54 protein-coding genes (1 of these 54 cut by a window edge) are annotated in these 56,247 nt (G+C 63.9%); 30 read left to right on the plus strand and 24 right to left on the minus strand.

The window, feature by feature from the left end; all coding sequences use genetic code 11:
- Positions 1-84 precede the first annotated feature (84 nt).
- The 10 genes from gcvA (NKJ04_RS01095) to NKJ04_RS01140 all read left to right on the plus strand — a co-directional run bounded on the left by gcvA (NKJ04_RS01095) (position 85) and on the right by NKJ04_RS01140 (position 11,672).
- Positions 85-990, plus strand: a complete 906-nt coding sequence (gene gcvA, locus NKJ04_RS01095; protein ID WP_023810703.1) for a transcriptional regulator GcvA — start codon at positions 85-87, stop codon at positions 988-990.
- Between the two features lie 224 nt (positions 991-1,214).
- Positions 1,215-2,525 carry an ABC transporter substrate-binding protein gene (locus NKJ04_RS01100; protein ID WP_352553100.1) on the plus strand — a complete coding sequence of 437 codons (1,311 nt, stop codon included), beginning with the start codon at positions 1,215-1,217 and terminating at the stop codon, positions 2,523-2,525.
- A 123-nt stretch (positions 2,526-2,648) separates the two neighbouring features.
- Entirely contained in the window at positions 2,649-3,521 is an 873-nt protein-coding gene (locus NKJ04_RS01105) for a carbohydrate ABC transporter permease (protein ID WP_013528414.1), read from the plus strand.
- An 11-nt stretch (positions 3,522-3,532) separates the two neighbouring features.
- A complete protein-coding gene (locus NKJ04_RS01110) occupies positions 3,533-4,357 on the plus strand; it encodes a carbohydrate ABC transporter permease (protein WP_352553102.1) in 825 nt (274 codons plus the stop codon).
- A 69-nt stretch (positions 4,358-4,426) separates the two neighbouring features.
- Positions 4,427-5,425, plus strand: coding sequence for an ABC transporter ATP-binding protein (locus NKJ04_RS01115; protein WP_352553104.1), 999 nt, complete (start codon positions 4,427-4,429; stop codon positions 5,423-5,425).
- Between the two features lie 2 nt (positions 5,426-5,427).
- Positions 5,428-6,198 carry an L-iditol 2-dehydrogenase gene (locus NKJ04_RS01120; RefSeq protein WP_352673211.1) on the plus strand — a complete coding sequence of 257 codons (771 nt, stop codon included), beginning with the start codon at positions 5,428-5,430 and terminating at the stop codon, positions 6,196-6,198.
- 143 nt (positions 6,199-6,341) lie between these two features.
- Positions 6,342-7,820 (plus strand): mannitol dehydrogenase family protein, encoded by a 1,479-nt coding sequence (locus tag NKJ04_RS01125; protein ID WP_352672943.1) that lies wholly within the window; start codon positions 6,342-6,344, stop codon positions 7,818-7,820.
- Between the two features lie 15 nt (positions 7,821-7,835).
- The gene (locus tag NKJ04_RS01130) at positions 7,836-8,519 is read left to right on the plus strand and encodes an HAD family hydrolase (protein WP_352672946.1); all 684 of its coding nucleotides are present in this window, start codon (positions 7,836-7,838) and stop codon (positions 8,517-8,519) included.
- Positions 8,516-10,102, plus strand: coding sequence for an FGGY-family carbohydrate kinase (locus NKJ04_RS01135; RefSeq protein ID WP_352672949.1), 1,587 nt, complete (start codon positions 8,516-8,518; stop codon positions 10,100-10,102). Before NKJ04_RS01130 ends, NKJ04_RS01135 begins: the two co-directional genes overlap by 4 nt.
- Positions 10,103-10,268: 166 nt before the next feature.
- Positions 10,269-11,672 (plus strand): MATE family efflux transporter, encoded by a 1,404-nt coding sequence (locus NKJ04_RS01140; protein WP_352672952.1) that lies wholly within the window; start codon positions 10,269-10,271, stop codon positions 11,670-11,672.
- Between the two features lie 86 nt (positions 11,673-11,758).
- Here NKJ04_RS01140 and NKJ04_RS01145 read toward each other — a convergent pair whose 3' ends face one another.
- The 10 genes from NKJ04_RS01145 to NKJ04_RS01190 form a co-directional block, all read right to left on the minus strand.
- On the minus strand, positions 11,759-12,340 hold the full coding sequence (locus NKJ04_RS01145) for a cupin domain-containing protein (RefSeq protein ID WP_023810712.1): 582 nt from the start codon (positions 12,338-12,340) through the stop codon (positions 11,759-11,761).
- Between the two features lies 1 nt (position 12,341).
- Positions 12,342-13,598: a cysteine desulfurase-like protein gene (locus tag NKJ04_RS01150; protein ID WP_352672954.1), complete on the minus strand. Its 1,257-nt coding sequence runs from the start codon at positions 13,596-13,598 to the stop codon at positions 12,342-12,344.
- 71 nt (positions 13,599-13,669) lie between these two features.
- Positions 13,670-14,428: a cyclase family protein gene (locus tag NKJ04_RS01155; protein WP_023810714.1), complete on the minus strand. Its 759-nt coding sequence runs from the start codon at positions 14,426-14,428 to the stop codon at positions 13,670-13,672.
- A gap of 2 nt (positions 14,429-14,430) precedes the next feature.
- A complete protein-coding gene (locus tag NKJ04_RS01160; RefSeq protein WP_023810715.1) occupies positions 14,431-15,609 on the minus strand; it encodes an ABC transporter substrate-binding protein in 1,179 nt (392 codons plus the stop codon).
- Positions 15,606-16,655, minus strand: a complete 1,050-nt coding sequence (locus NKJ04_RS01165; protein ID WP_023810716.1) for a branched-chain amino acid ABC transporter permease — start codon at positions 16,653-16,655, stop codon at positions 15,606-15,608. Before NKJ04_RS01165 ends, NKJ04_RS01160 begins: the two co-directional genes overlap by 4 nt.
- Positions 16,652-17,554, minus strand: a complete 903-nt coding sequence (locus NKJ04_RS01170) for a branched-chain amino acid ABC transporter permease (RefSeq protein ID WP_128304218.1) — start codon at positions 17,552-17,554, stop codon at positions 16,652-16,654. The genes NKJ04_RS01165 and NKJ04_RS01170 overlap by 4 nt, the downstream gene beginning before the upstream one ends.
- Positions 17,551-18,282 (minus strand): ABC transporter ATP-binding protein, encoded by a 732-nt coding sequence (locus NKJ04_RS01175; protein WP_352672957.1) that lies wholly within the window; start codon positions 18,280-18,282, stop codon positions 17,551-17,553. The genes NKJ04_RS01170 and NKJ04_RS01175 overlap by 4 nt, the downstream gene beginning before the upstream one ends.
- Positions 18,269-19,027 carry an ABC transporter ATP-binding protein gene (locus NKJ04_RS01180; protein ID WP_245486190.1) on the minus strand — a complete coding sequence of 253 codons (759 nt, stop codon included), beginning with the start codon at positions 19,025-19,027 and terminating at the stop codon, positions 18,269-18,271. Before NKJ04_RS01180 ends, NKJ04_RS01175 begins: the two co-directional genes overlap by 14 nt.
- A gap of 334 nt (positions 19,028-19,361) precedes the next feature.
- The gene (locus tag NKJ04_RS01185) at positions 19,362-19,820 is read right to left on the minus strand and encodes a nuclear transport factor 2 family protein (RefSeq protein WP_023810719.1); all 459 of its coding nucleotides are present in this window, start codon (positions 19,818-19,820) and stop codon (positions 19,362-19,364) included.
- Between the two features lie 84 nt (positions 19,821-19,904).
- Positions 19,905-20,264, minus strand: coding sequence for a hypothetical protein (locus tag NKJ04_RS01190; RefSeq protein WP_023810720.1), 360 nt, complete (start codon positions 20,262-20,264; stop codon positions 19,905-19,907).
- 79 nt (positions 20,265-20,343) lie between these two features.
- Here NKJ04_RS01190 and NKJ04_RS01195 point away from each other — a divergent pair, with 79 nt between their 5' ends.
- From NKJ04_RS01195 to NKJ04_RS01205, 3 genes are all read left to right on the plus strand, one after another.
- Positions 20,344-20,922 (plus strand): TetR/AcrR family transcriptional regulator, encoded by a 579-nt coding sequence (locus NKJ04_RS01195; protein WP_023810721.1) that lies wholly within the window; start codon positions 20,344-20,346, stop codon positions 20,920-20,922.
- Positions 20,923-20,966: 44 nt separating this feature from the next.
- Positions 20,967-22,232: a beta-ketoacyl-ACP synthase II gene (fabF, locus tag NKJ04_RS01200; protein ID WP_352672960.1), complete on the plus strand. Its 1,266-nt coding sequence runs from the start codon at positions 20,967-20,969 to the stop codon at positions 22,230-22,232.
- 93 nt (positions 22,233-22,325) lie between these two features.
- Positions 22,326-23,141 carry an oxidoreductase gene (locus NKJ04_RS01205; RefSeq protein WP_352672963.1) on the plus strand — a complete coding sequence of 272 codons (816 nt, stop codon included), beginning with the start codon at positions 22,326-22,328 and terminating at the stop codon, positions 23,139-23,141.
- A 38-nt stretch (positions 23,142-23,179) separates the two neighbouring features.
- Here the strand turns inward: NKJ04_RS01205 and NKJ04_RS01210 are convergent, their stop codons facing one another.
- From NKJ04_RS01210 to speB, 4 genes are all read right to left on the minus strand, one after another.
- Positions 23,180-23,827: an amino acid ABC transporter permease gene (locus tag NKJ04_RS01210; protein ID WP_128304213.1), complete on the minus strand. Its 648-nt coding sequence runs from the start codon at positions 23,825-23,827 to the stop codon at positions 23,180-23,182.
- Positions 23,824-24,480 carry an amino acid ABC transporter permease gene (locus NKJ04_RS01215; RefSeq protein WP_023810724.1) on the minus strand — a complete coding sequence of 219 codons (657 nt, stop codon included), beginning with the start codon at positions 24,478-24,480 and terminating at the stop codon, positions 23,824-23,826. Before NKJ04_RS01215 ends, NKJ04_RS01210 begins: the two co-directional genes overlap by 4 nt.
- Positions 24,481-24,486: 6 nt before the next feature.
- Positions 24,487-25,293 (minus strand): transporter substrate-binding domain-containing protein, encoded by an 807-nt coding sequence (locus NKJ04_RS01220; RefSeq protein WP_023810725.1) that lies wholly within the window; start codon positions 25,291-25,293, stop codon positions 24,487-24,489.
- Between the two features lie 82 nt (positions 25,294-25,375).
- The gene (gene speB / locus NKJ04_RS01225; protein WP_352672967.1) at positions 25,376-26,437 is read right to left on the minus strand and encodes an agmatinase; all 1,062 of its coding nucleotides are present in this window, start codon (positions 26,435-26,437) and stop codon (positions 25,376-25,378) included.
- Positions 26,438-26,643: 206 nt separating this feature from the next.
- Between speB and gcvA (NKJ04_RS01230) the strand changes: the two genes are divergently transcribed.
- The 8 genes from gcvA (NKJ04_RS01230) to NKJ04_RS01265 all read left to right on the plus strand — a co-directional run bounded on the left by gcvA (NKJ04_RS01230) (position 26,644) and on the right by NKJ04_RS01265 (position 35,649).
- Positions 26,644-27,618 carry a transcriptional regulator GcvA gene (gene gcvA / locus NKJ04_RS01230; protein ID WP_352672970.1) on the plus strand — a complete coding sequence of 325 codons (975 nt, stop codon included), beginning with the start codon at positions 26,644-26,646 and terminating at the stop codon, positions 27,616-27,618.
- A 135-nt stretch (positions 27,619-27,753) separates the two neighbouring features.
- Positions 27,754-29,058: a nicotinate phosphoribosyltransferase gene (gene pncB, locus NKJ04_RS01235; protein WP_352440573.1), complete on the plus strand. Its 1,305-nt coding sequence runs from the start codon at positions 27,754-27,756 to the stop codon at positions 29,056-29,058.
- Between the two features lie 197 nt (positions 29,059-29,255).
- The gene (locus tag NKJ04_RS01240; RefSeq protein WP_352672973.1) at positions 29,256-30,704 is read left to right on the plus strand and encodes a hypothetical protein; all 1,449 of its coding nucleotides are present in this window, start codon (positions 29,256-29,258) and stop codon (positions 30,702-30,704) included.
- Positions 30,705-30,832: 128 nt separating this feature from the next.
- Positions 30,833-32,137 carry an ABC transporter substrate-binding protein gene (locus NKJ04_RS01245; RefSeq protein WP_128304207.1) on the plus strand — a complete coding sequence of 435 codons (1,305 nt, stop codon included), beginning with the start codon at positions 30,833-30,835 and terminating at the stop codon, positions 32,135-32,137.
- 215 nt (positions 32,138-32,352) lie between these two features.
- Positions 32,353-33,234: a branched-chain amino acid ABC transporter permease gene (locus tag NKJ04_RS01250; protein ID WP_352440575.1), complete on the plus strand. Its 882-nt coding sequence runs from the start codon at positions 32,353-32,355 to the stop codon at positions 33,232-33,234.
- On the plus strand, positions 33,231-34,193 hold the full coding sequence (locus NKJ04_RS01255; RefSeq protein WP_352440576.1) for a branched-chain amino acid ABC transporter permease: 963 nt from the start codon (positions 33,231-33,233) through the stop codon (positions 34,191-34,193). Before NKJ04_RS01250 ends, NKJ04_RS01255 begins: the two co-directional genes overlap by 4 nt.
- Positions 34,190-34,918 carry an ABC transporter ATP-binding protein gene (locus NKJ04_RS01260; protein ID WP_352440577.1) on the plus strand — a complete coding sequence of 243 codons (729 nt, stop codon included), beginning with the start codon at positions 34,190-34,192 and terminating at the stop codon, positions 34,916-34,918. The genes NKJ04_RS01255 and NKJ04_RS01260 overlap by 4 nt, the downstream gene beginning before the upstream one ends.
- Complete coding sequence (locus NKJ04_RS01265) at positions 34,915-35,649, plus strand: ABC transporter ATP-binding protein (RefSeq protein WP_023810733.1); 735 nt, start codon at positions 34,915-34,917, stop codon at positions 35,647-35,649. The genes NKJ04_RS01260 and NKJ04_RS01265 overlap by 4 nt, the downstream gene beginning before the upstream one ends.
- On the opposite strand, the gene NKJ04_RS01270 is transcribed toward NKJ04_RS01265, so the two are convergent.
- Positions 35,650-37,095, minus strand: a complete 1,446-nt coding sequence (locus NKJ04_RS01270) for a sodium:proton antiporter (RefSeq protein ID WP_502897881.1) — start codon at positions 37,093-37,095, stop codon at positions 35,650-35,652.
- A gap of 205 nt (positions 37,096-37,300) precedes the next feature.
- A complete protein-coding gene (pncA, locus tag NKJ04_RS01275) occupies positions 37,301-37,915 on the minus strand; it encodes a bifunctional nicotinamidase/pyrazinamidase (protein ID WP_352672982.1) in 615 nt (204 codons plus the stop codon).
- A 244-nt stretch (positions 37,916-38,159) separates the two neighbouring features.
- Between pncA and NKJ04_RS01280 the strand changes: the two genes are divergently transcribed.
- The 6 genes from NKJ04_RS01280 to NKJ04_RS01305 are packed head-to-tail and all read left to right on the plus strand — an operon-like array spanning position 38,160 to position 45,308.
- On the plus strand, positions 38,160-39,020 hold the full coding sequence (locus tag NKJ04_RS01280; RefSeq protein WP_352672984.1) for an FAD binding domain-containing protein: 861 nt from the start codon (positions 38,160-38,162) through the stop codon (positions 39,018-39,020).
- Positions 39,017-41,851 carry a molybdopterin-dependent oxidoreductase gene (locus tag NKJ04_RS01285; protein WP_352672986.1) on the plus strand — a complete coding sequence of 945 codons (2,835 nt, stop codon included), beginning with the start codon at positions 39,017-39,019 and terminating at the stop codon, positions 41,849-41,851. Before NKJ04_RS01280 ends, NKJ04_RS01285 begins: the two co-directional genes overlap by 4 nt.
- Positions 41,848-43,389, plus strand: a complete 1,542-nt coding sequence (locus NKJ04_RS01290; RefSeq protein WP_352440582.1) for a 6-hydroxynicotinate reductase — start codon at positions 41,848-41,850, stop codon at positions 43,387-43,389. The genes NKJ04_RS01285 and NKJ04_RS01290 overlap by 4 nt, the downstream gene beginning before the upstream one ends.
- Positions 43,389-44,273 (plus strand): UPF0280 family protein, encoded by an 885-nt coding sequence (locus NKJ04_RS01295; RefSeq protein ID WP_352672989.1) that lies wholly within the window; start codon positions 43,389-43,391, stop codon positions 44,271-44,273. Before NKJ04_RS01290 ends, NKJ04_RS01295 begins: the two co-directional genes overlap by 1 nt.
- Complete coding sequence (locus tag NKJ04_RS01300; RefSeq protein WP_352672992.1) at positions 44,266-44,850, plus strand: amino acid synthesis family protein; 585 nt, start codon at positions 44,266-44,268, stop codon at positions 44,848-44,850. The genes NKJ04_RS01295 and NKJ04_RS01300 overlap by 8 nt, the downstream gene beginning before the upstream one ends.
- A complete protein-coding gene (locus tag NKJ04_RS01305; protein WP_023810741.1) occupies positions 44,847-45,308 on the plus strand; it encodes a MarR family winged helix-turn-helix transcriptional regulator in 462 nt (153 codons plus the stop codon). Before NKJ04_RS01300 ends, NKJ04_RS01305 begins: the two co-directional genes overlap by 4 nt.
- A gap of 40 nt (positions 45,309-45,348) precedes the next feature.
- Here NKJ04_RS01305 and NKJ04_RS01310 read toward each other — a convergent pair whose 3' ends face one another.
- The 3 genes from NKJ04_RS01310 to NKJ04_RS01320 are packed head-to-tail and all read right to left on the minus strand — an operon-like array spanning position 45,349 to position 49,210.
- The gene (locus tag NKJ04_RS01310; RefSeq protein WP_352672994.1) at positions 45,349-46,317 is read right to left on the minus strand and encodes a substrate-binding domain-containing protein; all 969 of its coding nucleotides are present in this window, start codon (positions 46,315-46,317) and stop codon (positions 45,349-45,351) included.
- Positions 46,314-47,630 (minus strand): ABC transporter permease, encoded by a 1,317-nt coding sequence (locus NKJ04_RS01315; protein ID WP_352672997.1) that lies wholly within the window; start codon positions 47,628-47,630, stop codon positions 46,314-46,316. The genes NKJ04_RS01310 and NKJ04_RS01315 overlap by 4 nt, the downstream gene beginning before the upstream one ends.
- Positions 47,627-49,210 (minus strand): sugar ABC transporter ATP-binding protein, encoded by a 1,584-nt coding sequence (locus NKJ04_RS01320; RefSeq protein ID WP_352673000.1) that lies wholly within the window; start codon positions 49,208-49,210, stop codon positions 47,627-47,629. The genes NKJ04_RS01315 and NKJ04_RS01320 overlap by 4 nt, the downstream gene beginning before the upstream one ends.
- A 221-nt stretch (positions 49,211-49,431) precedes the next feature.
- On the opposite strand from NKJ04_RS01320, the gene NKJ04_RS01325 reads away from it, so the two are divergent.
- Positions 49,432-50,451, plus strand: coding sequence for a LacI family DNA-binding transcriptional regulator (locus tag NKJ04_RS01325; protein WP_352673003.1), 1,020 nt, complete (start codon positions 49,432-49,434; stop codon positions 50,449-50,451).
- 33 nt (positions 50,452-50,484) lie between these two features.
- Here the strand turns inward: NKJ04_RS01325 and NKJ04_RS01330 are convergent, their stop codons facing one another.
- The 3 genes from NKJ04_RS01330 to NKJ04_RS01340 all read right to left on the minus strand — a co-directional run bounded on the left by NKJ04_RS01330 (position 50,485) and on the right by NKJ04_RS01340 (position 53,903).
- Complete coding sequence (locus NKJ04_RS01330) at positions 50,485-51,486, minus strand: LLM class flavin-dependent oxidoreductase (RefSeq protein ID WP_023810748.1); 1,002 nt, start codon at positions 51,484-51,486, stop codon at positions 50,485-50,487.
- Between the two features lie 68 nt (positions 51,487-51,554).
- Positions 51,555-52,724: an AI-2E family transporter gene (locus NKJ04_RS01335; RefSeq protein ID WP_023810749.1), complete on the minus strand. Its 1,170-nt coding sequence runs from the start codon at positions 52,722-52,724 to the stop codon at positions 51,555-51,557.
- Between the two features lie 117 nt (positions 52,725-52,841).
- The gene (locus NKJ04_RS01340; RefSeq protein ID WP_023810750.1) at positions 52,842-53,903 is read right to left on the minus strand and encodes an LLM class flavin-dependent oxidoreductase; all 1,062 of its coding nucleotides are present in this window, start codon (positions 53,901-53,903) and stop codon (positions 52,842-52,844) included.
- A gap of 301 nt (positions 53,904-54,204) precedes the next feature.
- Between NKJ04_RS01340 and NKJ04_RS01345 the strand changes: the two genes are divergently transcribed.
- A complete protein-coding gene (locus NKJ04_RS01345) occupies positions 54,205-54,633 on the plus strand; it encodes a DUF6481 family protein (protein WP_023761392.1) in 429 nt (142 codons plus the stop codon).
- 139 nt (positions 54,634-54,772) lie between these two features.
- Here the strand turns inward: NKJ04_RS01345 and sugE are convergent, their stop codons facing one another.
- Positions 54,773-55,087, minus strand: a complete 315-nt coding sequence (gene sugE / locus NKJ04_RS01350) for a quaternary ammonium compound efflux SMR transporter SugE (RefSeq protein WP_013528463.1) — start codon at positions 55,085-55,087, stop codon at positions 54,773-54,775.
- Between the two features lie 207 nt (positions 55,088-55,294).
- Positions 55,295-55,420, minus strand: coding sequence for a hypothetical protein (locus NKJ04_RS01355; protein ID WP_013528464.1), 126 nt, complete (start codon positions 55,418-55,420; stop codon positions 55,295-55,297).
- Positions 55,421-55,631: 211 nt separating this feature from the next.
- On the opposite strand from NKJ04_RS01355, the gene NKJ04_RS01360 reads away from it, so the two are divergent.
- A protein-coding gene (locus NKJ04_RS01360) for a transglutaminase-like domain-containing protein (RefSeq protein ID WP_023810752.1) crosses the window boundary here: on the plus strand, positions 55,632-56,247 show its 5' portion. The gene runs 194 nt beyond the window's last position; only the first 616 of its 810 coding nucleotides appear in the window; it begins with the start codon at positions 55,632-55,634; its stop codon lies beyond the right edge, outside the window.

Raw genomic sequence — 56,247 nt, forward strand, 5'->3', positions numbered from 1 at the left:
CCGAATGACGGGTTGACTGGGAATGTCGGTCTTGCCGGCGGTCTTTGCCAATCGAACATCGATCATGATCCATAAGGAGGCCTTATGCCGGACCTCGGCTCGCGACAGGTTTCGCCACTCCCGCCGCTGCAGGCGATCCGGGTGTTCGACGCGGTGGCGCGGCATCTTTCCTTCACCAAGGCCGCCGGCGAACTCGCCATGACGCAAGCGGCGGTCAGCTATCAGATCAAGGTGCTGGAGGAGCGTGTCGGCGCGCCGCTGTTCCTACGCCGGCCGCGGCAGATCGTGTTAACCGAGGCCGGGCAGCGCCTGGCACCTGCGGTCAGCGAGGCCTTCGCCATCCTTGGCCAGGCCTATGCCGCGGTGCGTGGCGGGGCCGACGGCTTGCTGTGCGTCACGACGGTGCTGACATTCGCCTCGAACTGGCTCGCGCACCGGCTGGGGTCGTTCCAGATCGCCCATCCGTCGCTGGCGGTGCGGCTCGAAACGTCGAGCCGCCTGACCGACTTTGCCCGCGAGGATACCGATATTGCCATCCGCTCGGGCGGCGGCAAATGGCCGGGCCTGGAAGCGCACAAGCTGCTCGATGCCGACTTCACGCCGATGCTGAGCCCGAAACTCGCGGCGACCATCGGCGGCGTCAGGGAACCGGCCGACCTCTTGCGGCTGCCTATCCTCGATCCCGGCGACATCTGGTGGACGGAATGGTTCTCGGCTGCTGGCGTGCACTCGCACGATCTTGCCAAGCGGCCCGGCAGCAGCATGGGCGCGCAGGCCTATGAGGCCAATGCGGCGATCGCCGGTCATGGCGTCGCGATCCTGACCAGGGCGCTGTTCAAGGCGGAACTCGCGGACGGGCGCCTGATCCAACCTTTCGATCTGGTTGGCGACGACGGCCATGCCTATTGGCTGGTCTATCCCGAGGCGCGCCGCAACGTGCCGAAGATCCGTGCCTTCCGCGACTGGCTGCTGGCCGAGATCGCCTGCTGACCGGCAAGCTTCCGGGCTGCACCTGGTTCTCGCAGATGTATCCGCCGTTGCCTCACTGTATGCGGCCGGGACGATCCGCGCCCTGGCAATTTCGCTCGTCCCGGCCTGCGGTGTCGCCCAAGTGCTGCGCTGCAGCATCGAATCCGGCTTGACATAATTCACGTCAAGTGAGTAATTGCCCAAAGCCAAGGCAAATGCTCATCTTGGTTCAAGGGAGGAATTTGATGAAACTTCGCACGCTCACCCTGGGCTTGTTGACGGCCAGCACGCTTGCGTTCGCCGCACATGCCGAATCCATCACCATCGCCACCGTCAACAATGGCGATATGGTCCGCATGCAAAAGCTGACCGAGGACTTCACCAAGGCGAACCCCGACATCCAGCTCAACTGGGTTACGCTCGAAGAAAACGTGCTGCGCGAGCGCGTCACCACCGACATCGCCACCAAGGGCGGCCAGTACGACGTGATGACCATCGGCACCTATGAGGTTCCGATCTGGGCCAAGCAGAGCTGGCTGCTGCCGCTCGACAAGCTCGGCGACGACTACGACGCCAAGGATATCATCCCGGCCATCGCCGGCGGCCTTTCGGTCGACGGCAAGCTCTATGCCGCGCCCTTCTACGGCGAAAGCTCCTTCGTCATGTACCGCAAGGACCTGATCGAGAAGGCCGGACTGAAGATGCCCGACGCGCCCACCTGGGACTTCATCAGGCAGGCTGCCGACAAGATGACCGATCGCGCCAATGGCGTGAACGGCGTGTGCCTGCGCGGCAAGGCCGGCTGGGGCGAGAACATGGCTTTCCTGACCGCCATGTCGAACTCCTTCGGGGCGCGCTGGTTCGACGAGAACTGGAAGCCGCAGTTCGATCAGCCGGAATGGAAGAACACGCTGCAGTTCTATGTCGACCTGATGAAGGCCGACGGCCCCGAGGGTGCTTCCTCCAACGGCTTCAACGAAAACCTGGCGCTGTTCCAGCAGGGCAAATGCGGCATGTGGATCGACGCCACCGTCGCTGCGTCCTTCGTCTCCGATCCCAAGGCATCGCAGGTCGCTGACAAGGTTGGATATGCGCTGGCACCCGACAATGGCCTGGGCAAGCGCGGCAATTGGCTGTGGGCATGGTCGCTGGCGATCCCCGCCGGCACGCAGAAGGCCGATGCCGCCCAGAAATTCGTCACCTGGGCGACCAGCAAGCATTATGCGGAACTCGTCGCTTCGAAGGAAGGCTGGGCCAACGTTCCTCCGGGCACGCGCTCCTCGCTCTACGCCAATGCCGAATACCAGAAGGCGGCTCCGTTCGCCAAGATGACGCTGGACTCCATCAACGCCGCCGATCCGACGCATCCGACCGTCAAGCCGGTGCCCTATGTCGGCGTGCAGTTCGTCGCCATCCCTGAGTTCCAGGGTCTTGGCACCACTGTCGGCCAGCTCTTCTCGGCGGCTCTTGCCGGCCAGTCGAGTGTCGACGATGCCCTGAAGCAGGCCCAGGACGCTGCCACCGCGGCAATGACCGAAGGCGGATACATCAAGTAAGGCTCCTCCCGGTGCCGAATGCCGGTCGCCTCCTGACCGGCAACGGCCGCCCGAATTCCCAGTTCGGGCGGCCGCCTTTAACGCCTTTTGAAAATTCCGTCTGACCAGTGAAGGGTGACCGTCATGGCTACTCAGCAGACCCGTTCGCTTGCCCGTTTCATGATGGCGCCATCCGTGGTGCTGCTGTTCGTCTGGATGATTGTGCCGCTGGTCATCACCATCTGGTTCTCCTTCCAGCAGTACAACCCGCTCAATCCGATCCGCGACGGCTTCGTCGGCTTCTCGAACTACGCGCTGTTCTATTCCAACCCGGCCTTCCTGCAATCGATCCTCAACACGCTCACCTTGGTGGTCAGCGTGCTCCTGATCACGGTGATCGGCGGCATCCTTCTGGCGCTGCTGATCGACCAGCCGATGTGGGGCCAGGGCATCGTGCGCATTCTCGTCATCTCACCGTTCTTCGTCATGCCGCCGGTGGCCGCACTGGTCTGGAAGAACATGATCATGCACCCGCAATACGGGGTGTTCGCCGATATAGCCCGCTTCTTCGGGGCCCAGCCGATCGACTGGTTCGGGCAGCATCCGATGCTGGCGATCATCATCATCGTCGCCTGGCAATGGCTGCCTTTCGCGACGCTCATTCTCTTGACCGCGTTGCAGTCGCTCGACGGTGAGCAGAAGGAAGCCGCCGAGATGGACGGCGCCGGCTTCATCAGCCGCTTCATCTATCTGACGCTGCCGCACATGTCGCGCGCCATCACGGTCGTCATCCTGATCCAGACGATCTTCCTCCTCTCCGTCTATGCCGAGATCCTCGTCACCACCAATGGCGGCCCGGGATACGCCTCCACCAACCTGCCCTTCCTCGTCTACCAGAAGGCGTTGCTGGAGTTCAAAATCGGCCAGGCATCCGCCGGCGGCGTGATCGCCGTCATTCTCGCTAACATCGTTGCCTTCTTCGCCATGCGCGCGGTCGGCAAGAACCTGGACAAGTAAGGGAGGCTACGATGGCACGCTCAGTCACCACCCAGCACAAGACGATTGCGACAATTGCCGCCTGGATCGTCGCCCTGCTGATCTTCTTCCCGATCCTCTACACGATCATCACCTCGTTCAAGTCGGAGCAGGAAGCCATCCAGGGCTTCAGCATCATCCCGTCGGGAACGTTCGAGAGCTATGCCGAGGTTCAGGCGCAAAGCGGCTACTTCAAGTTCTTCTTCAACTCGGTTCTGCTCTCGGTCGGCTCGACCATCCTGGCCCTGCTGGTCGCCATACCGGCGGCATGGTCGATGGCCTTCTCGCCGACCAAGCGGACCAAGGACATCTTGATGTGGATGCTGTCCACCAAGATGATGCCCGCGGTCGCGGTGCTGTTCCCGATCTACTTGATCTTCCGCGATACCGGACTGCTCGACAGCCGCATCGGCCTGATGATCATGCTGATGCTGATCAACCTGCCGATCGTGGTGTGGATGCTCTACACTTACTTCCGCGAAATACCGGGCGAGATCCTGGAAGCGGCGCGCATGGACGGCGCCTCGCTGTGGAACGAGATCGTCTATGTGCTGACGCCGATGGCGGTGCCGGGCATCGCCTCGACGATGCTGCTCAACATCATCCTGGCCTGGAACGAGGCGTTCTGGACAATCCGGCTGACGACGACGGAAGCCGCACCGCTGACCGCCTTCATCAGCTCGTTCTCCAGCCCGCAAGGCCTGTTCTGGGCCAAGCTTTCGGCCGCCTCGACACTGGCCATCGCGCCGATCCTGATCATGGGCTGGTTCAGCCAGAAGCAGCTGGTGCGCGGCCTGACATTTGGTGCGGTCAAATAATTGGTGGTGCGGTGAAGTAACGGAATTGCCCGAAGCAATCGGCAGAAATAACCCCTCGGGGAGGAAATCATGGGAAACATCACGCTCAAGAACGTCTCCAAATCCTTCGGAGCGACGTCCATCATCCCCGGTCTCGACCTGGTGATCGAGAATGGCGAGTTCGTCGTCTTCGTCGGCCCGTCGGGTTGCGGCAAGTCAACGCTGCTGCGGCTGATCGCCGGGCTTGAGGATACCAGCGGCGGCTCCATCAACATCGACGGCCGCGACGTCACCGGCGAGGCACCGGCCAAGCGCAAGCTGGCCATGGTGTTCCAGTCCTATGCGCTCTATCCGCACATGACGGTGGCCAAGAACATCGGCTTCCCGCTGAAGATGGCCGGCGAGGACAAGGCGACGATCGACAGGAAGGTGGGAGACGCGGCGCGCGTGCTCAACTTGACCAACTATCTCGAACGCCGGCCCGGCCAGCTTTCCGGCGGCCAGCGCCAGCGCGTCGCCATCGGCCGCGCCATCGTGCGTCAGCCGACCGCCTTCCTGTTCGACGAACCGCTGTCCAACCTCGATGCGGCACTGCGCGGCACGATGCGGCTGGAGATCAGCGAGCTGCACCATCAGCTCAAGACGACCATGATCTACGTTACCCACGATCAGGTCGAAGCCATGACCATGGCCGACAAGATCGTCGTGCTGAACGCCGGCAACATCGAGCAGGTCGGCTCGCCGATGGAGCTCTACAAGACGCCGAAGAACCTGTTCGTCGCCGGCTTCATCGGCTCGCCGAAGATGAATCTGATAGAAGGCGCGCCGGCTGCCAAAAACGGCGCCAAGACCATCGGCATCCGTCCCGAGCATCTGGAGATCTCGACCACGGCGGGCGAATGGAAAGCCACTGTCGGCGTCGCCGAACATCTCGGCTCCGACACCTTCCTGCACGTCCAGTCCGATGGCGTCGGTCCGCTGACGGTGCGCGCCGACGGCGAACTCGCCGTCCGTCACGGCGACACCATCTATCTGACAGCGGACAAGGCCAAGCTGCACCGCTTCGGCGCCGACGGAAAGGCGATGTGAGCATGAGACTGGCCGGCAAATCCGCGCTGATCACGGGTTCGGCCCGCGGCATCGGCAGAGCCTTCGCCGAAGCCTATGCCGGCGAAGGCGCAACCGTCGCCATCGCCGACATCAATCTCGAAGCGGCGCAGAAGACAGCCGCCGAGATCGGCGGCAAGGCCTATGCGGTCAAGCTCGACGTCACCGACCTCGCCTCGATCAAAGCGGCGGTGAAAGCCGTCGAGACGAAGACCGGTGGCCTGGATATCCTGATCAACAACGCCGCCCTGTTCGACCTGGCGCCGATCGTCGAGATCACCAAGGCAAGCTACGACAAATTGTTTTCCGTCAATGTCGCCGGCACGCTGTTCATGCTGCAGGCTGCCGCCCGCTCGATGATCGCCGCTGGCCGGGGCGGCAGGATCATCAACATGGCCAGCCAGGCCGGACGCCGCGGCGAGGCGCTGGTCGGCGTCTACTGCGCCACCAAGGCCGCCGTCATCTCGCTGACACAGTCAGCGGGGCTCGACCTGATCAAGCACCGCATCAACGTCAACGCGATTGCCCCTGGCGTCGTCGACGGCGAGCACTGGGATCACGTCGATTCGCTGTTCGCCAGACATGAGAACCGGCCGAGGGGCGAGAAGAAGAAACTGGTCGGCGAGGCGGTGCCCTATGGCCGCATGGGCACGGCGCAGGACCTTACCGGCATGGCGGTGTTTCTCGCCAGCAGCGACGCCGAATACATCGTCGCCCAGACCTACAATGTCGATGGCGGCCAGTGGATGAGTTGAGGGCGGGGGACGGCCCCTGCTCCCCGTCCCTCCGCGGGGAGCAGAGGCCGACATCGGAGGCCGCGCAGCAAGTGCCCCCTTATCCTCTCCCCGACCGGGAGAGGGCGTAACGAAGGCCGTAGCCCGGCCAAAGGGTAAAACAGATGACCGTGAAACTCTCGTCTTCTAACCTCTCCAAGCTGCCGGCCAACGTCGCAGGTCCGAAGTATGACCGCGCGACGCTGAAGGCCGGGATCGTGCATTTCGGCGTCGGCAATTTTCACCGCTCGCACCAAGCCGTCTATCTCGACGATCTGTTCAATGCGGGCATCGGCCATGACTGGGCTCTGATCGGCGCCGGCGTGTTCGACGGTGAAAAGATCGGTCGCGGCAAACTGGAAGAGCAGGATTGGCTGACCACCGTGGTCGAGCAGGACAGCGGCCATATGAGCGCACGCGTCACCGGCGCCATGATCGACTTCCTGATGCCCGGCGATGCGGCCGGCATCGTCGAACGGCTTGCCGACCCGGCGATCAAGATCGTTTCGCTGACCATCACCGAAGGCGGTTATTTCATCGATCCGGCCTCCGGCGTGTTCAACCCGACCCACCCCGACATCGTCGCCGATGCGCAGCCCGGCGCGACGCCGAAGACGGTGTTCGGCATCATCCTTGCCGGGCTGGTGCGGCGGCGCGACGAGGGCACCGTGCCGTTCACGGTGATGTCGTGCGACAACATTCCTCACAATGGCCATGTCACCTCCGACGGCGTCATCGGCCTGGCCCGCCTGATAGACGAGGACCTGGCGAACTGGCTCAGCGAGCATGTCGCCTTTCCGAACGGCATGGTCGATCGCATCACGCCGGCGACCACCGATCGCGAACGCGGCATCCTGGCCAAGGATTTTGGCCTTGAGGACAACTGGCCGGTGTTCTGCGAGCCGTTCCGGCAGTGGGTGCTGGAGGACCATTTCACCGGCGGCCGGCCGCCACTGGAAAAGGTCGGCGTGCAGTTCGTCAAAGACGTTGCGCCCTACGAATTGATGAAGATCCGCATCCTCAATGGCGGCCACGCCACCATCGCTTATCCGGCCGGGCTGATGGACATCCATTTCGTCCATGAGGCGATGCAGGAGCCGCTGGTGAGCGGGTTTCTGGCCAAGCTCGAACGGGACGAAATCATCCCGACCGTGCCGCCGGTGCCGGACACGGTCCTGGAAGACTATTACCAGCTCATCGAGAGCCGCTTCTCCAATCCCAAGATCGGCGACACGGTGCGCCGGCTCTGCCTCGACGGCTCCAACCGCCAGCCGAAATTCATCATCCCGACCATCGCCGACCGGCTGAAGGCCGGGAAAAGCGTCGTCGGCCTGGCGCTGGAATCAGCGCTCTGGTGCCGCTATTGCTTCGGTACGACCGACAGCGGTGCCGTCATCGAGCCCAACGATCCGAGCTGGGACCGGCTGCAAGCGACGGCAAAGGCGGCAAAGGATGCTCCCGCCGCCTGGCTCGCCATGGAGGACATCTATGGCGATGTCGGCCGCGCGACGGCGTTTGTCGAGGCCTTTGCCCATGCGCTCAACGTGCTGTGGGCGAATGGCGCGCGCGCGACGCTGACGCGCTACCTCGCCGGCAAGCTCTGAGAGCCATTCTCCATCATGACGCCTGAGCTGGTCATCTTCGACTGCGATGGCGTGCTGGTCGACAGCGAGGCGCTCTCCGTCTCGGCGCTGCTTGGCATGGTCAAACTTGCCGGCGGCAGCGTCAGTGAGGACGCCGCCTACGAGCATTTCCTCGGCAAGAGCATGAAAAGCGTGCGCGAGATCCTCGGCCGCGACTTCGGGCTCGATATCACCGACCTGCACCTGACCGAGATGCGCGTCGAATTGATGCGCAAATTCCGCGAGGAGCTGAAGCCGATCGCCGGCGTCAGGAAGATGCTGCCCAAGCTTGGGCTGCCGTACTGTGTCGCGTCCTCAGGCACGCTCGACCGCATCCGCTACGCGCTCGACGTCACCGGATTGCTTGGGCTGATGGAGCCGCATCTGTTCAGTGCCACCATGGTGGCCAAGGGAAAGCCGGCGCCAGATCTGTTCCTGCATGCCGCCGCCAGCATGCGGGCCCATCCGCGCAAATGCCTCGTCATCGAGGACAGCCCGGCCGGCATCGCTGCTGCGCGGGCGGCAGGGATGCGCGTGCTCGCCTTCACCGGCGGATCGCATGCCGGCAATCCCGCCTTTAAAGCGCGGCTTGCGTCGAGTGAACCGGACTTTATATTCGCTGACATGCTGCAATTGCCCGATCTGATTGCAGGCTTGGGAGCGAGAGACAGAGCATCTTGACGAAACAGTTCGTTTGCGCGGTCGATGTCGGCACCGGGAGCGCTCGCGCGGGCATTCTCGACACCAGTGGCACCTTGCTCGGCCGCGCCGAGCGGCCGATCGCCATGAACCAGCCGAAGCCCGATCACGCCGAGCATGATTCGCGCGATATCTGGTCGGCCGTCTGCACCGCCGTGCGCGCTGCCCGCGAAAAAGCCGGTGTCGAGCCTGAGGACATTGTCGGCATCTCCTTCGATGCCACCTGTTCGCTGGTGGTGCGCGACCGGCAAGGCAGCCAGCTCAGCGTCTCGGTCACGGGCGACAAGCGCTGGGACACCGTCGTCTGGCTCGACCACCGCGCCATCGCCGAGGCCGACGAATGCACGGCAAGCGGCCACGCCGTGCTGAATTACATCGGCGGCGTCATGTCGCCGGAAATGGCGACGCCGAAGCTGATGTGGCTGAAGCGCAATTTGCCGCAGACGTGGAATGAAGCCGGCTATTTATTCGACCTGACCGATTTCCTGACCTGGCAAGCGACGGGTTCGCTGGCCCGCTCGCAATGCACGCTGACCGCCAAATGGACCTATCTGGCACATGAGGACACAGGCTGGCGGCGCGATTTCTTCGAACTCGTCGGCCTCGGCGATCTTTTCGAGCACGGCAACCTGCCGGAGAGGGCCAGCCCGGTCGGCACCGATATCGGCCGATTGACGGCGCAAGCGGCGGCCGAGCTTGGGCTGAGCGAGAAATGCCGGGTGGGCTCCGGGGTCATCGATGCCTATGCCGGCGCGCTTGGCGTGCTCGGCGGCTTTGCCGACGACGAACAGGATATCAGCCGGCATTTGGCGCTGATCGCCGGCACGTCGAGCTGCGTCATGGCGATGTCACCGGATCCGCAGCCTTTCGCCGGCGTCTGGGGGCCGTATTACGGCGCGGCGCTGCCCAGGCTGTGGCTGTCGGAAGGCGGCCAGTCGGCGACCGGCGCCCTGCTCGACCACATCATCCGCTGGCACGGCGCCGGCGGCGAGCCGGATGCCGCCATGCATGCGAAGATCGCCAGGCGTGTCGCCGAGCTGCGCGCCACCGAGGGCGACAGCCTCGCCGCAAGGCTGCATGTGCTGCCCGATTTTCATGGCAACCGCTCACCGCTCGCCGATCCGCATGCCGTCGGCGTCGTCAGCGGGCTGACGCTGGACTCGTCCTTCGACAGCCTGTGCAAGCTCTACTGGCGCACCGCCGTCGGCATCGCGCTCGGCGTGCGCCACGTGCTGGAGGCGCTGAACGAGAACGGCTACCTGATCGACACGCTGCACGTCACCGGCGGCCACACCAAGAACCCGCTGCTGATGGAACTCTACGCCGACGCCACCGGCTGCACGGTGATCGAGCCGCTGGCCGACGAGGCGGTGCTGCTCGGCACCGGCATGATCGCCGCCACCGCTGCCGGGCTGTTTCCCGACCTCAACGCCGCCTGTCTTGCCATGCAGCAAGGCGGAGGGACGCGCCCGTCGAACCCGAAATCATCAGGGCGTTTCGAGCGCGACTACAAGGTTTTCCTCGAGATGCACCGCCAGCGCCGGATGCTGGACGCGATCCGCTAGAGCATCGGGCCGGTCGCTGGCTCAATCCGTTCCCGTCCCTCCTCTCTTGCCTTCATGTCGCGTTTCGTCCAGAAGCTGACGCAAACGCGGCGAAACCGAAGGTTTTGCCGTTTGACATGCGGCTTCCGGCTCTGGCCGACGTGCCGTAGCTGGAAAGAGCGGAACAATGTCTGCGATCGAAGCCGGCGCTCGCGCGCCGGAAAATCTTTGGCGTCAGGAAATCAGGGCGACGCTGGCGCTCGCCTGGCCGATGGTGCTGACCAATCTCGGCCAGACCGCGATGACGGCCACCGACGTCATGATGATGGGTCGTCTGGGCCCGGATACGCTGGCCAGCGGCGCGCTTGGCGCCAACCTTTATTTCATGCCGCTGATCTTCGGCCTCGGCCTGATGCTGGCGACCTCGCCGATGATCGCTACCGAGCTCGGCCGCCGCCGCTATTCGGTGCGCGACCTGCGCCGCACCGTGCGCCAGGGCCTGTGGCTGGCGATCCTGATCTCGATCCCGATCTGGCTCGTGCTTTGGCACGGCGAGGGCATTCTATTGGCCATGGGCCAGGACCCGGTTCTGGCCCATCAGGCCGGCATCTATCTGCGCTGGCTCGAATGGGCGGTGCTGCCCTTCTACTTCTATATCGTGCTGCGCTCGTTCATCTCGGCGCTGGAACGGCCGGGCTGGGCGCTGGTCATCGTCTTCGTCGCCGTCGCCTGCAACGTCTTCTTCAACTGGGTGTTCATGTTCGGCAATCTCGGCGTGCCGGCAATGGGCATTGCCGGGTCGGGCCTTGCCACCTCGCTGTCCTCAGCGCTGATGTTCATCGGCATGGCTGCCGTGGTGATGCTGGAGAAGAAGTTCCGCCGCTACCGTCTGTTCGGCCGTTTCTGGCGCGCCGACTGGCCGCGCTTCAAGGGCCTGTTGCGGCTCGGCCTGCCGATTGCCGGCATCCTCGCCTTCGAGGTGACGATCTTCAATGCGGCGGCCCTGCTGATGGGCCTGATCGACGCGGATTCCCTGGCCGCGCACGCGATCGCCATCCAGATCGCCTCGATCTCCTTCATGGTGCCGCTCGGCCTCAACCAGGCGGTGACGGTGCGCGTCGGCCTTGCGCACGGCGCCGGCGATCCGGAAGGCGTCTCGCGCGCCGGCTGGACCGCCTTTGTCATCGGCGTCTCGTTCATGGCGATGATGGGGCTGGTGATGATCCTGTGGCCGCATCCGCTGATCAGCGCCTTCATCGATCTGGGCAATCCGGCCAATGCCAGGGTGATCGAACTTGCCGTGTCGTTCCTGGTCTTCGCGGCGCTGTTCCAGGTCTTCGACGGCGCCCAGGCGGTGGCCGCCGGCATGCTGCGCGGCCTGCATGACACCAAGGTGCCGATGATCTATGCCGCGATCGGCTATTGGGGCGTCGGCCTGCCGCTCGGCGTGCTGCTCGCCTTCCATTTCGGCCTGCATGGCGTCGGCATCTGGATCGGCCTGTCGACGGGGCTGGCGGTGGTGGCCGCGCTGCTGCTGGCGCGCTGGCTGCGGCGCGACCGGTTGGCGCCGCCGCTCGCGTTCGGGCATTGAAACAGAACGGCCGATGGCCCGGCGGCTGTTGTCCTGTGGGCGTTGGCTCATTGAACAACGCCTTCACAACTCCGCGATAGAGGCGGTCAGAATGTCGGCGGCGTGTTGACCCAGAGGATACGGACCGTGGTCGAACCGATATTGCGGTAGCCGTGGCCGAGTTCGGAGTTGAAATAAAACGCGTCGCCTGCCTCGAGCGCCACCACGTTCGTCTCGACCAGCAACTCGACGGAACCTTCGAGCACGTAGCCGAATTCCTGTCCCTTGTGGCTGATCAACTCGAGGCTGCCGCCGCCGGCCTCGATCACGTGGACATTGATCTGCAGCAGATATTCCGGACCGGATGGCACCAATTGCTCGAGCACGACATGGTTGCCCGAGCGCCGATGTCCCGTCTCCATGTGCGGACGCTCGTTTTGCCGCAACACGAACACTTCCGAGGCATTGTGCTGCAGCGTGCCGAACATAGCGTTCATGTTGATGCCCAGCGCCTGCACCAGCCGGTGCAGAGCCGCCATCGAGGGCGTCGCGCGGTCGTTTTCGATCTTCGAGAGATAACCCTCTGTCAGCCCGATGCGGGCGCCGAGCTCTTCCAGGCTGAGGCCAAGCACCTGTCTGGCATGGCGCAGCTTGACGCCGATCCTCGGGGTTCCGTTTCTGTCGCGCATGTCAGGTCCGCGTCTTCATCCAGTCCGCCAGCTTCGCCAACAGAAAATCGACTTCCGCCTCGGTGTTATAATGGGCCAGCCCGATGCGGACGACGCCGTTGCGGTCCGCAAGCCCCAGCCGCTTGATTGGCTCCAAACCGTAATTGTGGCCATGCCAGAGATAGATGCCTTCCTTTGCCATCGCCTTGGCGATATCGGCGGGATCGGTTCCGTCAACGGTGATCGACACGGTAGGCACCCGGCGCGCCAGCGCCGCCACATCGGTTATACCCTGGACCAAGACGCCATCAATTCTGGACAATCCGGCAATCAGCCGTGCTGTCAGGACACGCTCATAACGGTCGGCGACTTCAATGCCGGCGACGATGCGCTCGCGCCGCGTCGCCTGCGGGTGGACGTTGCCGAAGGACTGTCCGAGCCAGGCATAGTGCTCGACGGCGCCAAGCACCCCGGCAAGCGCCTCGCGGCTTGTCGTCCCCGTCTCGAATTTTCCAGGTGGCGTGTTCGAAGCCGCGCGCACCTTGTAGGCGGTCAGCGCCTGCAGCAGATCGAACCGGCCCCACAACACCCCGTGATGCGGTCCGAAAAATTTGTAGGCCGAGCAAACCAGGAAATCACAGCCAATCTCCTGGACGTCGATCACTCCATGCGGCGCGAACTGCACCGCGTCGATATAGCTCAGCGCCCCGACCGCGCGTGCGCGCTGCGCGATCCGCTTCACGTCGTTGATCGTGCCGGTAACGTTGCTGGCATAGCCGAGGGCGACCAGCTTGACCTCCTCGTCGATAGTGGCCTCCAGCGTCGACAGGTCGAGTTCGAACGTTTTTGGATCGAGGTCGATCCAGCGTACCTCAAGCCCGCGATCCTCCGCCAGCATCAGCCAGGGTGCGACGTTGGCGTCATGATCCATGCGCGTCAACACGATGGCGTCGCCGGCTTTCAGATCGCGGCCGATGGCGCGCGAGACGGCGAAAGTCAGCGTCGTCATGTTCTGGCCGAACACCACCTCACGCCGGTCCGCGGCATTGAAGAAATCGGCCATCGCCTGATGCGCGTCGTCGACCATCGCCTGGGCCGCGAGTGAGGTTTCGAAATAGCCACCAAGATTGGCGTTGGTCTCGATCATGGCACGCGTCATGCGCTCGATCGAACGGCTCGCCATCTGGGTTCCCGCGGGATTGTCGAAGAAAATCCGCTTCTTCGGCTCGGCACCTCTCGCCATCGCCGGAAAAGCATCGCGGACTGTGTCTATATCCATGTCTGAATTCCGTGTGTCTGGTGATCGTTGTGTGGCGGCCCCTAGACGCCGCCAGCTGCGGTTTCACGCGTTCAGCCGGCCGCTTCATGGATGGCGACAGCGCGAGCCGGGAAGCCGGATCCGGCCTTTGGCTTTGGCCAGCTTGCCATTATCAACGCGCCGGCGTCAGGCACCTTGTCGAGATTGGCCAGGAGCTCGATCTGCCAGCAGTCGCGGGACAGCACATAGTATTCCAGGCTTGCGTCACCCGCGGAAGTGGCGCGGCCGGGATCGGTGTCCATGCCCTCGTGCCCGATGGCAGCGACACCGCGGCGTTCCAAAAGTTCCTCCAGCACCGGCTTCGACCAGCCCGGCGCATGCGAGATACCGTCGGCCGACTTGTTCTGAAACGCCACGGGGTCTGGCCAGCGCGGCCACCACCCGGTGCGAAGCGCGACAAAACACTTTTCCGGGATACGGCCGTTCCGTGTCTCCCAGGCGGAAATGTCGTCGAGCGTCGGCGTCGCGTCGGGATCGGCGGCGACCCTGTCGCTGATGTCGAGGATGACCAACGGCAGAAGCATCTCCGCCACCGACAGTTGGTCGATCGAGCGGCCGCCGTCGATGAAGTGCACCGGCGGATCGACATGGGTGCCCCACTGTCCGACGAAGGCGTAGTGGTGGACCTGGAAGGCGTCGCCCTTCGAAAAATCGAGCAACGCACGGCGCTCCTCGTCCGGGAAGGCCGGGAAGTGCGGCTGGCCCGGATGAAACGCATGCGTCAGGTCGGTGAAGGTCGCGGCGGAGAGCCGCGACCTGTAGATGTCCCAAAGGGAACCCGGAGTGGACAAGATCACGGCTCCGCGACGAAGGTCGGTGCCGCTTCACTTGCAAGGACAAGCTTGCCGTCCTTGACACCGATGACCGAGACCGATTTGTCCGGCACCGAAATGCCCGGGCGGTAGGTGATCGTTCCGGTCACGCCGTCGAGCCCGGACGTAGCGGCCAGCGCGTCACGGATCTTGGCCGGATCCGGCGCACCGGCACGCTTGATCGCGTCGGTCATCAGCTTGACCGAATCGTAGCCGAGCGCAGCGAACGCGTTCTCCGGGGCATTGCCGGCCGACTTGGTGTAGGCGTCGATGAAGGCCTGCACCTTCGGGGTGGCGCCCTCACCGATATAGGCATGGGTGGTGAAGTAGGTGTCCTTGGCCGCGTCGCCGCCGACCTGGATCAGCAAGGGCGTGTCGTAACCGTCGCCGCCGACCACCGGCAGGTTGATGCCGGCCTGGCGCATCTGCTTCAAGATCAGGCCGATTTCCTCGGCATTCGACGAGGCATAGACGAAGTCGGGCTGCGGTGACAGCGCCTTCAGTTTGGCGATCTGCGCGGTAAAGGTCTTGTCGCCGATCTTGTAGGTGTCGCGCTCCAAGATCTTGCCCCCGCCATGCTCGTAGGCGGTGACGAAGTAGTCCGACAGCAGCGTTGTGTATTCGGTGCCGATGTCGGTCAGCAGGTAGGCGGTCTTGCCGTTCAGCTTGTTCAGCGCAAATTCCGCGCCAACCGCAGCCTGAACGTTGTCGCCGAAGGCGGCGAGGAAGATCTCGTTGCCGAGCTGGCTCGGCAATTTCGGCGAGGTCGCGCCGGGCGTGATGAACGGGATCTGCGCCTTCTGGACCTGCGGTCCGATGGCCAGCACCGAATCGGAATCGGCGAAGCCGATGATGCCGACGACCTTGTCGCTGTCGATCAACTGGCTGGCGACGGTCGAGATCGTCGTCGAATCGCTCTTGGAGTCGTAGATCACCAGTTCTATCTGTTGGCCGAGCACGCCGCCGGCGGCGTTGATTTCGCTTGCCGCCAGCTTGGCGCCATTCAGCATCGGACCGTCGAGCGAGGCCTGAATGCCGGTCAGGTTTGCCGGATAGCCGATCTTGATCGTGTCGGCAGCAAGTGCCGTGCTGGCCGAGGCAAGCGCGAAGAATGCGCCCAGTCCTAGGCCGATGGTGTCGCGTCGAGTGAGTTTGATCATCGTTTTCGTTCCTCTGTCTGGTTCACCGTTGCCGATCTTTGGGTTAATCCGAACGTAAGTTCCCGGTCCCCCATGATCCCCTTCGGCCGGAAGATCATGACTAGAATGAAGATGAAGCCAAGCACGATCTGGCTGGCGCCAAACAGGGCCGGCACCGCGAAATCGCCGATCGTGAAGCCGCGTTCGACCGAGCGCAGGACCTCCGACAACAGCGAAACGCAGATGACGCCAACCACCGCGCCGGTCAGGGAGCCCATGCCGCCTAGCACCAGCATTGTGATCAGGCTCATGGTCAGCGCGAAGTAAAAGGTGTTCGGCGAAAACGAGCCGAGATAATGTGCGTAGAGCGACCCGCCGACGCCTGAGAAGAACGCGCCGATGACGAAGGCGATCAGTCTGGTCCGCAACACGCCGATGCCGACAGCGCTGGCCGCGATTGTGTCGTCGCGCACCGCCTTCATGGCGCGCCCGAAAGGCGAATAGACCAGGCGCGCCAGAACGAACACCGTGATGGCGAGCCAACCCATCACCCAGGGCAACGTCGTCTCCAGCGGCACACCGGTGAAAGTGCGGGCGCCTCGGGTGAAATCCGACGCATTGATCAGCACCACGTTGACGATAATCAAGAATCCCATCGTCGCCACCGAAACGAAATAGCCCGACAGGCGCATCAAGGGATAACCGACGACCACGGCAAGCAGCGCCGTCAGAAGACCTGCCACCAGCGTCGCCGGCAGGAAGGGGAGGCTGAAAGCATGCAGAAACGCCGGCAGATGCGGCAGCAGTGCCATCTTCTGCTGTACGGGAATCGACAGTATTCCCGATATATACGCGCCGGCGCCGATGAAGCCGACATGACCGAGCGAAAACACGCCCGTAAAACCGTTGCTCAGCGACAGCGCCAGCACCAGGATTGCATTCAGCGCGATCAGCAGGATAATCCGGACGAAATAGTCGCTCAGCACGTGCGGCGCACCGAAAGCGACAGCTGCTCCCGCCACCAGGGCGACGAGGACGAGGAGTGTGATCCGCGCTTCCCGGCTCACAGCTTTATCTCCCGGTTTGGCTGGAGCAGCCCGCCCGGGCGCACCAGGAGAAAGGCGATCAGCACGGCAAAGACGATTGCGTCGCGATAGGACGAGACGCTGCTCGGCAGGAATGCGACGATGAAGATCTCCAGCGCGCCCAATATGTAGCCGCCCACCAGGGCGCCCGCGATCGACCCGAAGCCGCCGATGATCGCCGCCACGAAAGCCTTCAGGAGCGGCGTGAAGCCCATCTGCGGCTGCACCACGCCGGCCTGTGCCGCCCACAAAATGCCGGCAAGGCCGGCATAGGCGGATGCGACGATGAAGGCGACGATGATCAGCCGGTTGACGTTGAGTCCGACAAGGTGTGCCGCCGACATGTCCTCGGCTGCGGCGCGCATGCCGAGCCCGGTCGTGGTGCGCGTGATGAACCAGCCGAGGAGCAGCAGCGACACGAAGGTCAGCGCGATGGTCAGGAGATTGATGCTGGTGAAGGTGATGGCGCCGTTCGACATTTCCCAGGAGGTGTTGAGAATATCGGGGAGTGGAAAATTGCGCGGCGAGGAGGTGAACACCAGGATTCCGACGTTCTCGATGATGTAGGTGACGGCGAGGCTGGTGAGCAGTCGCGCAACGTCGGGCGCGTCGCGGATCGGACGATAGGCGATGCGTTCGATGAGGAAGCCCGCGACGGCCGCCGCGGCGATGCCGCAGATCACGGCGACAGGGAACGGAACGCCGATCCCCGCCAGCAGAGCTACCCCGAATGCGCCTACCATCATTACGTCGCCATGCGCGAAATTGGTGAGCTTGAGGACGCCGAAGACGATCGACAGGCCGACCGCCACCAGCGCGTAGAGGCTGCCGAGGCTCACCGCGTTGACGATCTGCTGCAGGATATAGTCCAGCTGGGTCATGTTGCCGCCCCGAGATATGCCTGCGCCACGCGTTCGCTGTCGCGCAGTTCCGCGGACCGGCCCGACAGCGCCACCTGACCCGTGCGCAGCACATAGGCACGGTCGGCGAGGTCCAGCGCGAGCGTGATGTTCTGTTCCACCAGCAGCATCGTCATGCCCTGGCGCTTCAGTTCGGCAAGCGCGCTGAAGATGTGGCGCACCAGCAGCGGCGCAACGCCGAGCGAAGGCTCGTCGAGCAGCAGCAGGCGCGGCGCCGCCATCAGCGCGCGCGCCAGAGCAAGCTGCTGCTGTTCGCCGCCCGACAGCGTGCCGGCCAGTTGCTTCAGCCGCTGCTTGAGAATCGGGAACAGCATGAACATGCGCTCGCTATCTCTGACGACGGCCTCCTTGTCGGTGCGGGTGCAGGCGCCGAGCCGCAGATTGTCGGCCACCGTCAGGCCGCCGAACAGGCGCCTGCCCTCCGGGCTCTGCGCGATGCCCAGAGTTACGATGCGCGACGGAGCGATACCTCCGATCGGCTTGCCATCGAAGATGATCTTGCCGCCGCGCGGCCGCGACAGGCCGGAAATGGTGCGCAAGGTCGTGCTCTTGCCGGCGCCGTTGGCCCCCACCAACGCCACCACCTCGCCGGCATGGACGTCGAGCGAAATGCCCTTCAGCGCACGCACCGCGCCGAAATTGACCTCGAGGTTCTCGACGCTGAGCAGAACGGGGCTAGGCGTGGCCAAGATACGCCTCCCGCACTTTCGGGTGTTCGCGTACCTGCTCCGGTGTTCCGACGCAGATCACCTCGCCGGTCGCCAGCACCTGGATGCGTTCGCACAGCGCCATGATCAGGTCCATGTCGTGCTCGACAACGACCACCGTTACGCCGTAGCGGTCACGAATCGTCCGAATCAGCGCCGCCAACACCTTGGTCTCGTTGGAATCAAGCCCGGCTGCGGGCTCATCGAGCAGCAGCAGCTGCGGGCTGGTCGCCAACGCACGCGCAATCTCCAGCCGCCGCTGATCGCCGTAGGGAAGATCCGCGGCGACCCTGCCGGCCTGATCTGTCAGGCCCATGAGGTCGAGGAGTTCGTCGGCCTGCTGCCGCGTCGCGGCCACCCGCTCGCGATAGCGCCGACCGCGCAGCACGGTATCGGCGGGCCCGACAGGATGGCGCAGCTGCGCCGCCGTCAGCACGTTCTGTGCGACACTGAGGCTGCCGAATAGGCGAGAACCCTGGAAGGTGCGGGCGATGCCCATCGCGACGATCTGCGATGTGCGCAGGCCGACGATCGAACGGCCCTCCATCTCGATGCTACCGGAATTCGGCTGGGAGAAGCCGGTGATCAGGTTGAAAAGCGTGCTCTTGCCCGAGCCATTCGGCCCGATTACCCCAACGATTTCACCTTCGTGCAGCTCGATGGAATGATCCCGCAGGGCAACCAGCCCTCGAAAGGCTTTTGTCAGCCCAACCGTCTTCAACAGCACTCGACTCGACTGTCTATCCACGCGCCGGTTTGCCCCTGTCCGCCCTCGCCGCCCCGTTCGGCCCGGTCAAGCATCAAATGGACAATTCGAACGGCAAGATGTCAAGGCCTATTCCTAGCAGGAAAGCTATATGCCTGCCTCGGCTCGACCGTTGCCGCGACAGCACCGGCATCGATGCAGCGCTGCGCTCCCGCACTGGGTTTCCTGGCTTGCAGTCCAGCGCCGGCGCTCGCTTCCCGACCCTCCGCGCATACTGCGCAGGCGGAAGGCACGCGACGAAAAAGATCAGCGCGACCGGCCCTTAAACCTTGGCCGTCCTCGGACCGCGCTTCAGCTAGCTTGTTATCTGTTCGGCGACAGCTTCTTCGAGGCCGGCTGCGGCCTGGGCGGCGAGACCGCGCGCCGCCGCCTGTGAATCGTAAAACTCCTCGAGCGCATGAACCCTGCCCCACCGTAGCGTGAACACGTGGAGACCATGGTTGACGTAGGACGTATCGCCGTTGAGCAGGGTTGCGGCGCCATCCCACTGGGCAAACACGGTGGTATGCCACGGCCAGCCCTTCACCCAGACGTGGTTGACCGTGAGATGGAGAGTGGGCAGAACACGGCCGAGGCGCTCGAACCACCGGCGCAGGGCTTGCTTGTCGTGGCGCTCCCCACCAAGCGCGTGGGCGCCACCAACCCGGTGATGGACATGCGGCGCGATGGCCTTCACCGCCGCGTCCCAGCGATGGTTGTTAACGTCGTCGAAGCTCTGCCGGATCGATTTCTCGACAAAATAGCTGTAAAGCATGTGACCTCTCCAGGCTCATTGGGATGGCGTGATCGGACGCGAGAGCCCCGGCCAGCATCGCGCGGCCGCGGCCTGCGCGCCAGGTCAGGGCGTTGTCGCATCGGCTCGCAGGGATGTGCCGGTCCCGGTCGAGACCGTCACTTCCTTACCGGACCTTGAGAACGCGTAGAGCGAGCCCGGGTGGCCCGGTATGGAAAACGCCACGGCGTCACTGTTGGCGAGGCCCATGACGAACCGCAGCGGATCACCCCCGGTCTTCGGTGCGAAAGTGGCGGTGACCTCAAGCAGGTCGCCGCGCGGAACGTAGTAGGCCACCATGTCCAGGTGTCCCTGGTGCAGGCTGCCGCCTTCGATCGGGCGTCCGATGGTGGCTTCCTCGGCGAGAGCCGGGGTTGCAAGAAACAGCGCCGCCAGGAGCGAGGCGCTCAGGGTTTTGCGGATCATCTCATTTGTCCTTTTTAGATTGCGTTCACCCTCTATATAGGGTATAGATTACGAATGCAATCTAAAAAAGGAGATGACGATGCGTGTGAGTCGCACTCAGGCCGCGGAAAACCGCGAGACCGTGATCAATGTGGCAAGCCGGCTTTTTCGGGAGCGCGGCTTTGACGGCATCGGCCTCAAGGATCTGATGAAGGGTGCCGGGCTGACCCAGGGCGCCTTTTACAAGCAATTCGAGTCGAAGGACGATTTGGCGGCGCTGGCGTCCAGGCGGGCGATGGAAAGCGCCACCCACAAATGGTCAGCCGCGACCGCGGCACATCCTGGGAACCCGCTCTACGGGGTGATCTCATTCTACCTCAGCATGGACCATCGCGAGGAAAAGATGGACGGCTGCCCGGTCGTTGCGCTCGGTTCGGATGCAGCCAGGCAGGGTGCCGAGGTGAAGGCGTCATTCGAAGACGGCATCAAGGCGTACCTTGAGATGCTCGGCGGTTGGGTTGGCGAGGGCGACAGCGAAAAGACCGGAAAAAAGGCAATGGCCGTTCTCTCGACGATGGTCGGCGCGGTCGTGCTCTCGCGGGTCGTCAACGATCCCGACCTTGCGCGGGCTTTTCTGGATGCGGCGGCCGATCAGGTTCGCGAAGCAGTCGCCACTTGAACGGCGCGAGCAGCGCCGCCGGCACACCAAGGGCAGGAGAGCAGATGCAACGGATTGTCGTCACGGGCATGGGAGCGGTCACGCCCCTGGCCGCCAATGTCGAAGCGTCCTGGTCACGCCTGCTTGCCGGCCGGTCCGGCGTTCGCAGGCTTCCGGACGATGTGGTGGGAGAGCTGCCGGTTAAGATTGGCGGCGTGGTTCCCTCCCTGGGCGAAGATCCGGAGGCCGGTTTCGATGCCGATGCCGTCCTGTCCGCGAAGGATCAGCGCAAGGTGGACCGGTTCATTCTGTTTGCACTGGCGGCGGCGGAAGAGGCGCTTGCGCAGGCGCAATGGAAGCCTGCGCTGGAAACGGAGCGCCTGCGCACGGCCACGATCATCGCTTCAGGAATCGGCGGGTTCCCCGCCATCACCGAGGCGGTGCGCACGGTGGACCTGCGTGGCGCCCGCCGCCTGTCTCCCTTTACGGTGCCGTCCTTCCTGGTGAACCTCGCGGCGGGCCACATCTCGATCCGTCGTGGTTTCAAAGGTCCACTCGGCGCACCGGTGACGGCATGTGCGGCGGGCATCCAGGCGATCGGCGACGCCGCCCGCCTGATCCGCGCCAACGAAGCCGACATCGCCGTATGCGGCGGAACGGAAGCGTGCATCAACACCGTCAGTCTCGGCGGGTTCGCCGCGGCTCGCTCTCTTTCAACCGGCTTCAATTGGGCGCCGGCTCAAGCCTCGCGCCCTTTCGACACATCGCGGGACGGCTTCGTCATGGGCGAAGGGGCCGGCGTGCTGGTCATCGAGGCGTTGAGCCACGCGTTGGCGCGCGGCGCAAAGCCGTTGGCTGAGCTCGTCGGCTACGGCACGACCGCGGATGCCCACCACGTCACCTCCGGGCCGGAGGACGGCGACGGCGCGCGCCGGGCCATGCAGATCGCGATTGCCCAGGCAGGGATTTCGCCACGCCAGGTACGTCATCTCAATGCGCATGCGACCTCCACGTCAGTCGGCGACCTGGGTGAGATCGAAGCGATCAAGAGCGTGTTCGGGCGCGATTTCGCGATAGCTGTCAGTGCGACGAAATCGGCGACCGGACACCTGCTCGGAGCGGCCGGCGGGTTGGGTGCGATCTTCGCAATCCTGGCGCTCAGGGATCAGATTGCTCCGCCAACCCTCAACCTGGGCGAGGCCGATCCGGCCGGCGACGGCATCGACTTCGTCGCAAACGCGCCCCGGCCGATGGAGATGGAGTACGCGATCTCCAATGGCTTCGGCTTTGGCGGCGTGAATGCCAGCGCCCTGTTCAGACGCTGGAACTAACCGGTGGCCGGACGCAGTCATGACCAACGCCCTTTGCCCCGGCCTCTCATGCTTTTCCCAATCCGATCCAACGCAAAGAAGGACACGATTTCCATGAACAAGACCAATCCCGGCGTCGCCCTGGTGACAGGGGCATCCTCCGGCATCGGGCGCGCTACCGCCGACGCATTGCTAGGCGCCGGCTTTCGCGTCTTCGGAACCAGCCGTCGCGCGGCCTCCCAGCAATCCGCCGGCGTGACCATGCTGACCTGCGACGTGACCGACGACGCGTCCGTCGCGACAATGGTCGATGACGTTCTGGCCAAGGCCGGACGCGTAGACCTGCTTGTCAACAATGCCGGCATGGGCCTGTTTGGCGGCGCGGAGGAGTCCTCGACCGCCCAGGCCAAGGCGCTGTTCGAAGTGAACGTCTTCGGCGTCTTGCGCGTGACCAACGCGGTGCTGCCGGCAATGCGACGCCAAGGGAAGGGCAGAATCGTGAATTTGAGTTCGGTGCAGGGGTTCATCCCCGCTCCCTATTTCGCGCTTTACTCAGCGACCAAACATGCCATCGAGGGTTATTCGGAGTCGCTCGATCACGAATTGCGCCCGTTCGGCATCCGCGTTTCGCTGGTGGAGCCCGCCTATACCCGCACATCATTCGAGGACAATCTTGCCGCTCCCGACCAATCGCTCGAAATCTACGACGCCGCGCGCGCCGGCATGACCATATCAGTGCGGAAATCGATGGAAAAAGGCGATGCGCCCGAAGTGATCGCCAACACCGTTTTGGCCGCTGCAACCGATCCCGCTCCGAAGAAACGCTATGCGGCGGGAAAAATGGCGCGCCAGGTCAGTTTCCTGCGCCGTTTCGTCCCCGCGTCCGCATTTGACAAGAGCCTGCGCAAGCAGCTTGGGCTGCCGGCCTGAAATCGAGCGCTAACCGCAAGGACATCTGCCTTGGCGCGTCAGCGGGCAGCCGCCTGTTTCTCGAGCCTGCGGGCGTATTGCGTCAGCGGAAAGCACATGACGAAGAAGATCAGAGCCACCAGCCCGTAGACCTTGAACGGTTCGAAGGTCGCATTGTTGATGGCGTTAGAGGTCCGCACCAGTTCCTCGAAGCCGATGATCGAGGTCAGCGCGGTCGATTTGATCAGCTGAACCAGGAAGCCGACGGTGGGTGCGCGGGTGATCGAAAAGGCCTGCGGCAGGATGATCAGCCTCAGCTCCTGCAGATAGTGCAGGCCAAGGCTGGCGCCGGCGTCCCATTGGCCGAGGGGTAGCGCCGCGACGCCCGAGCGCCAGATCTCGGCGAGATAGGCGCTGGCGAAGAAGGTGAGGCCGAGCGCCGCCGCCGTCCACGGTTCGATGCGCAGGCCGAGCATCGGCAGGCCGAAGAACATCAGGAACAGCTGCATCAAGAGCGGCGTTCCCTGGAACAGGGCGATGTAGCCGGAAGCAACACGCCTGCTCCACTTGTTCTTGGCGATCCTGAAGAACAGCACGACCAGGCCGACGATGCCGCCGCCGATGAAGGCGGCCAGCGATAGCAGCACCGTCCAGCGGGCAGCGAGCAGCAGGTTGCGCACGATGTCCCAGAAGGTGAACTCGATCATGACACGCCGGCTCCGAGCGCACGGCGCCCGCCTGACACCAGCAGCCGGCGCAAGGCCATCGACAGAGCGAGATAGACCAGCGTCACGACGAAATAGGTCTCGAAAGAGCGGAAGGTGCGTGCCTGCAGCATGTCGGCCTCGTAGGTCAGCTCGCGCACGGCGATCTGCGACACCACGGCCGACTCCAGCATCATGATGACGATCTGGCTGGTCAGGGCGGGATAGATGATCTTGAGTGCCTGCGGCAGCACGATCTTGATGAAGACCTGGCGTGGCCGCAAGCCCAATGCGAGCGCTGCTTCCGTCTGCCCGCCAGGCACGGCGTCAAGCCCGGCGCCGACGATCTCGATGGTGTAGGCCGCCATGTTGAGCGTCATTGCCAGCATGGCGGCCAGGAGCGGGTCGAGCCGGATGCCGAGGCTGGGCAGCCCGAAGAAGATGAAAAACAGCTGCACCAGGAACGGCGTGTTGCGCATCACCTCGACGTAACAGGCGATTGCCCGCTTGAGCAGAACCGGGCCGTTTCGTCGCCCCGCGGCACCCAGGATGCTGAGCAGCGTTCCGGCAAGCGTGGTCACGGCGATCAGCAGGATCGTCGTGGCCGCGCCGTGCGCGATGTCGCCCAGAGCATCCGGGAGCCAGGCAAAGGCCACGGAAACTCAATCCTTGAGGTTTTCGGGATTGAGCGGCGTCTTCAGCCAGGCTTTCGAGCTTTCGTCCAGCTTGCCGTCGGCCAGCATCTTGGCGACCGCATCGTTGACGGCCTTCTTCAGGCCGTCCTCGTTCTTGTTGAGGCCGATATGCGAAGGCGAGGTCAGAAGCTGGAACTTCTGCTCCGGCTTCAGCGCATCCTGCTTGGCCAGCACCTGCGCGCCGACATCGTTGCCGACGACCATCAGCTGCGTCTGGCCGGAGATGAAGGCCTGGATCACCGAATTGTAGTTGTCGAAGCGCTTGATGTCGGCCGACGCCGGTGCTGCCTCGGTGAGCGAGGTGTCTTCCAGCGTGCCACGATTGACGGCGATCGACTTGTCGGCGAGGTCTTCCTTGCCCTTGACCGTCAGTGCCGCCGGACCGATCACGGCGATGTAGTAGGGCGCGTAGGCGGCGGCGAAGTCGATGACCTGTTCGCGTTCCTTCGAGTAGCCGACGCTCATCAGGATGTCGACGCGCTTGTCGTTCAGATACGGGATGCGGTTCTGGCCGGTGACGGCGACGGGATTGAGCTTCACCTTGAGCGTGTCGGCAATGTATTGCGCGACGTCCATGTCATAGCCCTTGAGGCTCATATCGGCGCTGGCCGAGGAGAAGGGCGGAAAGTCGGCGAAGACGCCGACATTGATGGTGCCGGCCTTGGTGATGTCCGCCAGTGCATCGGCGCTGGCGGCCTGAATCGACAGGCCGAAGCCGGCCGTGCCGAGCATCAGCACGGCGGCGATGGCTGAAAATGTCTTGCGGATTGTCATTTTTTTTATTCCCCTCTGGAAGCTTGTTTGTTGGATAGGGCCGCCGGCTCCAGCGCGGCGGCCGCCTTTGCTTTTCTGAAATTCAGGCGCCCTTGCCTGTGATCGCCGGGCTGAACACCATCAGGCTCAGGATCTCGAACAGAACCTGTGCCGCGGCGTGCGCCGTGTTGGTGGTCGAGTCGTATTGCGGTGCCACCTCGACGACGTCGCCGCCGACGATGTTGAGACCTTTGAGGCCGCGCAGCAGTTCGAGCACCTCGCGTGTCGTCAGCCCGCCGACTTCCGGCGTGCCGGTGCCCGGCGCGAAGGCCGGATCGACGCTGTCGATGTCGAAGGAGACATAGGTCGGGCCGTCGCCGACTATTCTGCGCGCCTTCTCGATGATGGCCTGAATGCCGAGACCGGTCACCTCCTCGGCATGCACCACGGTCATGCCGGACTCGTAGGTGAATTCCCACAGATATTCGGCCGAGCCGCGGATGCCGATCTGGATCGTGCGCGTCGGGTCGAGCACGCCGTCAAGCACCGCGTTGCGGAACGGGCCGCCATGGTGGAACTTGGTCATGTCGAACAGGCCACTGGTGTCGCAGTGGGCGTCGATATGGATCAACCCGACCGGAGCTTTCTTGCCGACGGCCTTCAGGATCGGATGGCTGATCGAATGGTCGCCGCCGATCGAAAGCGGGATGACGCCGGCATCGACGATCTGGTTGGTGCGGCGCTCGATATCCTCATGGCTGGTCTCCAGCCGGTAGCGACTGCGGAACGGCGTGTCGCCGATGTCGGCCACCCGAAGTTCATGCGTCGGCGCGCATTCCAGCACGTGGTTGTAAGGGCCGATGCGCTCGATGGCGCGCAGAGCTCGCGGCCCGAAGCGGGAGCCTGGCCGGTTGGTGACGCCGAGATCCATCGGCACGCCGATCATCGCTACCTGAAGGTCGCCGAAATCCGGATTGTCGGCCGATATTTCCCGGTAGGGCGCGGCGAGGAAGGTCGGGATGCCTGAATAGGGCGCCAGCCGCGTGCCGCTTTTGGAGAAGATCTTGTCGGCGACCTTGCGGAATTTCGGGTCGAACATCTCGCCGCCATGGCTTTCACCATATTTGCGACGCAACGCGTCGAGCTTGCCGCGATCGTATCCCATGTCCGCTCCTCCTGGGCTGATACAGTGCCGACGCGGGTGACGCCTGCGAACCGACCGTCATCCGGCCGGCCGCTGTCCCGCTGGCTGCCTGCAGATTTCACGTCTTGATGCTGTTCCAGGCTCAGTGTCTGGCAGCGGCATTGAAAAATCAATTGATATTGTTAGGGTGTTTTCTGTGAGAAAATCTCACAATAAAGTTGATACCCATGACCAAGCGCCTGCCACCGCTTAATCCGCTGCGCGCCTTCGAGGCAACGGCCCGGCATGGCTCGCTGACCAAGGCGGCCAATGAGCTGAATGTCACGCATGGCGCCGTCAGCCACCAGATCAAGGCGCTCGAGCAGTCGCTCAGTGTCAAGCTGTTCGAGCGGGTCGGTCAGCGGGTCAAACTGACACCGCATGGCGCGGAGCTTCTGCCGGCAGTGTCGACCGCCTTCGACGGCATCGCGGCCGCCACCCAGCGCATGACAAGGCCGGCGAGCAGCGGCACACTTTCGGTCTCCTGCGTGCCGGCGCTTCTGTTGTTGTGGATGACACCGCGGCTCGGCAGTTTCATGGCGCAATATCCCGACATAAGGCTGACGCTTATTCCTTCCAACGATCCCAAGGATTTGCGGGCGCCCGCCATCGATGTCTGCGTGCATTATGGCGACGGCAGCTGGGCCGATTGCTGGATGCGCAAATGGTCGGGCCTCGAACTGTTTCCCGTGGTCAGCCCGACACTGATCAACAACCGGCCGATCCGCAGCGTCAGGGATCTCGCTGACCATGTCTTCCTGCATGGCGACGACGGCCGCGAATGGCACACCTGGCTGGCGGCGGCCGATGCGCTGGACCTGGAGCGGGGTCGCCGCCATCACCTCGGCGATGCGCGCATGGCGACCGAGGCGGCGGTGCACGGCCATGGCGTGGCGCTGGGCGACTCGGTGACGGCAAGCGCGCTGCTGGCCAGGGGCATGCTGGTCGCGCCGTTCAGCCTGTCGGTGCCGGCGGTCGACGATTTCTATGTCGTCTGCCGCAACGAGATGCGGACGACGCCGATCGTGCAGGTGTTCATCGACTGGCTGTTCGCCGAGAAGGCCGGGGATGACGGGCGCGCCGACGCCCCTGTGGCCGGCCGCATCGTCAGCCGTCGCAAGCATCCGGCGCTCAGGGTGATGGGCGCCAAATCCGCAGGCTGATGCCAGGCTGCGCGCGCCGCATGCAGGCAGCTCTTTTTGTCGGGCCAGCCTGAAAGCGGGCAGCGTTCCGGCCGATTCGATGCTATGAGGCCTGTCGCGATTGTGGATGGCAGGCAGCGAAGGCGGTGTTGAAACATGGCTAAGACCGATATTGCGCGGCGCGTCTACAATCACACCTGGAAGCTCGATCCTATCGTGCGCAGCCTGCTCGACACGGATTTCTACAAGCTTTTGATGCTGCAGATGATCTGGGGCATGTATCCCAAGGTCGACACCACCTTCTCGCTGATCAACCGCACGACTTCGGTGCGCCTTGCCGACGAGATCGACGAGAGCGAACTGCGCGAACAGCTCGACCATGCCCGCACGCTGCGCTTCTCCAAGAAGGAGATGATCTGGCTCGGCGGTAACAATTTCTACGGCCGCAAGCAGATCTTCGAGCCGGAATTCCTCGCTTGGCTGGAAGGCTTCCGGCTGCCCGAGTACGAGCTGTCGAAGCGCGACGGGCAGTATGAGCTGACCTTCAGCGGGCCGTGGATGTACACCACGCTGTGGGAAATCCCGGCGCTCGCCATCATCAATGAACTTCGATCGCGCGCGGCGATGCGGGCGTTCGGGCCTTTCGCGCTCGACGTGCTCTATGCCCGCGCCAAGTCCAAGATGTGGGCCAAGACCGAGCGGCTGAAGGCGCTGCCCGGCATCCGCATCTCGGACTTCGGCACGCGCCGGCGCCATTCCTTCCTGTGGCAGCGCTGGTGCGTCGAGGCGCTGAAGGAAGGCATCGGCGAAGCGTTCACCGGCACCTCCAACGTGCTTCTGGCCATGGACAACGACCTCGAAGCGCTCGGCACCAACGCACATGAGCTGCCGATGGTGTTCGCCGCCCTCGCCGACTCGGAAAAAGAGCTGAGGCAGTCGCCCTACAAGGTGCTGCAGGACTGGCAGCGTTACTATGGCGGCAATCTGCTGATCGTGCTGCCCGACGCCTTCGGCACTGCCTCCTTCCTGCGCGACGCGCCGGACTGGGTGGCCGACTGGACAGGCTTTCGCCCCGACAGCGCGCCGCCGATCGAAGGCGGCGAGAAAATCCTGTCCTGGTGGCGCGACAAGGGCAAGGATCCCAAGCAGAAGCTGTTGATCTTCTCCGACGGGCTCGAGGTCGAGACCATCGAGGAGACCTATCGCCACTTCAAGGGCAAGGTGCGTATGTCCTTCGGCTGGGGCACCAATCTGACCAATGATTTCGAAGGCTGCGCGCCGACGGAAACCAACAGCCTCGACGCCATATCGCTGGTTTGCAAGGTCACCGAGGCCAATGGCAGGCCAGCGGTCAAGCTTTCCGACAATCCGGCCAAGGCGACCGGCGATGTGAAAGAGATCGAGCGGTATCTCAGGATCTTTGGCGAGAAGGACCGCGTGGAGCAATTGGTCAAGGTGTGAGGGGTGATGGGGCTCCTGGCATCGCCTGCAAAGATGGAATCTCGGATAGCTTGAGTTCCCGCACACCCCCCTCTGTCCTGCCGGACATCTCCCCCGCAAGGCGGGAGATTGGCCGCTTCGACCAGTCCGCCTTTTTCTCCGAAGTTGAAGATTGGCGAAAGCCTGGGCGACATCCGATCTCCCCCCTTGCGGGGGAGATGGCCGGTAGGCCAGAGGGGGGTGTGAAGGATCGCGGCGGCGAAGGTTATCGCCTCTTGATCACAAGCTTCATCTGCTTATTCGTATCCCTCCCCACCCCCGCCTTCGCGCACGCCTCCGATCGCGGCCACGTCCTGCTCCTGCCGACCGGCTACTATCTGGTCGGCGGCGCATTCGCCGTTGCCGTCAGCTTCCTCGTCCTGGCGCTGCTGCCTGCGGATTTGCTTGACCGCTTCTGGCGACGGCGCCTGCCGTTGTTTGCCCTCAGAGACGCCACCCGCGCCGCCATCAGCCTGCTATCCTTCGCCGGCTTTGCAATTCTCATCGCCGCCGGCCTTTTCGGCAGCCGCGACCCACTTTCCAATCCTCTGCCACTGGTGATCTGGACCCTGTTGTGGGCCGGCCTCACGCTGTTGCAAGGCCTCTTCGGCGACCTCTGGTCATGGCTGAACCCCTGGTATGGACCATGGCGTCTCGCCTCGCGCCTGGTCGGGACCGGGGATCACGGAGCATGGCGCCTGCCCCGATGGGTCGGCTGCTGGCCGGCTGCCATCCTGTTCTTCGCCTTCGCCTGGTTCGAACTCATCGATCCCGCGCCCGACGATCCGGCACGGCTGGCTTTTGCCGCCGGCCTATATTGGCTGTTCTCTTTCCTCGCCATGCTGGCGTTCGGCTATCGCGGCTGGAGCCGCAGCGGTGAATTCCTGACGGTCTTCTTCTCGATGGTGGCGCGCTTTGCTATGGTCGAACGCAGCCAAGATGGCCGGCTTGGCCTGTGCTGGCCCGGCGCCAAGCTGCTGGCTGCGGAGCCCTTGCCGGCCAGCGGCATCGCCTTTCTGCTGCTGGCCTTGTCGTCGGTATCCTTCGACGGCCTGTCGAAGACCTTCTTCTGGCTCGGCCTGTTCGGTATCAACCCGCTCGAATTTCCCGGCCGCACCGCGCTGATCGGCAGCGGCACTTTCGGCCTCGTGCTGACATTCGCGCTGCTGGCCGCGGTGTTCCTGCTTGCCGTCCGGCTCGGCCAGCGTCTTGCCGGCAGCGATCACACTCTCGGCCAGGCCGCAGGCCTGCTGGTGTGGTCGATCGTGCCGATCGCGCTCGCCTATCACGTTGCGCATTATCTGACGGCGCTGCTCGTCGACGGCCAATATGCGCTCGCGGCACTTTCCGATCCGTTCGCGATGGGCTGGAACCTGTTCGACACCGCCGACATGCAGATCGAGACCGGCATCGTTGCGGGGGCGAACTCTGCGTGGTGGCTGTGGAATATCCAGGCCGGCGCCATCATCCTGGGCCATGTGCTCGCCGTCCTCGTCGCTCACGGCTTCGCCTGGCGCCTGCACCCACAGCCCTCCCGCGCGGCACTCAGCCAGCTCCCGCTCACCTTGCTGATGATCGCCTACACCGTCTTCGGCCTCTGGTTGCTTGCCACGCCGACCACAGGGTGAGAAAAGGCGACCAACATACCTTTGGGGAAAGCCCGCTTGCCACGTCGGGGCTTTGGTGATTTAGTTTGTATACATGCGATTTTTTGCCTCGTTACAGCCAGTCAAAACTCAAGAACAGGGGAACTGCCGTGACTGACAAGAATGGGTTTTTCGATCTCTCCAGATCCACGCTCACCCGCCGCACGGCGCTGAAGGGTCTGGCCGCGGGCGCCGGCCTCGGCCTGGCCCCCGGCTTCGTCCGCTATTCCCAGGCGCAGAGCTCGGCGCCGATCAAGATCGGCTTCCAGTCGCACCGCACCGGCATCGGCGCTGCCTACGGCCGCTGGTACGAGAAGACCACGGCTGCCGCGGTCAAGGCGATCAATGCCGCCGGCGGCATCAACGGCCGCCAGGTCGAGGTGATCATCGAGGACGACGGCACCGATCCCGGCCGTGGCGCCGAGGTGGTCGGCAAGTTCGCCACCCAGCACAAGACCGACATCGTCTTCGGCACGCTGTTCTCGCATGTCGTCATCGGCTCGGCGCCCGCCGCCGGCGAAAACAAGATGCCCTATTTCGTCGTCAGCGAAGGCCATCACGTCGCCTCGACAAAGCTGAACCGCTATGTCTTCCAGCCCGGCATCACCGACGTGAAGAGCCAGATCCAGTCGATGGCGCCGTGGATCGCGGCCAATGCCGGCAAGAAGGTGACGCAGATCTTCCCCGATTTCGCCTTCGGCTACGACCATCGCGACTACCTGCCGCCGGCACTGAAGGCGCAAGGCGCCGAGGTCATCGCGCAGATCGCCATCCCGCCGACGGAATCGTCCTTCACCAAATACTTCCCGCAGATCCCGGCCGAGACCGAGGTGATCTACCACGTCATGGTCGGCCCGGCCGTGCTCACCTTCGTCAAGGAGCTCGGCGAGTTCTACGGCTCCAACCGGCCGCAACTGTTCGGCTTCATCGATTCGCTCGAGGCCACCGACATCAACAGCCCCGGCCTCGAATTCCTCGACGGCAGCCATTTCTGGGAAGGCTCGCCGCGCTATGCCCAGGCCGATGATTCCGAAGCGCAGAAGGCCTATCGCGCTGCTGTCGGCATCGACGACAATGGCGCCGCCGTCGGAGACCCCAAGGACGTCTCCACTGCCGCGCACATGTTCGGCTGCTGGGAGACGCTCTACGTCGTCAAGAAGGCGATGGAAGATGCCGGCTACAAGGGACCGGAAGACCGCGCCAAGCTGGTCGAGGCGACCGAAGCCCTGACCGAATTCGCCGAAGGTGCCGAGCATCCGCAGGGGCCGAAAACCTTCAACGGCAAGATCCACCAGTGCTTTGGCATCCAGAACATCTCCAAGGTCGAGGGCGGCAAGCTCAAGGTCGTGCACAAGACCAAGATCGAGGACGGGCTTTACGAGGCCGAGGGGGATTATACGACGCAGGCGCTGTGAGGCTTAGCTTCAGTAGCGTGAGCGCCAAGGCACCCCCCTCTGTCCTGCCGGACATCTCCCCCGCATGGGGGGAGATCGGCGGTTTGTGCGGCAGCGCCCATCAGCCAGCGTTGATGATTGGCGAAACCAGCGACGACATCCAATCTCCCCCCTTGCGGGGGAGATGCCCGGCAGGGCAGAGGGGGGTGCCTCGCGCATCCGTTGGCGCATAGCCCATGCACTTCGGTCCCCACCTTCTCCTCGCCGCCCTCGAAGGCCTCGTCACATCCGCGGTGCTGGCGCTGACCGCGCTTGGCCTGTCGCTTGTGTTCGGCGTGATGCGGGTGGTCAATGTCGCGCATGGCGAGTTCTTCATGCTGGGCGCGGTGCTCGCCTGGGCGATCACCACGGCCATCGGCGGTCACCCTGTGCTCGGCTTCCTGGCGGCGCTGGTGATTGCGCCGCTGATCGTCGGCGCCATTGCGTTGGTCGCCGAACGGCTGGTGCTGCGCCGGCTCAATTACAATCCGGAAGCCACCATCGTCGCCACCATCGGCATGCTCTACATCATCCAGCAATTGGCGCTGACTTTTTACGGCCCGGAGGCGCGGCCGGTGGAGCCGCCGTTCAGCTATCGCATCCTTTTGCCTTGGTTCGGTTACTCCGGCTACAAACTGTCTGTTATCGCCGCTTCCGCGCTGCTGCTCACCGCGACATGGCTGGTGCTGACCCGCACCAAGATCGGCCTCGTCATGCGCGCCACGCAGTATGACAGCGAAACGGCGCAAGCCTTCGGCATCCCTGTCGGCCGTGTCTATGGCGGCGTCTTCGCGCTTGGGGCCATGCTGGCGGCCATTGCCGCGGTGCTGATCGTGCCGATCAGCCAGGCGCATTATCTGATGGGACAGGATCCGCTGCTGCTCTCCTTCATCGTCGTCATCATCGGCGGCCTCGGCTCGCTGCGCGGCACGGTCGTCGCCGCCGTGCTGATCGGCCTCTCCGACGGCATCATCTCGATGTTCTTCTCGCCGACTTTGGCCAAGATCATCGCAACGCTGCTGGTCGCCATGGTGCTGGTGTTCCGCCCGCAAGGCCTGTTCGGGACGGCATCGCGATGAGCGAAGCTTCGCCGGCAAAAGCCTATGCCTTGCATCTCGGCGTCATCGCGCTGCTCTTCGTGCTGAGCTTCCTTTTGCCGGAGTATTATCACGGCCTGCTCGCCCGCATCATGGTGCTGGCGGTGTTCGCCATGGGCTACAACATGCTGTTCGGCTATGTCGGCCTGCTCAGCCTTGGCCATGCCATGTTCTTCTCCGCCGGTCTCTATGGCGCCGGCCTTGCCGTCATCCAGCTTGGCTGGGGCGTACCAGCGGCATTTGCCGCTGGGATTGCCTGCGGTGCGCTCCTGGCGCTGGTGATCGGCCTGCTGGCGCTGCGCACCACGGGTGTCGCCTTCATGATCGTCACCATGATGTTCGCCCAGGTTTTTTATCTCCTCATTCTTTATTTCGCGACGTGGACTGGCGGTGACCAGGGCATGGTCGTCCCGCAGCCGGCGCGGGTGCTTAGCTTCGGCACGACATCGCTCGAGCTCACCAATCCAACGGTGCGCTACTTGACAGCGCTCGGGCTGTTTTCGATCGTGCTTCTCGTCAAGTTGGCCATGGTCCGCTCCCGCTATGGCCGCGTGCTGGTCGCCATCCGCGAGAACGAGGAGCGGACGAAGATGCTGGGATACGACACTTTCTCCAACAAGCTCGCCGCCGTCGTCATCTCCGGCATCATCTGCGCGGCCTCGGGTGCCGCCTATGCACTGCTGTTCGGCTATGTCGGATCGAGCTTCGCCTCGGTGCAGTATTCGATCCTGCCGCTGCTGTGGGTGCTGCTGGGCGGTGCTGCAACAACGCTCGGGCCGCTGATCGGCACGCTGTTCATGTACTATGTCATTGATATCACCAGCGGCTACACCTCCGCCTATTTGCTGATCGTCGGCATTGCGCTCATCCTTTTGGTGCTGTTCTTCCCCAAAGGAATTCTGGGCAGCATCCGCCAGCGCTGGCTCGGGTGGCTGCCATGATGCCGCTTTTGACCACCAAGGGCCTGTCGCGCAATTTCGGTGGTCTGCGCGCCGTCGACAATGTCGATTTCGCGCTGATGCCGGGCGAGATCCGCGCCGTGATCGGCCCCAACGGAGCGGGGAAGACCACCTTCGTCAGCCTGGTCAGCGGCCGCATCCAGCCGTCTGCCGGCATGATCGTCTTCGACGGCGCCGACATCACCAATCTGCCAGCCTATGTCAGGGTGCGCAGGGGCATCGCCTACACCTTCCAGCTCACCAGCGTCTATGCCAACCTGTCCGTTTACGCCAACGTCGCGCTGCCCGCGCAACTGACGCTGCGGCATGGCAGCCATTCCAAGAGCGCGATACAGGCCGCTGTCATGTCAGCACTCGAACGCACCGGCCTGGCCGATCGTGCCCACATGCCGGCCGGCCAATTGTCCTACGGCCATCAGCGCCTGCTGGAAGTGGCGATGGGCCTGGCGCTGAAGCCGCGCCTGCTGATCCTCGACGAACCGACGCAAGGCCTGGCCGACTCTGAGATCGACAATTTCATCACGTTGGCGCGCGAGATCGCCAAAAACGCCACCGTGCTTCTGATCGAGCACAACATGCCCGTGGTCATGCAACTGGCCGACCGCATCACCGTCTTCAACGCCGGCAAGATCCTCGCCGAAGGCACGCCCGAAGCAATCCGCGGGAACGTGGCGGTGCAGGAAGCCTATCTGGGGACCGCCCCATGACCGAGACAAACAAGGCCGAGGCGACGTCTCAAGCACTCACCATCTCGGGGCTCGACTGCTTCTATGGCGAGGTCCAGGTGCTCTATGGCCTCGACCTGGTGCTGAACAAGGGCGAGGTGCTGTGCCTGTTCGGCCGCAACGGCGCCGGCAAGACGACGACGCTCAAAGCCATCATGGGGCTGGTTCCCTCGAGCGCCGGCTCGATCAAACTGGCTGGCCAAGAGTTGACCGGGCTGCCGGCGCATGAGGTGCCCAAGGCCGGCGTCGCCTATGTGCCCCAAGGCAGGCGGCTGTTCGCCGAGATGACGGTGGCGGAGAACATCGAGATCGGGCTGATGGCGCGCGGCAAGGGCAAGGCGGCGCGTGAAAACGTGCTCGACCTCTTTCCGTTGCTGCGCCAGCGGCTGCGGCAACGTTCAGGCACACTGTCCGGCGGCGAGCAGCAGATGCTGGCGATGGCGCGCGCGCTCTGCCTCGAGCCGCAGGTGCTGCTGCTCGACGAGCCGACCGAAGGGCTGATGCCGTCGATGATCGCCAAGATCCGCGAGACGGTGTCGAAGCTGCGCGACATGGGCGTTTCGACCATCCTAGTCGAACAGCGTGTCGATGCGGTGCTTTCTGTCGCCGACCATGTTGCCTTCATCGAAAACGGCCGCAACCGCGAGACGGTCGATGTCGAGGAATTGCGTGCCGACCCGTCGGCGGTGCGCCGTTATGTCGGCGTGGGCTGATCAGCCGAAGAACAGAAAACCCGCACCCAAAAATGTCGGGATCAGTACCAGGCCCGACCATGCCATATAGCCGAAAAAGCCCGGCATCTTGACGCCGCGATGCCTGGCGATGGCGTAGACCATGAAGTTCGGCGCATTGCCGATATAGGTGTTGGCGCCCATGAACACCGCGCCTGCGGAGATCGCGGCCAAAGTCGAGGCGAATTCCGTCATCAGGTGCCGGGGGTCGCCGCCGGCAAGCTCGAAGAACACCAGATAGGTCGGCGCATTGTCGAGGAAGGATGACAGCGCCCCAGTCAGCCAGAAATAGGCGAGGTCATTGGGCCCGCCCGAAGGCGAAGTGACGAGGGCGACCAGCGGCGCCAGCGCGCCCTCATGGCCGGCCCTCAGGATAGCGACGACCGGCACGATGCAGATGAAGATGCCGGCAAACAATTTCGCCACCTCCGATATCGGACCCCAGTTGAAGCCGTTGGCTTCGCGGTATTCCTTGCGCGAAATGGCAAGTGAAAAGAGGGCAAGCGCCAGGATGAGAGCGTCGCGCACCAGGTTCTGCAGTTCCAGGCTGACCCCGCACACGGAGAAGCTGACGCCCGGCTTCCAGGTTGCCGACAGCAGGATGGCGCCGATCACGCCCGCCAGCAGCGGAAGGTTGGCCAGGCCGCGCAGACGCACCTTGGTATCCGGTGTCGGATCCTTGATCTTCGGCGCGCCAGCCTCGCGCCGGTGCAGGATGATGTCGATGCCCAGGAAGACGGTCAGCACGGCACCGCCGACGAACAGCGTCTCGCGCCAGAGGTTGGCGGTCGTCCAGAAGAAATCGACGCCTCTGAGGAAGCCGACGAACAGCGGTGGATCGCCCAAGGGCGTCAGCGAGCCACCGATGTTGGAAACGAGGAAGATGAAGAAGATCACGACATGGGCGTTGAACGGACGGTTGTCGTTGGCGCGGATGATCGGCCGGATCAGGATCATCGAGGCACCGGTCGTGCCGATCACCGATGCCAGCAGCGCGCCGACCAGCAGCAGGCCTGCATTCACCAGCGGCGTGCCGTGAATGTTGCCGGCAATGAGAATGCCGCCCGAAATGGTGAACAGCGCAAACAGCAGGATGATGAACGACATGTATTCGGTGAGCAACGCATGCAGCACCGCTTCGGTCGCTGTGGGGACACCGAAGGCAACCGCCAGCGGCAGGACCACCAGAGCGCCCCAAAGGGCCGCGATCTTGCCGTAGTGATGCTCCCAGGCATGAGGAAACAGCAGCGGACCGGTGGCGATCGACAACAACAGCCCGGCAAAGGGCAGCGCCCACCACAGCGACATCGAAGCGCCGGGCAGGCCGTGTTCCTCCGCCGCGAAAGCTTGTGCCGGAAACAGCGTAGCGGCAATTATCGCAGCGCATGCAGCCAACAGGGGAATCGGATATAAAAAAGGCCCCCTCATCCGGCCGCTACGCGGCCACCTTCTCCCCGTTGGGGAGAAGAGACGAGCTTCGGCGCCGGCAGCCTCCTCTCCCCTAGGGGAGAGGTCGGATCGCCCCGAATTGCCCTTCGCAATTCGGCTGGCAATCCGGGTGAGGGGGACCTTCACCGAAGGCGACAATCCTGCCTTTAAACATCGGATCTCTACCTGTTGCCCCACGATCCGTTCAATCCGACAAAGGGTCTTCGAGCGTCACGCCGGCGTCGCGCATGCGCTGCAGCATGGCATGGAGCGAGCCGTTGAGATCGATGCCGCGGCAGGCATCGAGCCGCACTATGGTTTTAAAGCCCTGGCTAACGGCGTCCAGCGCCGAGAAGGCAACGCAGAAATCGGTCGCCAGCCCGACCAGGGTCAGCGTGTCGATGCCGCGCTCCCGGAGGTAGCCGGCAAGGCCGGTCTGTGTCGTGCGGTCGTTCTCGAAGAAGGCCGAGTAGCTGTCGATATCAGACCGGAATCCCTTGCGAATGACGAGCTCGGCCTTGGTCCAGGCGAGGCCGGAATGGAAATCCGAGCCCAGGCTGCCCTGAATGCAATGATCCGGCCACAGCGTCTGCTGGCCGTACGGCATCTCGATCATGGTGAAGGGCTGCGCGCCCGGATGGCTGGAAGCGAAGCTGGAGTGACCGGCGGGATGCCAGTCCTGCGTCAGCACGACATGGCCGGTTCGTCGGATCAGGTCGTTGACCAGCGGCACGATCTCGTCGCCGCCGGCAACCGCCAGCGCGCCGCCGGGACAAAAGTCGTTCTGCAGGTCGATGACGACAAGCGCTTCGTCGGCCATGGGCTTTCCTCTTCCGTATGCAGGCTCCAGTGGAAAATGCCGCTGACGCGACCGGAGGCAGAAACTTGACCAGATGGCCGGCTGCGTCAACCTCTCGGGACATAACAAATGCGTGCCGGTCAAGCGGCTGCAAACTCGGGCTTTGACAAATCCTGCGAGCTTGATATCATTTGCATACGAATGAGTTTCTCGGCTTGAACGCCGGAAATATCGGATTCGGAAATTCCTTTCTGGAAGGCAAAGCGTGATCCGTTACGCGAAACCCACCTCGGTCGACGAAGCGCTCGCTTTGCTTGGCGAGGGCGCCTGGCGCATCCTTGCCGGCGGCACCGATTTCTATCCGGCACAAGGCAGCAAACCGTTCCGCGACAATGTTCTCGACATTAACGGCCTGGGTTCGCTGCGCGGCATTGCCGAGACGAGCGATCATTTCGTCATCGGCGCGCGCACGACCTGGACCGATATCGCCCGCCATCCCTTGCGGCCGGCCTTCGACGCCCTGAAGCAGGCGGCGCGGGAGGTCGGCTCGGCGCAGATCCAGAACGTCGCCTCGGTGGCGGGCAATCTCTGCAACGCCTCGCCTGCCGCCGACGGCGTGCCGGCCCTGCTGGTCCTCGACGCCGAGGTCGAGCTGCGCTCAGTTGCCGCGACGCGGCACCTGCCGCTGCAGGACTTCATTCTCGGCAACCGCCGAACGGCTCTGCTGCCCGGTGAGATGGTCACGGCCATCCGCGTGCCGAGACCCGCTGCTACGGGCATGTCGGCTTTCGTCAAGCTCGGCGCGCGCCGTTATCTCGTCATTTCCATTGCCATGGTGGCGGCACGTCTGGTCGTCGAAAACGGCCTTGTCCGGCAAGCGGCGGTCGCCGCCGGCTCCTGTTCGGTGGTGGCCAGACGGCTGGCCGGTGTCGAGGCCGCGCTGCGCGGGCTGCCGGTGGATGGCGGACTTGCCTATGCGGTCCTGGCCGCGCCGATGGCGGAACTGTCGCCCATCGCCGACGTGCGCGGCAGCGCCGAGTACCGGCTCGATGCGGTGCGCGAGATTGTTGCCCGCGCCGTGCTCGCGGCTGTGGGGCGTACGACTGGCGAAGAGGTGGCGGCATGAGCCAAATTCAGCCTGACGCGCGTGAAGCCCTGCCCGATCCGAGCAGTGCCCAGCCAGGCTTCGGCGCTGCGCGCGCCGATATCGCCTTCGAGGTCAACGGCGCCGCCGTCTCGGTCAATGTGCCGCCGCTGCGCCGCCTGTCCCTGGTGTTGCGCGATGAATTGCTGTTGACCGGCACCAAGGTCGGCTGCGACGCCGGCGATTGCGGCGCCTGTACGGTGCTGGTCGACGGCGATCCGGTCTGCGCCTGCCTGATGTCGGCGGCTTCCGCTGCCGGCGCATCGGTGACGACAGTCGAAGGGCTTGCCAATGGCCGATTGTCGGCGTTGCAGGCCTCTTTCCTCGCCTATGGCGCCGCGCAGTGCGGGATTTGCACGCCTGCCCTGTTGGTTGCGGCGACGGCTCTGCTGGAGAAGAAGGCGAGCCCGACCGAAGTCGAGGTGCAGGACGCGCTCGGCGGAATTCTGTGCCGCTGCACCGGCTACCGGAAGATTATTGCCGCGGTGATGGATGCCTCCGTGCAGGCAGCAAGCCTGGATTTCCGCTTGCCCCCATCCGGCCACGCGATCGGCTCCTCGCCGATCCGACTCGACGGCGTGCCGAAGGTCACCGGGGCTGAGAAATTCGGCGGCGATTCCTTCCCCGCCGATGCGCTGGCCGTGCTGGTGGTCCGCTCGCCGCATTATCACGCCAGCTTCGCCTTCGGCGATCTGGACGGCTGGGCGAACGCGCATCCCGGCATTGCCGGTGTCTTCACCGCCGCCGACATTCCGGGAAAAAACTGTTTCGGCGTCATCGGCCCGTTCGCCGACCAGCCGGCGCTGGCAGAAGGGTTTGCCCGCCTTCGCGGTGAGGCTGTGGCGCTGATCGCCGGCGAGCGCGAGGCGATACTCGATATCGACCTCTCGGACTTTCCGATCCGCTGGACCGAATTACCGCATGTTCTCCAATCCTGCGAAGCGCGCGCCGATGGTGCCAAGCTCATTCATGAGAACAGGCCGGCGAACCTGCTCACCTCCGGCCTGGTCGAGCGAGGCGACCCCGAGACGGCGCTTGCCGGCGCTGCGTTCACCGTGTCCGGCGCCATCGACACCTCCTATGTCGAGCACGCCTATATCGAACCGGAAGCCGGCTATGCCTATCTGGACGGCGACACGCTGGTGGTCGTCGCCTGCACCCAGGCGCCCTACATGGACCGCGACGAGACGGCGAAGGTGCTTGGCCTTGCCGTCGACAAGGTGCGCATCGTGCCGACCGCGACCGGCGGCGGTTTCGGTTCCAAACTCGACGTTTCGTTGCAGCCGCTGATCGGCCTGGTGGCGCTGAAGACGGGGCGGCCGGCGGCACTCGCCTACACCCGCAACGAATCGATGATGTCGACCACCAAGCGCCATCCGGCCGAGATGAAAGCGACCATCGGCGCCGATGCCGACGGCCTTGTCACCGGCATGATCTTCGAAGGTGACTTCAACACCGGCGCCTATGCAAGCTGGGGCCCTACCGTGGCCAACCGCGTGCCGGTGCACGCCTCCGGACCCTACGCGACGCCGAATTACCGCGCCGAAGGCCGCGCCATTCACACGCATGGGCCAATTTCCGGTGCCTTCCGCGGCTTCGGCGTGCCGCAGGCGACGATCATGCAGGAGACGCTCTATGACGAGCTGGCCGGCAAGCTCGGCATGGACCGGCTCGACTTCCGCTTAAGGAACTGCCTTCGGAACGGTTCCGAAACGGTTACCGGGCAGCTTCTGGAGTCCGGCGTCGGCATTGCCGAATGCCTCGAATCGCTGCAGCCGCATTGGGTGCGCGCGACGGCTGATGCGGATGCATTCAACAGTGCCAACAGGGATAGAAAGCGCGGCGTTGGCGTCGCGTCCTGCTGGTATGGCTGCGGCAACACCTCGCTGCCCAACCCGTCGACAATCCGGGTCGGCATCGCGGCCGACGGCGCGGTCATCCTGCACCAGGGCGCCGTCGATATCGGCCAGGGTTCCAACACCGTCATCACCCAGATCTGCGCCGACGCTCTCGGCCTGCCGTTGGAGAAATTCCAACTGAAGAGCGCCGACACAGCCATCACTCCCGACGCCGGCAAGACCTCGGCCTCGCGCCAGACTTTCGTCACCGGCAAGGCAGCCGAAAAGGCCGGCCGCGCCTTGCGCGAAAAGATCCTGCGATTTGCCAATGTTTCCGAAAACGCAGCCCTGCAACTCGACGGCCCCGCGATCGTCATCCGCGAAGGCGAAGCCACGCGCCGCATCGATCTCGCGACATTGGATGTGGATACCGAAGGCTTCGTCTTCCGTGCTGAGGAGACCTACGATCCGCCGACACTGCCGCTCGATGCCAAAGGACAGGGCAAGCCCTATGCCGTTTACGGCTATGGCGCGCAGATCGCCGAACTGGAGGTCGACCTCAAGCTCGGCACGGTGAAGCTGCTGAAAATCACCGCCGCGCACGATGTCGGCAAGGCGATCAACCCGCTGCTGGCCGAGGGCCAGATCGAAGGCGGTATCGCGCAAGGCATCGGCATGGCGCTGATGGAAGAGTACATCCCCGGCCGCACCGAGAATCTGCACGACTATCTCATCCCGACCATTGGCGACGTGCCGCCGATCGAGACCATTCTCATTGAAGTTCCGGACCCGGAAGGACCTTTCGGTGCCAAGGGTTTGGGCGAGCATGTGCTGATCCCGACGGCACCGGCAATCCTCAATGCCATCCGCCACGCCACCGGCGTCCTGGTCACCAAGATACCGGCGACGCCGACGCGTATCCGCGCTGGCATCCGCGAAAAAGATGGCATCCGCGAAAAGGAGGCACGCCGATGAGCGAGCTTGCCGAACGCTTCGAAACCCATGATCCCGGCGAGAAGCTGGTGGCGGAGAAGATCCGCTGCGATGCCTGTCCGGTGATGTGCTACATCGCGGATGGGCGCACGGGCGCCTGCGACCGCTACGGCAATGTCGGCGGCAGGATCGTGCGGATGGACCCGCTGACGATCCTCGACCATGCGGCCGAGACCGGCGCGGCAATCGTGCCGTTCATTGCCGAAGGCGAGGCCTGGGACGGCGAACTGGTCAACACCGGCCGCCGCTTCGTCACGGCAATCGGCGCCGGCACCACCTATCCCGACTACAAGCCGGCCCCGTTCATCGTCAGCCAGGAAGTCGAAGGCGTCGATCTCGTGACCGTGGTCACCGAAGGCATTTTTTCGTATTGCGGCGTCAAGGTGAAGATCGACACCGACCGTCATATCGGACCCGAAACGGCTGTCGTGCGATCGCAAGGCGAAGCGATCGGCCATGTCACGACGGGAGAATATGGCTCGCAGATGCTGTCGCTGGGCGGTGTGCATCACCTGACCGGCGGCTCCAAGGCCGAGGGCCGCGCCACCTGCGACGCTCTGCTCAATCTGTGCAACCGCAAGCCGGTGGAACTGGCCATCGACGGCGGCGCCACCATAACAGTCGAAGCCGGCAAGGCGCCTGTCATCGACGGCAAGCAGGAACACCGCATGCGCGTCGGCTGCGGCTCGGCGACCATAGGCATGTTCGCCACGCAATGGCGCGGCCTGGTCGACGAGGTGGTGGTGGTCGACGACCACATCACCGGCGTCGTTTCCGAGCACCAGGCTGGCAAGGTTCTGGGCTGGCAGGATACGGGCATCAAGATCATTGGTCGCCGTTCGACGCCGGGCCGCTATTTCAAGGTCTCCGAACCCGGTCTCGGCTGGGGCGGCACCAGCATTTCCGACCCACTGTCGATCCTCGGCGAGTGGAACGCCAAGAAAGGCGCGCGGCCGGGTCTGTCGCTGCTGATGGTGTCGACCACCGGCGAGCAGTTCGCCTATTACGAGCTCGATGACGAGCTGAAACCGGTGCAAAAACCTTTCCCCGAACGGCTGCAAAAGTCGGTCGGCCTGATCGAGGACAATTGCGAGCCGGCTTTGTGCACGGTGCTGTTCATCGGCGGTGCCGGCGGTTCGCTGCGGGCCGGCGTCACCGAAAACCCGGTCAATCTCACCCGCTCGGTTCAGGGCCTGAAGACCTATGTGACGGTCGGCGGCGCGCCGGTCTATGTTTGGCCGGGCGGCGGCATCACGCTGATGGTCGATGTCACACGAGTGCCGGAAGGCGCCTTCGGCTATGTGCCGACGCCGGCGCTGGTGGCCCCGATCGAGTTCACGCTGCGCCGCGACGACTATGTCAGGCTCGGCGGCTACGAGGCCGAGATACGCAGCGTCGAGGACATTGTCGCAAAAGGCGGTGAGTACCTGAATCCGCGCCGCGGCACCGGCGCCGAAGCCAACAATCCATGGCCGCCACTCGCGCAGCTACGTCGTGCCGGCCCGAACGGGGCCGGGTGATGCAAGGTCCGCAAGCCCATTGGCTGCAGGACGGCAGGCGGCTGCATCTCAACCACGGGCCGATCGACCTGATCGTCGAGGTTTTTGGTGAGGCGGATGAATGCCGCCGAGCCTATGAACAAGCCGTAGCGCGGTTCCAGACGATCCTGATGGAGCTGGTCGAGGAACTCCCCGAATTGCGGCTGCCGGCGTTTTTCCTGGCGCCGCGCACATTCGCCGGCCCGACGGCGCGCCGCATGGAGGCAGCCGTCATGCCCCTGGCGGAATGCTTCATAACACCGATGGCCGCCGTCGCGGGATCGGTAGCCGACGAAATGCTCGCCGCATTGCTTGAGGGTCGCAAGCTCGATCGCGCCTATGTCAACAACGGTGGCGACTGCGCAATCCATATCGGCAGGGGACAGTCGATGGGATTGGCGGTCGCCGGCACCGGCAACGGCATGGCCGACCGGATCACGATCCGCGCGGAAGATGGCGTTCGTGGCGTTGCCACCAGCGGCTGGCGCGGCCGCTCCTTCTCGCTTGGCATTGCCGACGCCGTCACCGTGCTCGCGCGGACCGGCGCCGAGGCCGATGCGGCGGCGACCCTCATTGCCAACGCAGTGGACCTGCCTGGCAATCCCGCCATCAGACGCATTTCCGCACATGAACTGTCGCCCGACAGCGATCTTGGCTCGCTGCTGGTGACCCAACACGTCGGCACGCTTGCACCTGGCGAAGTGGCGCAGGCGCTGGACAATGGCCTTGCCGTCGCCGAAGATTTTCGCCGGCGCGGCCTCATTGCCGGATCGGCGTTGTTTCTTGGCGGTGAGGCCCGCATCAGTGGCTCGGTTGCGCTTGCCGCGCCCAACAAAAGTTCGAGGGAGGAGGTTGCCCATGCCTGAGTTTCCGATCCGCAAGATCGCGGTGCTGACCGAAGAGATTTTTCACGAGGGCGGGCCGGTGGCCAGGGTGCCGCGCCGCCGCGCCGCCGCTCTTGCCGTGGTGAAGAACCCGTTCGCCGGGCGCTATGTCGAGGACTTGCAGAGCGCCATGGACGATCTGAAGCCGCTCGGCCTGCTGCTCGCCGACCGGCTGATCGCGGCGCTCGGCGGCGATGTCAAGCAGATCGACGGCTACGGCAAGGGCGCCATTGTCGGCACGGCGGGTGAGCTGGAACACGGCGCGCTGTGGCATGTGCCCGGCGGCTACGCCATGCGCGAGCGGCTCGGCGACGCCAAGGCGATGGTGCCCTCGGCCAAGAAGGTCGGCGCTTTCGGTTCGAAGCTCGACGTGCCGCTCGGCCACATCAACGCCGCCTATGTGCGCAGCCATTTCGACGCCATGGAAGTCGGCATCAGCGACGGGCCGCGCCCAGACGAAATCCTGTTCTGCCTCGCCATGACCTGTGGCCCGCGCATCCACAATCGCATGGGTGGTCTCGCGGCCGATGGCATCAAAGCCTGGGATGGCTTGCGGTGAGCGGCGAGGATAATCTGCTCAAGCTGGTCGAGGTCGAGGCGCCGGACGACCAGGATTACCTCCTGCAGGAGCAGGTCGGCTTCATCCTGCGCAAGGCGCATCAGCGCCATGTCGCGATCTTTGCCGCGCATATCGGCGACCTGACGCCGCCGCAATTCGCGGCGTTGGCCAAGCTGCGTGACGTCGGCGAGACCTCGCAGAACCAGCTCGGCACGCTGATCGCGATGGATGCGGCGACGGTGAAGGGCGTCATCGACCGGCTGAAGGCGCGCGGCCTTGTCGAGCTTTCCAGGCACGAGGTCGACAAAAGACGGCTTCTGGTCAATCTGACCGCGGCAGGCCGCGATGCGATCGAGCGCCTGATCCCGCTGGCGCGCGAGATCACCCAGGAGACGCTGGCGCCGCTCTCCGCCAAGGAGATCGCCACCTTCATGAAGCTGCTGGTGAAGCTGGCTTAGACCGCCGGGCGCCAAAAAGGCACCCGGCAGGAAGCTTGGCTCAGAGGCCGTTGTCCTTCAGCACCTGGGCAGCGTTTTCCTTGGTGATCTTCTCGGTCGGCAGAGTGATGGTCTTTTCGACCTTCTCGCCGTTGAGGAACTTGATCGCCTGGCGCAGGCCTTCGGCGCCGGGAGTGACATAGGTGAAGGTCGCCGTCAGCTCGCCCTTGTTCACCATCTGCACGCCTTCATTGGGCAGGCCGTCGATGCCGATGAACTTGATGTCCTTCTCGCGGCCGACATCCTTGGCGGCGAGATAGGCGCCATAGGCCATCGGGTCGTTGTGGCCGTAAACGAGATCGATCTTCTCGTTGCTCTTCAGCGCGTTGGCCATCAGATTGTAGGCCTGGTCCTGCTTCCAGTCGCCCGATTGCTGGTCGAGCAGATATTTGATGCCCGGTTCCTTGTCGGTGAATTCATGGAAACCGTCATGGCGGTCATGCGCCGGCTGGGTGCCCATGCCGCCCCAGATCTCGACGACGTTGCCTGCAGCCTTGCCCTTGCCGCCAAGCAGTTCGACGGCATATTCGCCGGCCGCGCGACCGATCAGCGCGTTGTCGCCGCCGACGAACTGCGTGTAGTCCTTGGTGTCGACATTGCGGTCGAGCACGAAGACCGGGATCTTGGCGTCGATCGCCTGCTGCACGACGCCGGTCAGGCCGGCAGATTCCTTCGGTGACACCAACAGCGCATCGACCTCCTGGCGGATCAGGTTCTCGACATCGGCGACCTGCTTTTCGGTCTTGTCCTCGCCGTCGGTGATGATCAGTTCGACCTCGGGATGCTTGGCGGCTTCGGCCAGGATGTCCTTGTTGAACTGCGCGCGCCATGGCTCGATGGTCGTCACCTGCGAGAAGCCGATCTTCCACTTCTTGTCCTGGGCGAAGACATTGCCGGTGGTCAGAAGCGCGGTGGTGGTCAGCAGCGCCGCGGTCAGGGCGGCAAGCTTCAGCATGTCACGTCGTTTCATTTTTTGTTTCCTCCGAGATTGAGAGACGGTGTCTCTTGCGACGGCCGCTTTGCCGCGGCCGTTTCCTTGTGCGCCGATTGCCCGCCGGGCAGGCGCAGATAGGCCAGGAGATCACCGGCATTGCGCTCCTGCACGAGCACGGTGCCGATGATGATCATCCCCTTCAGCACCAGCTGAAGGTTCGAATTGATGTTGTGGAGCTGCAGGATGTTGGAGAGCAGGCCGAAGATCAGCACGCCGCAGAACGTGCCGACGAGGCTGCCGCGCCCGCCCATCAGACTGGTGCCGCCGATGACCACGGCGGCGATGGCATCGAGCTCCAGCCCGGCGCCGGCATCCGGCTTGCCTTGCCGGTACTGTGCGACATAGAGCACGGCGGCGATGCCGGCGAGCAGCCCGGAGACAGCATAGGTAGCGATCTTGACGCGGCCGGCGGCGATGCCGGAGAGGCGCGCCGCCTCCTCGTTGCCGCCGATGGCGTAGACATAGCGGCCGAACGGCGTGAAGCGCAGCACCGCGCCATAGATCAGGATGGCGCCGAGGAAGAACAGGCCCGGCATAGGGATGATGCCGAACACCAGCGAGCGCAGGATCTCGAAATCGGCGGTCGCGTTGGAGCCGGTATAGACCGGCAGCACCGCATTGTTCTGGCCGGCGGTCAGCCGTGCGATGCCGAGCGCCGTCACCATCATCGCCAGGGTGACGATGAAGGGCTGCAGGCGCCCGGCAACGATGATGAAGCCGTTGAGCGCGCCGCACAGCAGGCCGACGCATGGCGCCACCAGCAGCACGCCGAACACGCCGAATTTCGGATCGATCTGCGGCAGCAGGTACCAAAGCGACAGGCAGCACAGGACCACGCCGACGACGGCGGGCGTGACCACCCCACGAATCCCGTCCAGCCTGATCTCGCGGAGGAGATCGGCGCCGGCGCGGGATTTTGCCAGGTTCTGGAAAATGAAACGGGTGACGACGAAACCGAGGCAAAGCGCCACCAGCGCGACGGTCGGCACGCCCAGCACGACGCCCGGCGTCACGCCTGGAACCGTCAGCAGCATGGCGCAGACCACCGAGCAGATAGCCATCAGCGAGCCGACGGAGAGATCGATGCCGCCGGTGATGATGACAGCCGTCATGCCGGTGGCGATCAGGCCGGTGGTCGACACCTGGCGCAGCACATCGAGCAGATTGCCGTAGGAGAGGAAGATGTTGTTGCCCTTCGAGCTCATCGGCGAGCCGAGCACGCCGATCAGGAAGATGGCGATCAGGCCCCAATAGAGCTTGGTTCGGGACAGGAGTTTCAGGGCAGTCATGCGGCTGGTCTCGATATGGTCCGACGCGGGGCGGCGAGGCGCATGATGGCCTCCTCACTGGCCGCGTCGCGGGAAAGAATGCCTGTCTGGCGGCCATCGGCCATCACCAGGATGCGGTCGGAGAGGTGCAGCAGCTCCGGCAGTTCGGAGCTGATGACGGCGATGGCGAGGCCGTCGCGCGCCAGCCTGAAGATCAGGTCGTAGATCTCGCGCTTGGCGCCGACATCGATGCCGCGCGTCGGCTCGTCGAGCAGCAGCACCCTTGGCCTGGTTGCCAGCCACTTGCCGATGACGACCTTCTGCTGGTTGCCGCCCGACAACGTACCGGCGGGCTGATCGATGTCCCGGCAGCGGATGCCGAGGGCCTCGACCGCCTGCCGCGCCAGCCCCTGCTCGCCGGCCAGCGAGCGGATGCCGAAGCGGGCCAGCGAGCCGACCAGCGGCAGCGCGACATTGTCCGCGATCGAAGCCTGCAGATGCAACCCTTGCGTCTTGCGATCCTCGGTCACCAGCGCGATGCCCAGCCGCCTTGCATCGCGCGGCGAACGGATATCCATGCGCTGGCCGTCGATACGGATTTCGCCGCCGGTGCGGCCATCGCTCGAACCGAAGATCGCTTCCAGGATCTCGGTGCGGCCCGAACCCAGCAGCCCGCCAATGCCAAGGATTTCTCCAGCGGCAAGATCGAAGCCGACGCCGTCGATCACGGTGCGCCAGCCATGCGCATCGGGCTTCGACAGCGACAGGTTTTCGACCGAAAGCACGGTCATGCCAGTGGTGTTGCGCTCTTCCTGGGAGGAAGCAAGCAGGTTGCGGCCGACCATCGCCGAAATGATCGCATCTTCGTCGAGCCTGGCCATCGGCTCGGTCAGCACATGGCGTCCGTCGCGAAACACGGTGACGCGGCCGGCCAGATGCATGACCTCGTCGATGCGGTGCGAGATGTAGACGATGGCGACTCCGCTGTCGGCAAGCTGGCGGATGATGCGGAACAGCCGCTGGCATTCGGCCGGCGACAGCGCCGAGGTCGGCTCGTCCATGATCAGGATGCGCGCCGACATCGACAGCGCCTTGGCGATCTCGACCAGTTGCTGCTCGCCGACACGCAAGGCGCCGACGCGGGCTTGCGGATCGAGTTCGATGCCGAGCCGCTGCAACAAAGCACCCGCCGCGCGGCTGCTTGCCTTGCGGTCGACGATCAGCCCGGCGATCAGCTTCTCGCGGCCGAGGAAAATGTTGTCGGCGACGCTGAGCTCGGGCACCAGGTTGAGCTCCTGATGAATGATGGCGATGCCGGCATCCTCGGCGTCGCGCACTCCGGCGAAGCTGACGGGGCGGCCATCGACGCTGACCGTGCCTTCATAGCCGGTATAGACGCCGGAGAGGATTTTCATCAGCGTCGACTTGCCGGCGCCGTTCTCGCCCATCAAGGCATGAACCTCGCCGCGCCGCAGCTCAAAGCCGACATCGACAAGCGCGGCGATGCCGCCGAAGCTCTTGGAAATGCGCTCGGCACTCAGAACGGTGTCCGACCGATCAGTCGCATCGTGCTGCGGGGAAAGGGAATTGCTCTCTTGCATGACAATGGCGGCCTCCCTTCCGTCGTCGTCAATTTCCCGCAAACGCTAATCTAAACGTTTCGATCATGTCAAGCCGATATAAGGTGCCGGGCGTTTGATGCAATTCGATTCTTGCTTAAAAGGACAGGATTCCGTACGTATTGGCCAGCAAGGGGTGGCGAAACGTTTCGAAAATGACAGCGTCAGGGCAAAAAAGACACCGCAAATCCACCGCGCCCACCATGCTCCATGTGGCTGAAGCGGCGCGGGTTTCTGTCGCCACCGTTTCGGCGCTGATCAATGGCACGGCGACGGTCAGCCCGGAACTTAGCCAGCGCATCGAGCAGGCGATCCGCGATATCGGCTACAAGCGCAACGCGATCGCCCGCAGCCTGAAGATGGGCACGACCCGCACCATCGGACTGACCGTGCCGCACATCACCAACCCGTTCTTCACCGATGTCGTCTCGGTCATCCAGCAGGCCTTCGACCGGGCCGGCTATGCCGTCATGCTGTGCTGCACGGACGAGGATTTGAACACCCAGGACGACCAGATCAGGCTGCTGCTCGACCGCATGGTCGACGGGCTGATCGTGGCGCGCGTCGGCGACGGCGCGATCCTCAAGCGGATCGTCGACGACGCCAACGTGCCGGTCGTGCTGCTCGATCGTATCTGCAAAGGCGTCGACACCGATGCCGTGGTGCTGGACAACCAGCGCGCGGTGTTCGACGCCATCACCTATCTGATCAATCTCGGCCACCGGCGCATCGGTTACATCACCGGCACCTCGGACATCTCGCCGATGCATGACCGCATGGCAGGATATCGCGAGGCGCTTCACGCCGCCGGCCTGCCGATCGCCGAAGAACTGATCCGCTTCGGCAATTTCCATGAGATCGACGGCTATACCGAAACCATGCAGATGCTTTCCTCGCATGATCGGCCAAGTGCTATCTTCTCGGCCAACAACCCGATGGTGATCGGCACCATGAAGGCGATCCGCGACATCGGCCTGTCCTGCCCGGAAGACATTTCGGTCGCCTGCTTCGACGACTTTCCATGGTCCGACGTGTTCCAGCCGCAGTTGACCACGGTGGCCCAGCCGGTGCAGGCGATCGGAGAACAGGCGGCCAATCTGCTTCTCGACCGTCTCGCCGGCAACAGGGACGCGCCGCCGCGCAAGCTTTTGCTCAAGGGTAGGCTGATGATCCGCAATTCATGCCGCCCGCTCGGGGCGATGGCGCAGAGCGTAAGCGCGTAGTCTTTCGCCAGCGTATATTCGTACCAGGAGTTGTCAGGCCGCCTGCGACAGGGATTTGTGCGCCTCGGCCAGGATCTCGAACGATCGCACCCGCGCCGCATGATCAAAAATCTGCGCGGTGACCATCAGTTCGTCGGCGCCGGTGCGGCGCACGAAGGCATCGATGCCTTGCCGCACCGTTTCCGGGGAGCCTACGACGGCGCAGGACAATGCCTGGCCGAGCATTGTCTTTGCCATGGGATCGAGATCGCGGTCATAGTTCTCGACAGGTGGCGGCAGCCGGCCGGCCCGACCGGTGCGCAGATTGACGAAAGCCTGTTGCAGCGAGGTGAACAACAAACGGGCCTCCGCATCGGTGGGCGCGGCGAAGACATTGAGGCCAAGCATGACATGCGGCTTGTCGAGCTGCTCGGACGGCTGGAAGCGCGAGCGGTAGACATCCAGCGCGTGATCCAGCTCCGCCGGCGCGAAATGCGAAGCGAAGGCGTAGGGCAGGCCGAGCATGGCGGCGAGCTGCGCGCCGTAGAGGCTGGAGCCAAGAATCCAGACCGGCACGTCCTGGCCTTCGCCGGGCACGGCGCGGATACGCTGGCCCTCCTCGGCCGGCTGGAAATAGCCCATCAGCTCGACGACATCCTGAGGGAAATTGTCGACCCCGGCCTCGAGATTGCGGCGCAAGGCACGGGCGGTGCCCATGTCGGTGCCGGGCGCCCGGCCGATGCCGAGATCGATGCGGCCCGGATGCAAGGCGGCCAGCGTGCCGAACTGCTCGGCAATCACCAGCGGCGAATGGTTGGGCAGCATGATACCGCCGGCGCCGACGCGAATGGTCTTGGTGCCGCCGGCGACATGGGCAATGACGACGGCTGTGGCCGCGCTGGCGATACCCGGCATGTTGTGATGCTCGGCCAGCCAGAAACGCTTGTAGCCCAGGCGCTCGGCATGGCGGGCAAGATCGAGCGAGTTGGCCAGCGACTGCGAGGCATCGCTGCCTTCGACGATCGGCGACAGGTCGAGAACGGAAAGAGCGGTCATGGGTGGGATCCTGTGTCAGGACCGCATGTAGGAAGCATCCGGCGGCGCCGCAAATTCAAAAATATTGATCAGCCTTTGACAGCTTCGGGGTCGGCGATGTCGTCCTCCTCGACGACAACCGCGTGCTGCGCGGAGAGAAAATTGCCGACATGGCTGAGCCCGTCGAAATGATCGCAGAATACCTTGATGACGACCAGCAGCGGCACCGCCATCAGGGCGCCGACGAAGCCCCACAGCCATGACCAGAAGGCGATGGCGATCAAGATCGCCACGGCGTTGATCTCCAGGCGCCGGCCGACCACCATCGGCGTCACGAACTGGCCTTCGACGATGTCGCACAAGATCACGAAGGCCGGCGCCAGAAGCGCGTAGAAGATGGTATCGAAGCTGATCAACGCCATGACCGTGACAAGCGCAATGGTGATCAGCGCTCCGACATAGGGCAAGAAGTTGAGCAACGCCGCGGCGGCTCCCCAGACCAGCGGATTGGGCATGCCAAGCGCCCACAGACCGAGAGCGATGACTGTGCCAAGGCCGGCATTGATGATGGTGACGGTGAGCAGATAGTGCGAGATTTCGCGCTCGACGTCATAGACGACGCGCAGCGCCCGTTTCTTTTCGCTGAGGCGGGCGAAGGACTGGATGATCTTTTCATAAAACATCGTGCCGGAGGCGAGCAGGAACAGCGACAGCACGAAGATGATGGTCAGGCCTGTTCCCGCCGACAGGATGTTGCTGGCGGCCGCCGACAGGATGCCGGACTGCGCCACCGCCACCCTCTGAATGCCCGGCTCCTGCGAAGTCTGGGTCAGCTGTTCGATCTGATGCGAAATCTGCATGATCTTCTCGAGCGGGCGGCGCAATTGTGCCAGCCGTTCGGCAAGTTGCTGGCCTATCGAAGAGGTGTTGTTGATGAGGTCGATGATCGGTCCGCTGAGCAGGTAGCCTACGCTGGCAAAGATGCAGATCGACACCAGCACCAGAAGGGTCGCCGAAATCACTTCGGAGATGCCGTGCCTGCGCAGGAGCCTAACGATCGGCGTCAGCGTCAGCGCCAGCAGGAAAGCCAGAATGACCGGCATGAAGAAAGCGCGAGCGAAGTAGAGTGCATAGATGGCCATGAACAGGAAAATGCCGACGAGCAGCGAACGCATCAGATGCGTGTCGGCGCGGGCCGCAACGCGCGAATCCGATTCGTCGGCGACGGCGTGAGCCAAGGCAGCGGGTTCGGTTTTCATGCTCACCCTCGAGCCGGCGCCCTCGGCGATCGGCTATTGCCTGCATGAACGCAGAGTTATGGGCGCAGGTTCCATGAGCCGGCTTCCGGAATGAGGCCGCTCGCACCGGACTCCGGGTCAGGCGACCGGCGCTGCCGGTGCCGGCTCAGCCTTGGCTGTTTCCTTGCGTACGATTGGCGCCACCCTGGTGCCGTAGAGTTCGATCGCCTTCATGATCTTGGCATGCGGCATGGTGCCGATCGCCATCTGCAGCAGGAAGCGGTCGTTTTTGAAGATCTTGTGCTGGGCGACGATCTTTTCGGCGACCTGCTCGGGGCCGCCGACGAACAAGGCCCCGTTCGGGCCGCGCGACTGGTCGAAATGCGCTTGGGATGTCGGACCCCAGCCGCGCTCGCGGCCGATGCGGTTCATCACCTCCGCCTGCGGGCCGTAAAAATCGTCGGCCGCCTGCTCGGTCGTCTCGGCGATGAAGCCGTGCACGTTGATGCTGGTGGCGAGGCCCGCCAGATCACTACCGGCGCGCTTGGCGGCTTCGCGGTAGAGATCGAACAGCGGCGCGAAACGCGCCGGCTCGCCGCCAATGATGGCGAGCGCCAGCGGCAGGCCGAGCGCGCCAGCGCGGGCGGCAGACTGCGGCGTGCCGCCAATGGCGATCCAGACCGGCAGCCTGTCCTGGAAGGGCCGGGGATAAACGCCGCGATCGTTGATCGGCGCGCGCAGATTGCCGGACCAGGTGACCTTCACGCTGTCGCGGATGGCAAGCAGCAGATCGAGCTTTTCGGCGAACAGCTCGTCATAGTCCTCGAGGTTGTAACCGAACAGCGGGAAGGATTCGATGAACGAGCCGCGTCCGGCCATGATCTCGGCGCGGCCTCCCGACAGAAGGTCGAGCGTGGCTAACTGCTGGAACACGCGCACCGGGTCATCGGAAGACAGAACGGTGACCGCGCTGGTCAGCTTGATGCGCTTCGAACGCTCGGCCGCCGCGGCCAAGGCCACGACCGGTGCGGAGGCGGCATAGTCGGGCCGGTGATGCTCGCCGAGGCCGAAGACGTCGAGGCCGACCTGGTCGGCCAGTTCGACCTCCTCGATCAGGTTGCGCAGCCGCTCATGCGGGCCGATTGCGCCGGGGCCCGGCTGCGGGCTGACGTCGGCGAAGGTGTAGAGACCGAGTTCCATCTAATGTCATCCTGATGTTGGAATTTGCCGCTAGACGTAGCCATCCGCCAACCTCGCTGCCAGAGGGGCGACAGTGAACAGTGCATGTCGTTTTCGACTCTATCTCTTCGTCGCAATTCCCAAGGGAAAGCGCTGCGCGCTTTTCCCGGGAAAACCGCTTCACACTTCTCCTGGAATTGCTCCAAAGGCGTCTCCCGGCTGCAACAGCCGACAATTTCATGGCTGCCATGCCGTTTTGGCGCTTGAACTCTCGGTTTTCGCGCGTATGTAAGCGTCGCGAATTGACTTCAGGGAAGTGGACTTGGCTATCTACAGGGAAAAAGACGTTTTCGAGCGGCGCAACGCCGCAAACGAGGCAAAGAAGGCGCTCCTCGAGCGCTTCAAGGCAAAGCCGGCGGCGGATGATCCCGCAGTGCTGGCGCGGCAGGCTGAACGCAAGGCTATCCTTGCGGCTCGCGAAATCCGCGAGGCCGAAAAGGCCCGGCTGAAGCAGGAGAAGCTGGCACGCGAAGCGGTCGAGAAGGCCGAGCGCGAGGCAGCAGCCGAAGCGGCACGTATCGCCGCCGAGGAAGCTGCACAGGCTGAGGCCAAGATTCGGGAATCCGAAGAGAACGAGCGCATCGCCCGTTTTCTGGCCGATGAAGCCGAGCGCAAGGCCAAGCGTGACGCGCGTTATGCGGCACGCAAGCAGCGCACCGGCAGGACGCCGCCGGGCTTCTCGGCCCGCTAGCCTCCAGGCTACGAAGCAATCGGCTTCGAGAATCAGGGTCGCCTCGCAGCGGCCCTGATTGTGTTTGTCCCATGCATGTCGCCCATAAGTGGTCCCGGTTTTGGGAGGACGACATGCATAAAACAAGAAGCGCTATCGGTCAGGCGGCGAACTTCAATCCCATGATGCCGCAGACAATGAGCGCAATGCAGGCCAGCCTGATCGCGGTGGCTGGTTCGCCGAGCAGCCAGATGCCGAGCAGTGCCGTACCGACGGTGCCGATGCCGGTCCACACCGCATAGGCGGTGCCGACGGGCAGCGCCTTCAGCGCCAGGCCGAGCAGAGTGAGGCTGACGACCATCGAGGCAACGGTCAGCACGGTCGGCACCAGCTTCGAGAAGCCATCGGTGTATTTGAGGCCGATTGCCCAGCCGATCTCGAACAGGCCGGCGAAAAAGAGAAGAATCCACGACATCGACAACGCTCCATCAGAGCATCGGGCCGAAAAGCGATTTTCGGCGTCCGACGATCAGTCAAACAATGGCGGGTCGTCCCGTCCGGATTTTGGGGAAGCGCGAGGTCGTCCCCGCCACGCCAAGATAGGAATTTCGAGCGCTCGATCAACAACGACCGGCAACAGCGCTGCCGGTCGCAATCCCATTTCGAAGCAAATCGGCCGGACTTACTTGTCCTTGAGCTTCATCGCCTTCACCGGCGGCGCCTTCAGGGCCGGAGCCGGGGCGGGCTTCTTGGCGTCCTTCTTCGGCTTGCGGGCTTCCTTGCCTGCCTTCATCGCACCTTTAGCCATGATTCGTTCCTCCTGATGTGGGAAGCGAAGTGAAACAAGAGAACCGCCGGACTGCAAGGGGTTAGCGACTGCTGCCGCCGTCAGCGGCTCGCTTTCAACCGGTTTCTAATTTGCTCGTAAACCATGGCGGTCCATGCCATGGTTGTCTTCGCACTGCAGCATCAACCCGTGCCTCCGCCCGGTGATCGTCAGGCAGGCCGTCAGGACGACAATGCGAATTCACATCGGCTGCGAGATGAGCTTCGACTTTCCGCAGGAAACGCCGCTCATCGCAATGCTGAATGTCCACTATTCGCGTGCCTCCGATCTCGAGCGGCCGGATTTCCTGATCTCCAACCCGCCGGTGCCGATCGAAAGCTATCGCGACAGTTTCGGCAACTGGTGCAACCGGTTCGTCGCGCCACCCGGGCGTTTCACCTTCGGCACCGACGCGGTGATCCGCGATCCCGGCACTTTCGAGATGGGCGACCTGATGGCCTGGCAGCACGAGGTGCGCGATCTGCCGGCGGACACGCTGCTGTTTCTGCTGCCCAGCCGTTTTTGCGAAAGCGACCTTCTGGCTGATGAAGCGTGGCGGCTGTTCGGCAACACGCCGCTGGGCATTCCGCGCGTGCAGGCGGTCTGCGACTTCGTCCACAATCACATCGTCTTCAACTACGGCAATGCTCGGCCGACACGCACCGCCGCGGAAGCCTATCGCGAACAGAGCGGCGTGTGCCGCGACTATGCGCATCTCGCGGTCACCTTCTGCCGGGCACTCAACATCCCGACGCGCTATTGCACCGGCTACATCAGCGACATCGGTATGCCGAAACCATGGGCGAGCA

Origin of the sequence: Mesorhizobium sp. M0618, assembly GCF_040320765.1 — a bacterium.
Taxonomy (GTDB): domain Bacteria; phylum Pseudomonadota; class Alphaproteobacteria; order Rhizobiales; family Rhizobiaceae; genus Mesorhizobium.

What these genes read in the sequence shown, in the direction of transcription:
- NKJ04_RS01320 (WP_352673000.1), bottom strand. Translation starts at nt 49,210, where the DNA reads ATGCAAGAGAGCAATTCCCTTTCCCCGCAGCACGATGCGACTGATCGG.
- NKJ04_RS01115 (WP_352553104.1), top strand. Translation starts at nt 4,427, where the DNA reads ATGGGAAACATCACGCTCAAGAACGTCTCCAAATCCTTCGGAGCGACG.
- NKJ04_RS01170 (WP_128304218.1), bottom strand. Translation starts at nt 17,554, where the DNA reads ATGACCCAGCTGGACTATATCCTGCAGCAGATCGTCAACGCGGTGAGC.
- NKJ04_RS01250 (WP_352440575.1), top strand. Translation starts at nt 32,353, where the DNA reads ATGCACTTCGGTCCCCACCTTCTCCTCGCCGCCCTCGAAGGCCTCGTC.
- NKJ04_RS01260 (WP_352440577.1), top strand. Translation starts at nt 34,190, where the DNA reads ATGATGCCGCTTTTGACCACCAAGGGCCTGTCGCGCAATTTCGGTGGT.
- NKJ04_RS01210 (WP_128304213.1), bottom strand. Translation starts at nt 23,827, where the DNA reads ATGATCGAGTTCACCTTCTGGGACATCGTGCGCAACCTGCTGCTCGCT.
- NKJ04_RS01340 (WP_023810750.1), bottom strand. Translation starts at nt 53,903, where the DNA reads ATGGAACTCGGTCTCTACACCTTCGCCGACGTCAGCCCGCAGCCGGGC.
- NKJ04_RS01310 (WP_352672994.1), bottom strand. Translation starts at nt 46,317, where the DNA reads ATGAAACGACGTGACATGCTGAAGCTTGCCGCCCTGACCGCGGCGCTG.
- NKJ04_RS01110 (WP_352553102.1), top strand. Translation starts at nt 3,533, where the DNA reads ATGGCACGCTCAGTCACCACCCAGCACAAGACGATTGCGACAATTGCC.
- NKJ04_RS01185 (WP_023810719.1), bottom strand. Translation starts at nt 19,820, where the DNA reads ATGCTTTACAGCTATTTTGTCGAGAAATCGATCCGGCAGAGCTTCGAC.
- NKJ04_RS01330 (WP_023810748.1), bottom strand. Translation starts at nt 51,486, where the DNA reads ATGACCGCTCTTTCCGTTCTCGACCTGTCGCCGATCGTCGAAGGCAGC.
- NKJ04_RS01325 (WP_352673003.1), top strand. Translation starts at nt 49,432, where the DNA reads ATGCTCCATGTGGCTGAAGCGGCGCGGGTTTCTGTCGCCACCGTTTCG.
- NKJ04_RS01220 (WP_023810725.1), bottom strand. Translation starts at nt 25,293, where the DNA reads ATGACAATCCGCAAGACATTTTCAGCCATCGCCGCCGTGCTGATGCTC.
- sugE (WP_013528463.1), bottom strand. Translation starts at nt 55,087, where the DNA reads ATGTCGTGGATTCTTCTCTTTTTCGCCGGCCTGTTCGAGATCGGCTGG.
- NKJ04_RS01150 (WP_352672954.1), bottom strand. Translation starts at nt 13,598, where the DNA reads ATGGATATAGACACAGTCCGCGATGCTTTTCCGGCGATGGCGAGAGGT.
- NKJ04_RS01355 (WP_013528464.1), bottom strand. Translation starts at nt 55,420, where the DNA reads ATGGCTAAAGGTGCGATGAAGGCAGGCAAGGAAGCCCGCAAGCCGAAG.
- NKJ04_RS01160 (WP_023810715.1), bottom strand. Translation starts at nt 15,609, where the DNA reads ATGATCAAACTCACTCGACGCGACACCATCGGCCTAGGACTGGGCGCA.
- NKJ04_RS01285 (WP_352672986.1), top strand. Translation starts at nt 39,017, where the DNA reads ATGAGCCAAATTCAGCCTGACGCGCGTGAAGCCCTGCCCGATCCGAGC.
- NKJ04_RS01125 (WP_352672943.1), top strand. Translation starts at nt 6,342, where the DNA reads ATGACCGTGAAACTCTCGTCTTCTAACCTCTCCAAGCTGCCGGCCAAC.
- NKJ04_RS01100 (WP_352553100.1), top strand. Translation starts at nt 1,215, where the DNA reads ATGAAACTTCGCACGCTCACCCTGGGCTTGTTGACGGCCAGCACGCTT.
- NKJ04_RS01315 (WP_352672997.1), bottom strand. Translation starts at nt 47,630, where the DNA reads ATGACTGCCCTGAAACTCCTGTCCCGAACCAAGCTCTATTGGGGCCTG.
- speB (WP_352672967.1), bottom strand. Translation starts at nt 26,437, where the DNA reads ATGGGATACGATCGCGGCAAGCTCGACGCGTTGCGTCGCAAATATGGT.
- gcvA (WP_023810703.1), top strand. Translation starts at nt 85, where the DNA reads ATGCCGGACCTCGGCTCGCGACAGGTTTCGCCACTCCCGCCGCTGCAG.
- gcvA (WP_352672970.1), top strand. Translation starts at nt 26,644, where the DNA reads ATGACCAAGCGCCTGCCACCGCTTAATCCGCTGCGCGCCTTCGAGGCA.
- NKJ04_RS01335 (WP_023810749.1), bottom strand. Translation starts at nt 52,724, where the DNA reads ATGAAAACCGAACCCGCTGCCTTGGCTCACGCCGTCGCCGACGAATCG.
- NKJ04_RS01140 (WP_352672952.1), top strand. Translation starts at nt 10,269, where the DNA reads ATGTCTGCGATCGAAGCCGGCGCTCGCGCGCCGGAAAATCTTTGGCGT.
- pncB (WP_352440573.1), top strand. Translation starts at nt 27,754, where the DNA reads ATGGCTAAGACCGATATTGCGCGGCGCGTCTACAATCACACCTGGAAG.
- NKJ04_RS01120 (WP_352673211.1), top strand. Translation starts at nt 5,428, where the DNA reads ATGAGACTGGCCGGCAAATCCGCGCTGATCACGGGTTCGGCCCGCGGC.
- NKJ04_RS01295 (WP_352672989.1), top strand. Translation starts at nt 43,389, where the DNA reads ATGCAAGGTCCGCAAGCCCATTGGCTGCAGGACGGCAGGCGGCTGCAT.
- NKJ04_RS01300 (WP_352672992.1), top strand. Translation starts at nt 44,266, where the DNA reads ATGCCTGAGTTTCCGATCCGCAAGATCGCGGTGCTGACCGAAGAGATT.
- NKJ04_RS01290 (WP_352440582.1), top strand. Translation starts at nt 41,848, where the DNA reads ATGAGCGAGCTTGCCGAACGCTTCGAAACCCATGATCCCGGCGAGAAG.
- NKJ04_RS01145 (WP_023810712.1), bottom strand. Translation starts at nt 12,340, where the DNA reads ATGCGCGACAGAAACGGAACCCCGAGGATCGGCGTCAAGCTGCGCCAT.
- NKJ04_RS01205 (WP_352672963.1), top strand. Translation starts at nt 22,326, where the DNA reads ATGAACAAGACCAATCCCGGCGTCGCCCTGGTGACAGGGGCATCCTCC.
- NKJ04_RS01240 (WP_352672973.1), top strand. Translation starts at nt 29,256, where the DNA reads ATGGCCGGTAGGCCAGAGGGGGGTGTGAAGGATCGCGGCGGCGAAGGT.
- NKJ04_RS01195 (WP_023810721.1), top strand. Translation starts at nt 20,344, where the DNA reads ATGCGTGTGAGTCGCACTCAGGCCGCGGAAAACCGCGAGACCGTGATC.
- NKJ04_RS01265 (WP_023810733.1), top strand. Translation starts at nt 34,915, where the DNA reads ATGACCGAGACAAACAAGGCCGAGGCGACGTCTCAAGCACTCACCATC.
- NKJ04_RS01190 (WP_023810720.1), bottom strand. Translation starts at nt 20,264, where the DNA reads ATGATCCGCAAAACCCTGAGCGCCTCGCTCCTGGCGGCGCTGTTTCTT.
- pncA (WP_352672982.1), bottom strand. Translation starts at nt 37,915, where the DNA reads ATGGCCGACGAAGCGCTTGTCGTCATCGACCTGCAGAACGACTTTTGT.
- NKJ04_RS01130 (WP_352672946.1), top strand. Translation starts at nt 7,836, where the DNA reads ATGACGCCTGAGCTGGTCATCTTCGACTGCGATGGCGTGCTGGTCGAC.
- NKJ04_RS01255 (WP_352440576.1), top strand. Translation starts at nt 33,231, where the DNA reads ATGAGCGAAGCTTCGCCGGCAAAAGCCTATGCCTTGCATCTCGGCGTC.
- fabF (WP_352672960.1), top strand. Translation starts at nt 20,967, where the DNA reads ATGCAACGGATTGTCGTCACGGGCATGGGAGCGGTCACGCCCCTGGCC.
- NKJ04_RS01270 (WP_502897881.1), bottom strand. Translation starts at nt 37,095, where the DNA reads ATGAGGGGGCCTTTTTTATATCCGATTCCCCTGTTGGCTGCATGCGCT.
- NKJ04_RS01105 (WP_013528414.1), top strand. Translation starts at nt 2,649, where the DNA reads ATGGCTACTCAGCAGACCCGTTCGCTTGCCCGTTTCATGATGGCGCCA.